We start from the raw sequence: 56536 nt of genomic DNA on the forward strand, positions 1-56536 counted from the left end.
CTTCATCGCGAAGAGAATTTAAAACAATCATATCGAGATTCTTTTTCTCTAGTTTACCTTTTGCATTTTCCTCTTCATTTTGAGTTTCAAGTGCAAAACCTACCAGAAATTGATGGGTTTTTCTGTCGCCCATCGTTTTCAGAATATCCGGATTTTTTATGAGTTCAATTGTTAAAGAATCATCATTTTTTTTGATTTTCTCCTGGGAAATTTTTTTTGGAGCATAATCTGCAACCGCAGCACTCGCAATCGCAACATCGCAATTTTCGTAATGTTTGAAAACTTCGTCAAACATTTCTTTTGCAGAAGTAACACGGTGAACTTTTATATTTTGATGATTGGTTGTCTGCGAACTTGGACCGGAAATTAGAATCACTTTTGCGCCACGATTAGCAGCAACTTCTGCTATCGAAAAACCCATTTTTCCAGAAGAATGATTTCCGATAAATCGCACAGGATCAATCGCTTCATAAGTTGGTCCAGCTGTAATCAACACTGTTTTTCCGACCCAGGTTTTTGATTTAGATTGTGAATTAAAAAAATCTTCTATTTTTTCGACGATGGTTTCTGGTTCTGCCATTCGACCTTTTCCGGATAATCCACTGGCTAATTCACCATTTTCTGCTGGAATAATAAAATGTCCGAAATCTTCTGCCATTTCTAGATTCTGTCGTGTAGAAGGATGTTGATACATATCCAAATCCATCGCAGGAACAATAAACACGGGGCATTTTGCCGACATATAAGTAGCAATAACCAAATTATCACAAATTCCATGAACCATTTTAGCCAGAGTATTTGCAGTGCAAGGAGCAACTAAAATCAAATCTGCCCAAAGTGCAAATTCCACATGATTATTCCAGGTTCCATTTTCAGAATAAAAATCGGAGAAAACAGGATTTTTAGAAAGCGTAGAAAGCGTTAGTTTCGAAACGAAATTTTCAGCTGAAGGTGTCATTAAAACTTGAACTTCCGCTCCTTTTTTAATAAGGTTTCGTACAAGGTAAGTGATTTTATACGCAGCAATACCACCAGAAATACAGATGAGAATTTTTTTACCTTGAATGTTCATGTCAGTGACCGTTTATAGTTTAACGAATTTACTTAAAATTTTAGAAATAGAAATTTGGAAGAGTGAAATGATCGAAACTGTAGTTTTTAAATAATAAAAGTCACAAAAGCATAAATCTTTTGTGACTTTTATTATATTTGGAAAAACCCAGAAGTTAGTTTCTTTCGTCGGTATTTCTAAAATAAATATCTCCATCTAACCATTCGCGAATTGCGATGGAAGTAGGTTTAGGAAGTTTTTCATAATGTTTAGAGATTTCAATCTGCTCTCTGTTTTCAAAAACTTCTTCTAGAGTAGAATTATGCACTGCAAATTCGTCTAATTTTGCATGAAGTTCTGTGCGAATTTCTGCATTGATCTGCTCCGCTCTTTTCCCCATGATTACGATGGCTTCATAGATAGAGCCCACTTTTTCCTCGATTTTATCTTTGTCGTAAGTTATTGTACTTAATTCGGCTTTAGAATCTTTTACGCTCATTTTCAGTGAATTATTAAATTGATAATTTTGCAAATATACGGGTTATTTTTGGATTTGGAAAGTCGCAGCAGGAGAAGGAGTAGCAAGTGCTGCACTGTCTCTTTTGATCTGATCGCTGTTTTTTTCTGCGTTTTTCAAATCTTTCTCCGCATTTATTCTTACTTCTTCAACTTTCTGTTTATCCATAAGTTCTCTTCTTCGGTCTTCAACTCTTTTTTCTAACACCAAGAAATCTTCTTTTGCTTTTGATAATTTTAGTTTTAAATCTTCTGCAGTTTTTGCATTCTCAGTATTTGGCATTTCTCTTTCAACTTGCTTTGTAAAAGATAAAGCGTTTTCGATTCTATCTTTTTTCAAATCGTAAACAGAGTTTAAAGCCAGTTCATATCTTGATTTCAAGATGTAGTCATAAATTTTCGAACGAAGTTTGGTACTTGGGAAATCATCTAAAACATTTTCAAAAGCAACATTAGCAGCTTTGTAATCAGCTATTTTATAATATTGTTTCGCGTTTTCATACGCTTTGAATTCTAATTTGTAAGTCAATTCATCAATGAGTTCATTAATATTTTTTGACTTTTCCGAGTTCGGATAATTATTTAGGAAATTCTGAAGTTCGTTGATCGCCAAATCTGTGTTGGTCTGATCGAGATTGTAATCCATTGAACCTTCATAAAAACATAAAGCAGACATATAAGACGCATCTTCCGCTCGCTTATCCTGTGGAAAAGTTACCGCGAAATTTTTGAATTGATGTCCCGCTAATTTATAATTTTTATCGTAATAATTCGCATACGCAGAATTGTAAACGACGTTTGGCGCATCATCGGTTCCTGCGACCAAATTGGATAATCTTTCATAGAGAGCAAGTGCATCGCTCCACTTTTTCTTTTCGAATTTTTCGTTGGCAACTTTCAAGATAAAATCTTTATCTGCACTTTTCATCGCTAAGCCTTGCTGTCTGTTACACGCAGACATTGCGAAAAATGCAAGAAGTACTATCAAATGTTTTTTCATAAATCTATTATAGCAGAAAATAATTTTAAATAATTTCTGCGGTTAAGTTTGCAAAAATATCATTTTTTTATCAATAGATTTTCTTTTATGATTATTTAACTAATATTTTAACGGTAAATATTCATAATTTTTAAAAAAAACAGCTTTTTAATAGGCTTGATATCCAATTACGGAGAAAACCGTGATCAAAAGATTTGCCTGAATCTTTTTTTCAGCCTCTACTAAATAATTTTCTTCTTTACCCGAAACATACAATTCATAAAAATTTTTGTTGCGGATCACGAAAAGAGAAGATCCCACGATGAGTGTCAAAATATCTTCCGGTTTTGGGGTATTGGTGAAAACTCCAGAGGCAACCCCTTTTTTAATCACATCATCTATTTTAGTGGTAAAAGTCGTGTAAAATTCGAGCAGATCATCTTTTAAATGTTCCGTATGACGAAGTTCCTGAGTTACGAAACCATGAAAGTAATTATATTTAAACAATTGATTTACTACATATTTCACCAGTTCTTTCATCTGCATTTCTGGTTTTCCTTCTTTTATAATTTCAGCAAATTCTGCAAAGCTTTCTCTCGTTTTCTGAACTCTGTATCGGTAGAGGTAAGACATCATTTTTTCCTTGGAGCCAAAGTAGTAAGAAATCATTGCAACATTAATCTTGGCTTCAGTAGAAATATCCCGGATTGAAGTTCCCTCAAAGCCTTTTTTTGCAATTAATTTCTCAGCCACATCCAAAATATGGATCTGTTTTTCTGAAAATTTCTTCTTCATGGTGTTTTATTTCGAGTAAAGTTAATGAAATTTTAACACAATTTATGTTACTATTTTATCACTTGTTTAGATTTTTCGGTATTTTTGAGAATGCAATTTTTTGATTTTCACCACCACGATTTCAATAATGAATTCGGGATTTTTAATTTGAAATTTAAAGAAGAATTGCCCGAGAATTATTTTTCTGCGGGAATTCACCCCAATTCAATTTCGAATAATATGGAGGAACAATTTCTTTGGTTAAAAGAAATTTCTAAGTCAGAAAAGTGTGTTGCGATTGGAGAGTGTGGTTTAGATGGTTTGATCGAAGTTGAAGAAAAACTACAGGAAGTAGTTTTTGAAAGGCAGATTTTCCTGGCGAATGAAATTCAAAAACCTTTAATAATTCATTGTGTTAGAAGATTCTCTCGCTTAATTCCTTTTAGGAAAATATCGAAAGTTCCCATTATCGTGCACGGTTTCAACAAAAGAAAAACAATTGGTGAAGATCTGCTCAGAAATCAGTTTTATTTAAGTTTTGGAAAATCAGTTTTGTATAATGTAAATTTGCAGGAATTTTTAAGAGAATTTCCATTAGATAAATTGTTTCTGGAAACGGATTCAGCTGACTTTGAAATCGAAGAATTATACCGAAAAGTGGCTTCAATAAAAAATCTTGAATTAGAAGATTTACTTCAAATAGTGAAAGGAAATCTCCAAAACATACAAATTTCAATATAAAAATGCAGAAAAATTGGCTTGAAAGAACAGAACTTCTAATAAAAGGAAACGGCATTGAGAAACTTCAAAATGCAAATCTGCTCATCGTTGGCTTGGGTGGAGTTGGTTCTTTTGCGGCAGAATTTCTGGCAAGAGCGGGTGTAGGGAAAATGACGATCGTTGATGGTGATATTGTAGATATTACGAATATCAACAGACAACTTCCTGCGCTTCATTCCACGATTGGAAAATCAAAAGTAGAAATTGTTGCAGAAAGGCTTTTAGACATCAATCCAAAGTTAGAACTACTTAAAATCAACGAATTTCTTAACCCAGAAAAGATGGAAGAAGTTATTGATTCTCAGAAATTTAATTATATTTTAGACTGTATTGATAGTGTTACGCCAAAGGTTACGTTGCTGCTAATGGCGAGAAGGCGAAAAATAAAAGTGGTAAGTTGTATGGGAGCCGGTGGAAAAGTCGATCCTGCGAAAGTGATGGTGCGAGATATCAGCAAAACTTACAATTGTTTTCTGGCAAAACAAGTTCGAAAACGACTGAAAAAAGAGAATATCGATAAAGGAATTCGCTGTGTTTTTTCCAACGAAATTCAAAGTGAAGAAAGTTTAGAAATGACTGATGGCGCGAATTATAAAAGATCTTTCTATGGAACGATCAGTTATATTCCGGCAATTTTCGGGCTTTACGCGGCTGCAGAAGTCATTAATTATATAATTGAAAAAGATGAGTGATCTTAAACTTCCGAAGGAAGAAAAGTTGAAACATAAAAAAGATATTACTTTGCTTTTTGAAAAAGGCAAGTGGAAAACTTGTGACAATTTAAGAATTATCACTCTTAATTTAGATAAAAAACCACAGGAAGATTTCTCTTTTGACCGACAAAAAGTGGGAGTTTCAGTTTCTAAGAGGCATTTTAAAAAAGCAGTTCACCGCAATAGAATTAAAAGATTATTGCGTGAATGCTATCGTTTGAATAAAGAACTATTTGTTGAAAAGTTCGGAACAAATTCGATATCGATGCTTTTTTGGGTTTCTACTCAAAAGCCAGCTCATTTTAAAATTGTAGAAGAAAATTTTTTAAAATTGTGTGAATCAGTGAAATAAAATTTCAGAATCAGATCACGGTTTTTGTAGATTTGGAAAACAATAATTTAAAACTTGTCACAAATGTTAGATCACATTCCTTATTTACCTTATTTAATAAGCGCTTTTATCGGTATAGGATTAGCTGCAGCAACAGGTTTTAGAGTGTTCTTACCGATGTTTGCCGTAAGTTTGGCATCGCACATGGGCTGGATTCCACAAAACGAAAACTTTCAATGGTTGTCGGGTTTACCAACACTTATTACAACCGGAATTGCGATGATCGTTGAGATCTTGGCATATTATATTCCCTTTGTTGACCATCTTTTAGATACCATTTCGATTCCTTTGGCAACGGTTGCAGGTTCGGTAATGTTTGCAAGTCAATTTGCAGATATTGGAACATTTCCACAATGGGCTTTAGCATTAATTGCGGGCGGAGGAACAGCCGCGGCGATCAGTTCGGGATTTGCAGGAACTCGTGCCGCATCTACAGCGACAACAGGAGGTTTTGGAAATTCTGTCGTCGCAACCACTGAAACTGCAGGCGCCGGAATTATGTCATTTTTAGCACTAGCTGCACCCGTAATTGCTTTTATTGCTGCAATTATTTTGATAATCACGGTGTTTGTTTTAGGACGAAAACTTTGGAGAAAATTCAGGAATTTTAATTCTGATAGAAACGCCAAAACGATCCAGGTAGAATCGATCGATCGGAAACATTTAGAATAAACAAAAAACGCTCATTAACGAGCGTTTTTTTTATGGATTTTTTCGAAGTTCTTTGATCTCCTGAATTTTCTCTTTGAATAGATCTTCTTTGTGTGGATGTTTCGTCGCTAAAGTTTCGTACGCTTTAATTGCTTTTGCATAGAGTTTTTGATCTACGTAAAGATTGGCTAAAGTTTCCGTCATTAAATGTGAAATATTCGTTCCTTTTTCTTTCACGACAAAATCAGATTCTTCCTTCAGTTTAGAAATTTTCGGTTCTTTTTCAATGAATTTTTCAATGACTGTATTCTTAACTTCAACTTTAGAAATAACTGATTTTTCTTCGATAATTTCTTCTTCTCGGTCAATTTTCAACCAGGTTTGCCACGTATTAATGAAATTGGTAACATTACTGCTTTCGGTGATCGGTTCCGTTTCTTCAACTTTCTGAATTGCTTCCTCCGCTTTTTCCAGTTTTGGAGACTCGATCGGTGAAACTTTTTGCGTTAAAAAGGAAACATTTAAAACCGGTCTTTCTTCTAATTGCTTAAATTCAATTTTTGGTTCAGAAAGTTCTTTATCATCAATACTATTTTTGATGATAACAGATTGCTCTTCTGTTTTTACCTCAGGTTTTTTATCAATTAAAGAATATGGAGTATTGCCCGAAAACTGCATTGGTTTCCACGCAGATTTTTCTATTGCAACACGTTTCTCCTTGATTTCTTCTTTTACTGAAGGTTTTTCTTCCGATATCTCTTCATTCTGAGTTTTTGTTTCCAAAATAACTTCCAGTAATTTTTCCGGAGCAATTTCATTTTTGACAGGAGCCACTTCTAATTTTTGATTTTCAGAGAAATTAAGGTCATGATTGTGAACCGGTTCAATCTCTAAGACCTTATCTTTTTTTGAAGCTTTCACTTTTGCTTCCACTTCAGCAATTAAACGCTGCATTTCTAAATCCTGTTTGCTCAGTTGTGGTTTTGGAGCGACATAATTCTCTTCAGTATTGTTGGACTTTATTTTAACATCAGGAAGGAATTCTTCCAAACCATGAAAACTTATTGTAGACAGATCTTCAACTACAGGTTTTTCCTTAGAAATTGCAAGTTCATTAATGATGGTTTCAGGTGTGAAACTTTCTGCATCTGCCATTTCCGTAAATTCAGGTTTATCTATGGGATTTGAAATGTTTTTTTCTTCCTCCTTAATAATGCTTTGAGTCACTATTTTTCCAGATTCTAAAGTAGATTGAATATCAATTTTTTCGTTTTCTCTTTCCAGAAAATCTTCTTCGCCTTCAAATAAAATTCGGTTTAAATTGCCTTCAACAAAAACAGGTTTTGCGGTTGGTTTTTCAACAATAATTACCTCATTATAGATTTTTGGTTCAGGAAGTTCTTCGACAGATCTTGTCTCAACTGGTGGTTTCTCTGTATGATCTGGCGCCGAAATTACATCTGTTTTTTTATTGATCAGCTGATAAAGAATTTTTTTATCAGTGGTGTATGCTGCGGTTAGCGAAAGTTCTTTTTGATAATTTTCAGTATCAAATTTGTGGGTTCCAAACAAGTGTATTGCTCTGATATTCTGCAAATAAGGATGTTGCTTTATCTCAGAATTTAGCAGATCTAAATCTTGATTTTGGATGATTTCGTGGTTCTTTATTAATTCTAAAATTCTTGCGTTCATTTTACCAGTTGGCTACAATATCATTAAAAATTTTATTGATGATTCTCTCGTTCACCACTTTCACCTGCGAAGTTTCGATGGTGTTAATATCCAGATCGCTGCTGAAAACGGCTTCATCAGAATATGTTCTGTCGAAACTTTTATTAGGCTCGATCTTATTTTCGTAATGTACTTTCACAGTGATCGTTAATTTATTTTGGGCAGCCTGAATATTTCCTCCCGGAGCATTTACGGCGGTGGAAATCGTGGTCGGCGTAATCGTATAATCTGTAATTTCACCTTCGATTAAAATATCGGGTTTCTCTGTAGCTCCTTTTAAAGTCGTACGTTGCAGAAATCTGTTCTGAATATCCGTAGAAAATTGTTGCGCTAAATTCGGGTTCATTAAAGCAGAATTATTCGGAAATTCTTTTATTTGAATCGTCTTTGTTTCCGGGCTCAGTGATGATCCGGTAAATGAATAGCAAGAATTTAATAAAAATAACGCAAGAATTGTAAAAGCAAAAAGTCTTTTCATTTTAAATTTGTTCTGAACCTATTTCTTTAATTTCGTCATAGGTGATTTGATTGATCGCATCTTCGTACGCCAAAAATTGAGTCACATAATTATACGGCAATGTGAGGAAAATACCAATTCCACAAAGAATAATACCGAGCTGACTCAGAAAACTCACGACGATCACAAAAAGAAGAATATTCCAGCCGATTCCGGTGGTCATTTCTTTTGACATGTTCCACGCCGTTTTAAGATCTTTTACTCTCGCTACAGAAATAAGTGCAGGAATATAAAATCCTTTTATCAGAAAGTAAAAAAGAAATACCAATAAACCGATCATATAGATCGGAATTAAAAAGCCCAGAGAACTGAATGAATCTCCTAATTGGCTCCCAAAAACACTGACAATAATAATCGGAATTTCTAAAACGAGTATTGCACCGATAATGATCAACTGTAAAATAAAATAGGGCATAAAATCGTCGAAATTAAAAATTTCCGAGGCTTCTGCAGGTTCGCCTTTGAACACTTTACGGCTAAATTTATAAAAATTACCCAATGCCATCAAACCGCAAAAAGGAATGATCGACATGATAATGGTGAATAAAAAGCCAACGAAGAATTTTCCGAAGTCTTTCTTTAAAATTTCAAAGCCCTGACTGAGGTACTGGCTAAATTTAAAGTCGATTGGTTTTAGGTTTAGTTTTGTTTCCATGTTAGTCTTCTAAGTTATATTGTTTTATTTTTCTGTACAGTGTTCTTTGCGAAATACCAAGTTCATCGGCGGCTTTATTTCTTCTGCCTTTGTGTTTGTCTAATGCTTTCACAATCAATTCTCTTTCGTTGTTTTGAAGCGATAAAGAATCAGGTTTTGTTTCCTCAATTTCAATATCTTCTACATCTTCATACTCCTCATTTTGATTAGAAATGATGGTCGAGTTTTGATTTCCATTTTCAAAAAACAGCAAAGAATTGGCATTTTGATTTTGAGCTTCTGGCGTGAAAACTCTGTTGATGAGATTTTTTTCCTGATTACTGAAATCGCTATTTTCCCGGTTTTTTATGAGTTCCGAAGTTAAGGATTTTAAATCATTAAGGTCATTTCTCATGTCGAAGAGGATTTTGTACATAATGTCTCTCTCAGAATTAAATTCATTTGAAGAAATGCCGCCTCCTTTTTTGATAACCGCCGGAAGTTGCGACTGCATAGGAATGTATTCACTTAATTTTGTAGAATTTACCATTCGTTCCTGTTCAACCACGGTCATTTGCTCTACTAAATTTCGTAACTGACGAATATTTCCGGGGAAAGGATAATTTTCTAAATAATTGACGGCATCTTGGGTAAGAACCAATTCTGGCATTCTGTATTTTTCAGCAAAATCGATTGCAAATTTTCTAAAAAGCAAGTGAATATCACCTTTTCGCTCTCTTAAAGTAGGCATGTCAATTTGCACGGTGTTCAAACGGTAATATAGATCTTCGCGAAATCTTCCATCATTAATCGCATTCAACATATTGACATTTGTTGCTGCAACGATTCTCACATTTGTTTTTTGAATTTGAGAAGAACCTACTTTCATAAACTCGCCACTTTCTAAAACACGAAGCAAACGAACCTGCGTTTGTACAGGCAATTCACCAACTTCATCTAAAAATATAGTTCCACCATCTGCAACTTCAAAATACCCTTTTCTGGTAGAAGTTGCGCCTGTAAATGCGCCTTTTTCATGGCCAAAAAGTTCGGAATCAATTGTTCCTTCTGGGATTGCGCCACAGTTTACGACGATGTAAGGTTGATGTTTTCTGCGGGATTCTGCGTGGATTATTTTAGGAATAAATTCTTTTCCAACACCACTTTCGCCCATTACCAAAACAGAGATATCGGTTGGTGCAACCTGAATTGCTTTTTGCAGCGCACGATTAAGCACCGGATAATTTCCGATAATGCCGAAACGTGTTTTTATAGATTGTAAGTCTGTCATTTTTTTTATTTTTAGATTAGTAAGAATAAAATTTACAGTTGTTCAATTTGTGTTCTGTAAACTTTGTTGAAATGATGGGTGTAACCGTCTGTCATGTTTTTACCCTCATCATAGCTTTTTAAAGCTAATTTTTTTAAATCTAAATAATCCTTATTTCTAATCTTTGCAACTTTGCTTTTATAATATATATTTTCAGCAAAATTATTATACTTACTTTGTTTTTCGAAATTTTCTAAAGCTTTATCATATTTTCCTAGTTCAAAATAGGTTACGCCAAGCTGGTAATAATCGTAGAAACCAACATTGTGGTCTTCCTTCACCAATTGTTTTTCGAATATAGAAATTGCTTTTTCTTTTTGTCCTAAAGCCGAATAGCAAATTGCTTTTGCAATGTGTAATTCGTAGTCGCCATTTGCAGAATAACCAAGATAACCAGTTGGATAAATTTTTTCTAAAGCTTCAATATCAGAAATCGCTCCTTTGTAATCTCGCAGAAACTGAAATTTGCACCAACCCCGATATCCAAGATGCGTTTTTGGATCTAATTCAACTGCTTTGTCAATGAGCTTCTTCCATGTGACAAAATCTCCTCTTTTTAAATACGGAACTGATTTTTCCATATAAGCATCGGCGAAAGTTGGGCATAACGCAATTGCTTTATCAAAGTTTTCTTGCGACTTTTTGGATCCTTGCGAACCAGAATTGTTATAAATCTCGCACGCTTTTTTGCAGTTTTCTCCTTCGATTGCATTACAGTTGACCTGTGCCTGCAAATTAGTGTAGATAACTAGTATAAAAAGGCTAAGGAAGTATTTCGGAAACTTTTCCATTCTCAATTTTAAAGGTTAAGTATTGGTAATAATCTAATTTTCTGCCTTCATATTCTTTAGGAATCCAACCGTCTAGGTTTTCAGTGAATTTTAAGAGCTGATCACCGAACTTTTTGTCAAAAGCAAATTTTTGATAGTTTTCATTCATCTGCTGAACTCTAAACATTCCAGTTTTTCCCTCGCAATTAACGATAAAACGAATCGTAATATAACCATTTTCGTTACGATCGTCTTGTAAATTAAGTGCTGCTAATTTTCTTTCAATTTCAATTTTTTCGCCTTTATACTGAAAACCTTTTAAGTCATTGTAATATTGAAAGGTAAAATCATCTGACAAACATCTTTTAAAATTTGAACGATCAGTGTCTTCATTAAAAGCAATGTCTCCAACGTTTGCTGCATATTTGGATAGAGCATTTTTCTCTGACTGACAATTTGCAAGTAGAGGAATCATGAATAAGATGAGCAGTAAATTCCTCATTTAGTATTTAAAGATTTTGGCAGCATTAAAAGGAAATTTAATGAATTATTAAAATTTAAGTTTTCGTAGTCTAATCCTAATTTTCTAATATTTTGGTAATAATTCTGATGATTTTGATAGTACATTTTCTCACTCTGTAAAAACCAGGCTTTCGCACCTAACTTCTGTGAAATAAACCATTTCTCTAGAAGTCGCGCTAATCTTCCGTTGCCATCATTCATCGGATGAATTTTGACAAAAGCCAAATGAAGTAGTGACGCGTAAAAAAAAACTTCTTCGATCTCTAAATTTTCTGTAAGCAAAACATTTAATTCTATGAAAAATTGTTCCATTTCATTTTCAACTTCAAAAGGGGAAGTTGCAACGTATTCAATTTGTCCCTGATCTGTTAAAACATACATTTTCGTTTTTCGGTAGACTCCTTGAAGATATGGTTTTAAAATATTTTCGGTCAAAATTTGGTGTGCGATCAGTAAATTTTCTTGGGATAAATTATTTTCTTTTGCACAAGTATATGCTTTATATAAGTCATCAATTTTTTTAGTGTAATCTGGCTTAAATTCAATCCCCAGATTTTTATGTTTTATATAACTGTCTAAATCAATTTCTACACCCTCGATTTTACTTGAGTAAACAGAAGAAACGGAGGTGTAAAAGCTAAAGTTTTCTGTAGAAATTTCTGCGTCTTTTAATAAACTAAATCTATCGAAACCACCTTTTGTTTCCAGAAGGTACTCGGGAAACAGTTCAGATTTTATGGTTTTGAAGTTGATCATTCTAAATTTTCTATCAAAAATACTTTTGTTTATCGCTCACATTGCAGCCCGACTTGAACGGGGCTCTTTTTTATTGTTGTCTGAGCGGAGTCGAAGACAATAATAAAAAAAGCGGGAGTGGAAGGCGGAATTGTCTGCCCAAAAAAATTTTAAACAGTCTCCCCCAAAAGTGTTCCCTGTGTGTTTCCGTGAACAAAAATAGTCACAATGTCGCCCAATTTCTGACCTTCTAATTTATCGAAAACGCAAACTGCATTCTGGGAATTTCTTCCTTTCCATTGGTTTTCATTTTTTCTGGAGGTTCCTTCAATTAAAACCTCGTGATTTCTACCAACATAACCCATCATTCTTTTTCGGGAAAGTTCACCTTGTAAAGCGATCACTTCTGCTAATCTTCTCTGTTTTACATCAGCCGGAATGTCGTCTTCCATCTTTTTATGAGCCGGCGTTCCCGGTCGTTCAGAATAGGAAAACATATAACCGTAATCGTATTCAACTTCACGCATTAAGCTTAAAGTTTGCTGATGATCTTCTTCCGTTTCGCCACAGAAACCGATAATCATATCTTGTGAAAATGAAATTTCGGGAACAATTTCTTTTCCTTTTTTAATTAAATCTAAATATTCCTGTCGCGTATGTTGACGGTTCATTTTCACCAGCATTGCATCACTTCCACTTTGTACCGGAAGATGCACGTAATTGCAAATATTTTCGTGTTTTGCAATCATGCGGAAAACTTCTTCAGTCATTTCGTGCGGATTATTCGTAGAAAAACGAATTCGCATTTTTGGAACTGCAACCGCAACCATATCGAGAAGCTGTGAAAAAGTAATCGCGGTAAGTCGTTGCATTTCAGTAGCGTTTTTGAAATCTTTTTTCGGGCCACCTCCATACCAAAGATAAGAATCTACGTTTTGACCAAGAAGCGTAATCTCTTTATAGCCACTTTCCCATAGATTTTTGCATTCCTCAATAATAGAATGTGGATCTCGACTTCTCTCGCGACCACGCGTAAAAGGAACTACGCAAAAAGTACACATATTATCGCAACCACGGGTGATCGTAACGAAAGCCGTAACACCGTTTCCGCCTAAACGAACCGGATTAATATCTGCATACGTTTCCTCTTTTGAAAGAATCACGTTGATGGCATCTCTTCCGTCGTCAGTTTCTTTTAATAAATTGGGTAAATCTCTGTAAGCATCGGGACCAACTACCAAATCCACGAGTTGTTCTTCCTCTAAAAATTTAGTTTTCAAACGTTCCGCCATACAACCCAAAACACCCACGGTTAAGCTTGGTTTGTCTTTCTTTAAATTTTTGAATTGAGAAAGTCGCATTCTCACCGTTTGTTCCGCTTTTTCCCGGATTGAGCACGTGTTCAGCAAAATTAAATCTGCTTCTTCTACATTTTGGGTAGTGTTGTAACCTTGCTCATTCAAAATTGAAGCAACGATTTCAGAATCTGAAAAGTTCATTTGACAACCGTAACTTTCCAAAAAAAGTTTCTTGGAGTTATCTGGTCTTTCAGCGGTTGCGATTGCTTCGCCTTGTTTGTTTTCGTCTATATATTTCTCTTGCACGTCGATAAGTTTTAGATTTTGAATTTTAAATTTTAAATTCAAAATGGGAGTGCAAAGATAAGAATTTATATGACAGAATGGCAGTATTTTTTAAATAAAGGAAATTAATCAGTTCTATCTACATCAACGGAAAAAGGAAGTCTAAATCTGCTTTTAATTTTAATATCATGCAATTTCGCGGGAGTCCAAATGTCTTTCTTAATTGTTTTTCGAATAGACTCCAAAAGCATATCATCGAATTCTTTTAATCCTGAGCTTTTTGTTATTGCTAAATCTTCTAATTCTCCCTTTTCATTGATCGTAAATGTAGTTTCTGCTTTCAGTATTCCTTTTCCTCTAAAATAAAAATTTGAAGTATCTGTTCTGCGTAAAACTTCTTTTCGAAATGAATTCATTCCGCCTGGAAAATCTTTTCCATAATAGGAGTCGTTAATGTTTTTACTAACAGTGTATCCTTCTTTATAATTTTCAAAAAGATCATCCATGTAAAACATAATCCTTGCTATTGTAGGTTTTTCTTGACCATCAATTTTAGCAGTAATCCATTTATTCATATTTCTCATCACCTCTTTTGCAATTTCAAAAGAACATTTGTTATTTACGGCACTTTCACTATCTAAAACTTCTATTGAATTATCTGGTTTGATTAAAACTAATGCTGTGAAAAATTCTTTTTTATTTTCACAGGGTTTTATTTTTTTTTCAATTAAAATTTTATGAAAATCTTTATAAAACTCTGAAAAACCACCTAAATAGCAATGTTGATCTCTAGGAAAAAAAAGAGATTTATTCTGAGATTTTAAACTCCCCGAAATCATTAGTAAAATAATTAATAAATAAAATTTCTTCATATTTAAAATTTTTACAATGGATCAGTCACTGCATTTAAAGTTAACCGGTATCGATAATCGACTGGTTTTCCATTGACAGTTGCAGGTTTCCACATCTTTTTTGTACTTTGAATTCCATAAACGATTCGTTTGTCAAATTCTATCATAGAAGATGATTTGATCATTACAATATTTTCAATTTTTCCTTCTTTGGTAATAATAAACTCTGCAATAATATTGAAGCGGTCATTCCAGTCGAAACCTCTCACATCAATTCGGTTTACAATTCCTTTTCTAAATTCTTCGACGCCATTATTTTTGTAATTTCCATAAGTTGGGTACGAAAATTTAGGAAGATATCCGTCTTGATAATTTTCAAAAAGATCTGCGGGAAAAATTAGAAAGGTAGCAACCGCAGCTTTTGGAAATCCATCAACAATTGCAGCATTCCAGTTTTTCTGAGACTGCGCAACTTCTCTCGCAAGAGTGTAAGCACATTTATTTTTCGCAACATTTTGTTCATTGTGGTCTTTTATAAAACTCACCGATTTATTTGCATTAATCAATAGTTTAAGCTGATAAAACTCTTCTTTATTTGAACACGGTTCTAGATTTTTCGCAACGATAATATCGTGAAAATCTTTGTAGTATGATTCGTAACCGCCAATATATGGAACCTGGTAATTAGGAAAATACTCCAGTATTTGAGCAGAAATCATTAAAGGGAAAAAGAAAATTAGAAAATAAAGTTTTTTCATAGGAACTGATTTGATCTTTTTTTTACATTGAAAACGCAAGAGGGAGTCTAAATCTAAAACGAATCGGTTTCCCATGTATTTTTGCAGGAGTCCATTTGTTTTTGATTCTTGAAATTGTTCGGAGAATCATGGTGTCAAACTCTTTTAGACCTGATGAATGAGCGAGTTGTACGGTACTCATACTTCCGTCGCGTTCTATAACAAAGGTAACTTCAAGTCTCAAAATACCACTAAAATTATAGTTGGTTAAATTAATACTTTGTGAGACTTTCTTCCTGAAATTTTCAATACCGCCTTCATACATTGCAAGTTCCATATCTTTTATGGGATCATAACCTTCTTTTAATTCGCCAAAAAGCTCGTCGGGAATGATGGTGAAAGAAGTTGTAGCAGCTATTTTTTTTCCGTCAAATTCCGCCGGATTCCATCCATCCAGATATTTTAGGACTTCTTTCGTCAGTTCGAAAGTACATTTCGATTCTTCAAATTCTGCATCTGCAGGCTTCACATATTTTATCGTTTTATCAGGATAAACGACAAGAAGAAAGCTTATGTTTTCATCTTTGTTCGGGCAAGTTTGCAGTTTTTTATCTAATAAAACTTCATGAAAATCTTTGTAGAATTGAGTGTCTCCACCAATATAACTCGTTTGATTTGGAGGATAACCTTGTCTAATGTCCTGCGAAAAAAGGAAAGAACTGATTAAAGAAAAGAAAAGAGAAAATTTCAGCATCAATTTTTTTCTAAATATAAAAAAAACTTTGTAGATTTTACAAAGTTTTAGTTTTATGAGTATTAAATATCAAAATTGTCGGTTCGGAAATTAATTTTCTGCCTAATTTTTGATTCTATGGGAACTCCGTCGCAAGTTGCAGGCGTAAATTTGGGATTCATTTTCCGCAAAGCCAGTTCCAGATCGCGTTTCAATAAATTGCTGTTTTGTACTTCGGGATTGAGGTTAAAACCTTGCATGTTCCCAGTTTTATTAATGGAAATGATCAATTCAAAAGTTCCGTTGACCGAATAAAAGCTGTTGTCAAGATCACTTTTCATGTTCAGGAAAAGTTTTTGCTTGAAAGCATTTTCTCCCCCTGGAAATTGTGCGTAGACTGCATTATCACATTTCAAACGGTAGAATTCCAGAGGATTATTTAAATCATAGGAAACTGATTGTTTGCCGACTTCTTTCGTATTGTCTGTAATGTCGTTATCTTCAATTAAATATTGTGCATTGCTAAAAGTGAAAGCAAAGATTAAAAATAAAAATATCTTTTTCATTATACTGAATTTTCAATAAAGTTACTAAATTTTTGAATCTAAAAGAAAGGTTTTTAGGTCTTTTTAATCACCATGATCAAAATGATCAGTAGTGAAATTCACACTTAAAACATATCTGGATTCTACAGGTTGATCATTTTGCAACGCCGGTTTCCATTTGGTTTTTATTTTCTTCATCGCAAACATCATATCTTCAATGAACATATCACTATTTTTAACTTTGGGAACAATGTTGAGATTTTTAATTTTTCCATTAACATCAATATTAAAGGTAAAATAAAAAGTTCCGTTCACGGCATATTGGCGCAAATCGATGTAACCGTTTACCATTTTATGAAATTCTGCCCGAAAAGCTTCTTCACCACCGGGAAATTTGGCTTTCTCGGTGTAGATCATTTTGGGCTGTTCCTTTTTACTTTCTGTTTGACCAGATGCAAAAGCAGAAATAATTAGGAATAAGTATAATAATTTCCTGATCATTTTACAACACTTCAATTTGGTTTCTCAGCAAATCTTCAAACACATCGCGTATTCTTATCAGATGCGCTTTTCCGTCGATAAACAGAACTTCTGCAGGTTTTAATCTTGAATTAAAGTTTGAACTCATTTCATAACCATAAGCTCCTGCATTCCGGAATACTAAAATATCGCCTTCATGAATTTCATTTAATTTTCTGTCCCACGCAAAAGTGTCTGTTTCACAGATGTTTCCCACAACAGTGTAGATTCTTTCGTTTCCTTTTGGATTCGAAAGATTTTCTATGATGTGATAAGAATCGTAAAACATCGGTCGGATTAAATGATTAAAACCCGAATTAATTCCGGCGAAAGTTGTTGCTGTCGTGTGTTTGATGACATTTGTTTTTACAAGAAGATGACCGCTTTTACTGACTAAAAACTTACCCGGTTCAAACCAGAGTTCAAACTTTTTCCCAGAAATTTTAGAAAATTCTGCAACGGCTTTCTCTACTTTTTTACCCAAAACTTTCACATCGGTTTCCAGATCGCCGTCCTGGTAAGGAACTTTGAAACCACTTCCCATATCCAGATATTTCAAATTTGGAAATTTTTCGGCCAGTTCAAACATGATATCTAATCCTTGCAGAAAAACATCGGGATCTTTAATTTCACTTCCGGTATGCATGTGAAGACCTTCAACATTGATGTTGGTTGAATTCATCACACGTTCGATGTGACGAAGCTGGTGAATAGAAATTCCAAATTTAGAATCGATATGACCGGTTGAGATCTTATAATTTCCGCCTGCAAAAATGTGGGGATTAATTCTGACGAAAATCGGATAAGAATTTCCGTACTTATTTCCAAACTGTTCCAGGATCGAAATGTTATCAATATTGATATGAACTTTTAAAGACATTGCTTCTTCAATTTCGGCCAGATCAACACAATTTGGGGTGAAAAGGATTCTTTTTGATTCAAAACCTGCTTTAATTCCCAGTTTTACTTCATTAATGGAAACGCAATCTAAACTTCCGCCCAATTGATTTACAAATTTTAAAATATTGATGTTGGAAAGTGCTTTACATGCATAAAAAAAACGAGTGCTTTTATGAAATGAAGAAGTAAGTTTTTCGTACTGCGTTTTAATCGACTCAGCATCGTAAACATAAGTTGGAGTGCCAAATTGTTGGGCAATTTTCAGTAAATCTTTATCGGTCATCTTATTATTTATTTTAAAATTAAAAAAAGCACACTCGGAAAGAGCATGCTTAATTATTTGATTATCTAAAATTACAGCTCTTAATCCACGAAATTATCCTTAGAGAAAAACTTTTTCCCCTTAGAAGCAACTTGTTTTATAGATTTTGAGATGATCATATTTTTATTTTCTCTGTGAAATTTTTTTCAAAAGTAATTTTTTTTATTTAATTCTGCACGATTTATTTTGAAGGTAGCGGAATTATTTCAAAATCACATCTTAAAAGACCGAGTTGTAAATCGTTCTGCAGATCGGGTGGAAAAGATTTTAGATCGATCTTTAATTTTGAAAGTTTCTCCCAGGAATTGATCTGTGTATGAAGTTCATAAAATCCAAAAGCGGTTAACTTTCCTTTTTGAAAGATCAAAAAAGATTTTTCACCAAGCGTTCTTCCATCAGAAAGCCAGAGTTCATTTCTGCCTTTTAAGTTGATAGTTTTTTCGAATTCATCAAGATCCTCAAACTGCGATTGGGTTTTAATGAAACTCACCGCTTTTAATCCCTGCGTAAAAGATTTAAACCGAAGCAAAGGTTGTTCTTCTTTGATATTGCTGATTCGCTCTGCAAAATATTTTCCGTTTTTATGATACAGTCCGAATTGAAGGTTGTCGCGTTTCTGCAAACCTTTCGTCTTGATGATGAGTTTCGCCAGGATGTCATTCCCGGTTAAATCATAATGAATTTGTGAAACTTCATCCTGAATCTGTTTCCAGCGTTTAGATTTTGAATTAAAAAGAATTTTGGAAAATTTGCTTAAATCATCTACGAAATCAAAGAAAATAATTTTTCCTTCTGCATTCTGAAAATAGATAATTCCTCTTTCAAAAGGTAGATCCTGCGTCAGTTGTTTTATTTTATTCAGATACGTATTCGCATTCAGTTCTTCATGATGTTGCTGAATGATTTCAGAATCTTTGTCTTTAAACATCAATAATTTGAAAAGTTCCAAAGTTGCTCTTGCATCTCCGGAAGCTCTGTGTTGATCAACTAAAGGAATTCCTAATGATTTTACGAGTTTCCCCAGAGAAAAACTTTCCGCCTCGGGAATTAGTTTCTTCGCCAAAGGAATTGTATCAATGGTGTTGATCTTAAATTCGTAACCCAGTCTTTTGAATTCCTGTCGAAGCATTCGGTAATCGAATTCAATATTGTGACCGACCAAAGTGGTGTTATCGGTTATTTCGACAATTCTTTTAGCAATTTCGTGAAAATGCGGTGCAGATCTCACCATTCTCTGAGAAATGTTTGTCAATTTCTGAACGAAAGGAGTGATCTCACTTTCTGGGTTGACCAAAGTAATAAACTGATCTACAATTTCATGACCATCATACTTATATATTGCGATTTCTATGATGCTTTCTTTACGGAAAGGTGCACCGTTGCTTTCTATATCTACTACTGAATACATTTTTTCTTTTTCTATCTAACCATCTTCATCTGCACAAAAGATCATCGTACATTTATTTTCTTCCGCCTAAACCAAACATTCCCAATACAAATTTTGCGCCTTCTCTAGCTAAAGTGGTTGTAAAGGTTCGTCCCGCTCTCGATTTCATTACGCTTTCGAAAACTCCGGGTTCTTCTTTTACAGGTCTTGATTTTACCGTTGGAGCTGCATTTTCTACAGCCTGTTCCATTCTGCTCGTCAACATTTCGTAAGCAGAATCTTTGTTCATGGTTTGCTCGTATTTCGCTACCAATGAAGACCGACTCGTCAAATTCTCAACTTCGGCGTCATTTAAAACATCCATTCTGGATTCTGGTGAAATTAAATAGGTATGGACCAAAGGCGTCGGAATTCCTTTTTCATCTAAAGCAGTAATGAAAGCTTCTCCAATTCCCATATTTTGGATGAGTTCGTTGGCTTTATAATATTCTGTAGTTGGATAATTTTCTACGGCTTTGGAAATTTCTTTTTTGTCTTTCGCCGTAAATCCACGTAAAGCGTGCTGTATTTTCAGTCCTAATTGCGACAAAACATTTTCGGGAACATCGCCTGGAATTTGAGTAATAAAATAAATTCCGACTCCTTTCGAACGGATCAGTTTTACCATCGTTTCAATCTGATTTAATAATGCTTTGCTGGCTTCATTAAAAATTAAATGGGCTTCATCAATAAACAAAACCAGTTTGGGTTTCCCTGAATCTCCTTCTTCAGGAAAAGTCATATAAATTTCCGCAAATAGGGAAAGCATAAAGGTTGAAAACAATTGTGGTTTGCTTTGAATATTGGCAACTCTCAAGATATTCACAACGCCTTTTCCGTCGCGCTGTTTCAGTAAATCGGTAACATCGAAACTTGGTTCTCCAAAGAATTGTGCGGCCCCTTGTTGTTCGAGTGCTACGATCGAGCGAAGAATAGTTCCTAACGACGCCGGTGCGATTGAGCCGTAATTATTGACTAAATCTGCTTTTCCTTGTGCATTATCGGTTACATATTGCAAAACTTTTTTCAAATCATCTAAATCGATAAGTGGTAAACCTTTGTCATCACAATATTTAAAAACGATAGACATGATACTTTGCTGCGTATCATTTAAATCTAAGATTTTCGATAATAAAATTGGACCAAATTCTGTAACAGTAGCTCTTAATTTCACCCCTTTTTCTCCTGAAATTGACATGAGTTCTACTGGAAAAGCTTGCGGTTGATAAGGCAGTTTTGTTTTGGCGTATCGTTCTGTAATAATTGCGTTTGCCACTCCAGCTTCTGCAATGCCAGAAAAATCTCCTTTGATATCGAGAACCAATGACGGAATTCCCTCATGTGAAAGCTGCTCCGCAAAAACCTGCAAAGTTTTTGTTTTTCCTGTTCCTGTGGCACCGGCAATTAATCCGTGCCGATTGATGGTTTTCAAAGGTATTGTTACATTCACTTCTGTCACTACATCACCGTCAAGCATTGCTTTCCCTAACGTGATAAAATCGCCTTTTGGGGCATATTTTGTGGTAAGTTCCTGAATGAATTTCGCTTTATCTGCCATGTTGAAAATGATTTAAGGCGTTAAAGATAAATAATATTGAACTATTATTAATTTTATAACAAAAATAACTTTTAAATTTAATGATGAATGTCATTTTCAATTAAGATAAAAAAGTCTTAATTTTGAAATATCAAATGAAGATCATCTTTTCAATCATATTGTCCACTATTATTTTCACAGCAAGTTTTCAAAACTCGTTGTTTATGATTGATTACGAGATCAACCGAAATTTTTACGAGATTCATTGTATTAATAAATCGAAACCAGAGATGAATTGTCACGGGAAATGCCAGATGCAAAAGGAAAGCGAGAAATCTTCGAATCCTTTTAATTTGGTAAAATATTCTTTTGAATTTAATATTCTGCCCTCAAAACCTGCAGAATTTTCTTTTAAGATTAATGAGCCTTTAGCTTTTGATTCTACAACTTATACGTATCGCGATCGGAATATTTCTGAGATTTTTCTTGATATTCTACCGCATCCGCCCCAAATATGACTTGATTTTTTCTTCATCATTAATTCTTTTTCTTCCCGAAATTGAAGCGATGCCTTTATCTTTTCACAAAGATTGAGAAACTATTTTCAAGTTATAATTTAAAATAAAAAATAATGAAATTTTCATTCAAAACTATATTTGCCTTTTTGGCAATGGCTTTCCTTATCGTGTCATGTAGAACTTCAGATACCGTAGATTCAATTACACCAACAAATCCGAACACTGAAATCGAAGGGCTAACAAAAATTAAAGAAATTACGAACGATACTCATGTTATCGAATTATATTCTAAATCGGGAACTACCATTTTGGGATACAACGATATTAAACTCAGAATTAAAAATAAATCAACGAATCAGTACGAAAAAAGCGCGACCGTTTCGTGGAAACCATTGATGCACATGACTTCGATGACGCATTCTTGCCCGAATTCTTCTGTAGAAAAAGTATCGACTGATGGTTCGCTTTATTCTGGGTATATTGTTTTTCAAATGCCACAAAATGCGACAGAATATTGGGATCTGAAAATTGATTACAGCATCGCTGGAACTTCGTATACTGCAACAACATTGGTCAATGTTCCTGTTGAATCTAAAAAAACAGTCAATTCATTTATGGGAAGTGACAATGTGAAATATATCGTTGTTTACATTGAACCTAAATCTCCAAAAGTAGCCATTAATGATATGGTTGTAGGAGTTTGGAAAATGCAGGATATGATGACTTTTCCTGTTGTAGATGGTTACACCGTAAAAGTTGATCCAAGAATGCCCGGAATGGGAAATCACAGTTCGCCCAATAATGTAAACGCTACACAACCAGTTGCGGGGAAATTATACAACGGAAAACTTTCCTTAACCATGACAGGATATTGGAAGATTAATTTGCAATTGGCAAAAGCAGATGGTATTGTTTTAGGTGGACAAGAAATTACAGATACTAATCTTGCGAGCACTATCTTTTTCGAAATCGATTTCTAAGCATTTCATAACAAAAATTTTCAAGACTAATTATTTGATTTAAAGATAATTAGTCTTGATTTTCTTAGATGCAAAATTTCTTTAATTAAAAGAGGAATGCATCTTATTAATCAAAATATTTTATCATGCAACGTTTCATACTTGTGAGTTTTCTTCTGCTTCTATTTTCGAATATTAATGCGCAGCAAAGTTCCATAGAATCTACCCAATCTCAACATATTCAGGAAGTTATTGTCATCGGTACTACCAAAATTTCGAGCAAAGAAAATAAATCTTTAGGCTCAATCGACGAATATTTACAAAAATCTGCGAAAGTAGATATGATCAAACGTGGTGCTTATGCTTGGGAACCGCTCATTAATGGTTTGCCGACGGAAAGAACTTTGGTTACCATCGATGGAATGCGAATTTTTGGAGCTTGTACTGACAAAATGGATCCAATCACTTCTTACATTGAAGTTTCTAATCTCAGCGAAGCAACGATAAGTTCTGGGCAGGAAGGTTCCTGTCACGGAAATACGATTGGAGGAGCCATCGATTTGAAAAGAAACAAAATGATGTTTGGTCAAAAAAAGTGGAACTTTAATGTAAACAGCGGATTTGAAACCGTAAATAACCAGAAGATTTTTGGCGCTGGAACAAACTTTAAAACAGAAAAATTTTACACCGATGTTAATTTTATGATGCGCGATGCCGACAATTACAAAGCCGGAAATAATACCGAGATTCTATTTTCACAATTTAGAAAAATGAATATTTCAGGAATTTCTGGTGTCAAGTTGGGCGAAAATAAATTGATCGAAGCTGCTGTGATTTACGACAAAGCTAATAATGTGGGTTATCCTGCTTTACCCATGGATGTTTCTATTGCAGAAGCGTTGATTACTTCTTTGAAATTTCAAATGTTACCCCAAAGTGATTTTGTGAAAAGTTGGGAAACCAAAGTTTATTTCAACAATATCATGCACAGAATGGATGATACCAAAAGACCCAACGTTCCGATTCACATGGACATGCCTGGTTGGAGCAAAACTTTTGGCTATTATTCTCAACTGAAATCGGTTTATAATCAACATCATTTTTTGCTCAATATCAATGGTTTTTACAATAAATCTCGTGCAGAAATGACGATGTATCCGGAAGATCCCAACGAAAAATTAATGTTCATGCTAACCTGGCCCGATGTGAGAACCCTTGCTCAAGCTATTTATTTGGAAGATCAAATTAATTTTAATCAAAATTCAAGTTTAAAATTGTCAGCTTCAGTAACGATGCATCAAAATAAAGTAGAAAGTGAATTTGGATTGAACAGTTTGCAGATCTTTTATTCTGAAATGAAGGCCGAAAAATCCCGAATTCTAAAAAGTTTCGCCGCAAATTACGAGTTTAATAAAAATATTTTTCAAGCTGGTTTTGGTTTAGGTTATGGTGATCGAGCGCCGTCTGTTTCTGAAGGTTATGGATTTTATTTGTTTAATAGTTTCGAGAAATATGATTATATCGGAAATCCGTATTTAAAAAATGAATCTTCTTTGGAAGCCAACGCTTTTGTTGGAATGAAAAAAGATAAATTTAATGCTAAGATTTCTTCGTCTTATTTTCATATCTCCGATTATATTGTAGGAAAAATAATTGATAAACTTGTTCCAATGACGATTGGCGCAAATGGGGTGAAAAGTTATACCGCTTTAGATTATGCGACCGTATTTAACATCAGTTTATCAACAGAAGTGAAACTTGCCGAACCTTTGAAATGGAATACACAATTTGTTTACACGCGAGGAAAAGACAATCAAGGTAAGAATCTTCCGTTTATGAGTCCTTTTAGTTATCAAGCCTCTTTAAAATTTGAAAAAAATAAATTCTCTTCTGATTTGTCTGTTTTAGGAAATACAAAACACCAAGATTTTGCCGCAATTTATGGCGAGTCCGCAACTCCCGATTATTTTATAATGAATGCAAGTTTGGGTTATCTGTTTAACGTAAACAGCAGTAAAATTCTTGCGAAAGTTGGAGTAGAAAATCTCTTCGACCGCTTTTATACCACGTATTCTGATTGGAATAAAATTCCCAGACCAGGTAGAAATTTCTATCTAAATTTAAATTTTAACTGGTAATTCTGAGTTCAGGTTAATGTGAAATCTTAGCATTTAGAAGAGTAAACTCCACCAAATTTTCATTAAATTTGTTAGATATAAAAATAGATAATCATGAACAGAAAAAATATTCTCAACAAAATTATTCAAGAACAGAATAAAGTGATCGAGAGTTTGCAACAATCGGTAGATCAGTATAAAACAGCTTCAGATATCGATGAAGAAAGCACCCATGATTCAGAAGATTTCACCAATCAATCCATTGCGAAAGATATGCAGTTGCGGTTTGAAAAAATGATGACTGAAGCAGTTCAGAATCTCAATTTTCTCGAAAAGGAAAAAGAAATCATTCATACAGAAATCGAGAACGGAAGTTTAATAGAAACCGATAAAAATTTCCTCTTTATAGGGATTTCTGTGCCTGTGTTCAAAGTGGAAAGCAAAGAGGTCATTTCATTCTCTGAAAAAGCACCAATTTTTAAAGAAATTAAAGGTAAAAACACTGGTGATACGGTGAAAATTGGTGATGACGCTTTGAAAATTCTGTCTATAAACTAGCCTTGAAAAGAAAGATTTATTCTGTAACTTTAGTTACTTGGCAACTTCATTTAAAGAGTTAATTTTGCCAGAAATAGATTTATGGAATTACTAGGATACTTTTCTGCAATCGTTATCGGTCTCGTTTTGGGTCTGATTGGTGGCGGTGGAAGTATTTTGAGTGTTCCTATTTTTGTGTATATATTTGGTTATGATGTTGTTACCGCAACTGCACTTTCTCTTTTTGTTGTAGGAGTTACAAGTTTAGTCGGTTCAGCAGGATTTATCAAACAGAAACAGATTGATTTTAAGACCGCTTTTGTTTTCGGAATTCCCTCTATTCTTGGGGTTTTATTTTCCCGAAGATTGATTTTGCCTAATTTGCCGCCTATCATTATTAATCGCTGGGGGATTACATTGACGAAAGATATGTTTCTGCTTCTCCTTTTTTCGGTTTTAATGTTGATCGCGTCCTACAAAATGATTCGCAAAAGCGAAAGACCGAGACTTAGAAATTTTGAGGAAACCAATTACACCCTACTCATTTCACAAGGACTTTTAGTAGGAATTATAACAGGATTAATCGGAGCAGGAGGCGGATTTTTGATTGTTCCAGCCTTGGTAATGCTTTTAGGATTAAATATGAAAAAAGCAGTAGCAACCTCGCTTTTTATTATCGCAATGAATTCTATATTTGGATTTTTGAGTACTTTGCAAATGGTCAATCAAGATTGGGGATTTCTACTGAAATTCGGTGCTTTAGCAATTGTAGGAATTTTTATCGGAGTCCTTGTTGCCAAACAGATCGATGGCCGCAAACTAAAACCCCTATTTGGTTGGGTAGTTTTGGTAATGGGTCTTTTTATTATCTTTAAAGAAATATTTTTTAAACAACTTTTTTAATTATGAAAAACATATACATCGCAATTTTTGCATTATTTTTCTTGAATTCTTGTTCCAAAAGTGAGCAAAATTCTTCAAATTCTGGAGTTACAAAAACTCCATCCACAGAAATCAGTCAAGTTCAGAAACCCCTGAAAATGAAAAACAACAAAGGGGAAGAAGTGACCGTCACTTATTTTGCAGAGGGTGATGCAGTTGCTGTAAAAATTCAGAAAACTGGTGGAAAAGAAGAGAAGCTTTCTGCAAAAACGAGTAATGAAAATGGAAATCCCATCTTCACTAACCAAAATTTTATGTGGGAGATGACCCAAGAAGGGAAAGGAGGTAAGCTTACTGATAAAGAGGGAATCTCCTCAGAATATAAGTAAAAATATTTATAATTGACCAATTTTGACTCTAGAAATTTTGGAGTGCAAAATTTGAGAATTTTAAAACATTAAAAATGAAGATAGAACAAATATATACGGGTTGTCTTGCGCAGGGAGCTTATTATGTCGTCTCAGAAAACGAGGCGGTAATAATTGATCCACTCCGGGAAACACAACCATACATCGACCGATTAGAAAAAGATCAGGTAAAACTCAAATATATTTTTGAAACTCATTTTCATGCAGATTTCGTTTCAGGACATGTAGATTTGTCTATGAAAACAGGTGCTGCTATTGTTTACGGACCCACTGCAAACCCAGAGTTTGAAGCAATAATAGCAAAAGACAATCAAATTTTCGAAGTCGGGAAAATAAAAATTAAAGTGCTTCACACTCCAGGTCATACGATGGAAAGTTCCACTTATCTATTGATCGATGAAAACGGAAAGGAAACTGCTATATTTTCAGGAGACACCTTGTTTTTAGGCGATGTTGGAAGACCAGATTTAGCGCAGAAAGCGGCACACATGACTCAGGAAGAATTGGCTGGCTTACTGTACGAAAGTTTGCAAAGTAAAATCATGACTCTTGCCGATGACATTACTGTTTATCCTGCTCATGGAGCAGGATCTGCTTGTGGAAAAAATATGCAGAAAGAAACTGTAGATACTTTGGGAAATCAGAAAAAGACCAATTATGCGCTGAATCAGCCCAATAAGGAAGCTTTTGTGCGCGAAGTTTTAGACGGACTTTCTGCTCCACCAAAATATTTCGGAATGAATGTTGCGATGAATAAAGGAGGAATTGCAAGTTTTGATGAGGTGATGAAACACGGAAACAAACCATTGTCTGCAGACACTTTTGAAGAGATTGTAGAACATGCAGGAGCGTTAATTTTAGATACACGGGATGCCGAAGACTTTTATAAAGGTTTTATTCCAAATGCTATTAATATTGGTTTAAATGGAGATTTTGCACCATGGGTCGGAGCGATGATCGTTGACGTAAAACAACCGATTGTATTAGTAGCAGATTTAGGAACTGAAGAAGAAGTGATCACAAGAGTTTCGCGTGTGGGATTTGATGAGGTTTTAGGATTTTTAGAAGGAGGTTTTGAATCCTGGAAAAATTCAGGAAAGGAAATTGATACCGTAAATAGAATTTCACCCGAAGAATTTCAAAAACAATTCAACGAAAATTCAAAAGTATTTGATGTAAGAAAGGAAAGTGAGTACGAAGCAGAACATGTGAATGATGCCTTCCAAAGACCTTTAGCTGATATTAATGAATGGGCAAATTTGATCGATAAGAACGAACATTTCTTTGTTCATTGTGCAGGAGGTTACAGAAGTATGATTGCATCCAGTATTTTAAATTCCCGTGGAATCAGGAATTTTACCGAAATTGAAGGTGGTTTCAATAAAATTAAAGAAACTGCAGTTCCAAAAAGTAATTTTATGTGTCAAAGTAAAACGTTATAATAATGAAATTGAAATATTTTTTAAATCTGGGAATCGCTGCACTATTATTTTTTTCATGTGCAGCAAAAGTTCCCGTAGAAACGACGAATCCTGCAAACTTCAAAGAAATTGTAAACGATCCGGCAACGACTTTAGTTGATGTCCGAATTCCAGAACAATTTAATGAAAAAACAGCCAAAGGCGCCATCAATATTCCTTTAGCAAAAATCGAAGATAATATCGATTTTTTCAAGAAGCAGAAAAAAGTAGTTCTTTTTTGTAACCGTGGAGTTCAGGCAGAACAAGCTTTGGAAATTCTAAAGAAAAACGGCGTTGAAAATGTCTATTTCGGCAAAACGCTAAACAATGTAGAAGCAATACAAAAGGAAAAATAATACAATGAATATACTAGAAAACATCACATTCAGCACTGAAAAAGCGAATGTGTTCTCCATCAAAAAAAGTGATAAAATTAAGTATTTCGCAGTTGCATTAGGAAAAAATGCAGTTTTGAAAAAACATATTGCTCCTGTTCCAGCGACATTGGTTGTGCTAAAGGGGGAAATTAATTTTTTGATTCAAGACGAAACCATTAATATGAAACAATTCGATATTTACGAAATCCCCGTGAACGTAGAACATGAAGTAGTAGGAGTTTCAGACGAAAATTTATTTTCCGTAGCTCAGGAATTATAATGAAAGAGGAACTTTCTTGTGGAACCGTTTCCTGCCAAACCAATCTCGATCAAAATTATTGGGACAATCAGTGGCAAAAAAAGGAAACCGGTTGGGATATTGGTTATTCTTCGCCAGCAATCGAGGAGTATATTTTGCAATACCCAAATAAGGAAGCGAAAATTCTTATTCCCGGATGTGGAAATGGTTACGAAGCTGAGTTTCTGTGGAATCTTGGCTTTCGGACTATTACGATTTTAGATATTGCACCAATTGCTGTGCAAATTCTAGAAAATAAGTACAAAGAGAAAACAGGTATTCATGTTGTTTGCGAAGATTTTTTTGAGCATCACGGAAATTATGATCTCGTTATAGAACAGACTTTTTTCTGTGCGATTCCGACTTTTTTGAGAAATCAATATGCAATGAAAATGCATGATCTCTTAAATGATAATGGAAGAATTATCGGTGTCATGTTCAACCGAAATTTTGAGAAAAAAGGGCCACCTTTTGGTGGAAGTATTCCAGAGTATCAATTTATTTTTAAGAAATATTTTGAAATTCAGAAAATGGAGAAATGTTATAATAGTATCGAACCTAGAAAAGGAAGTGAAATTTTTATTAACCTCAAAAAAAAATAAGATGAAAGCAAATATGGGAAGTTTTGATCGGGTCGTAAGAGTATTAATCGCTGCAATTATCGGTTACCTTTATTATGTCAATTATATTCCCGGAGCAGTTGGAATTGTTCTTCTCGTATTAGCCGTAATTTTTGCGATAACTGGTTTTGTAGGATTTTGTCCTCTTTATCGTATATTAGGAATGAATACTTGTAAGAAAAATTAAATTTAATGATGATGCAATTTTTTAAAAAGCACCAATTAGGAATTCTCGGTATTTTTCTGGGTGGAATTTTGGGTTACGCTTATTACCATTTTATCGGTTGTGAAACTGGCACTTGTTCGATCACTTCAAAACCTCTAAATTCTTCAGTTTATGGAATGGTGATGGGTTACCTAATGTTTTCAATGTTTCAAAAACCTAAAAATACAACACAAGATGTTTGATTTTATTAAAAATATTTTTGCTAAAAATTCAGTTGATTTTAAAGAACTGATGAAAAATGGTGCGCAAATTATCGATGTTAGAACGCCGAGTGAATTCAGTAATGGAAGCATTAAAAATTCCAAAAATATTCCTTTACAAAAACTTGCGGCTGAGATGAAAAAATTAGATTTGAAGAAACCTATTATAACTTGTTGTGCAAGTGGAATGAGAAGTGCTTCTGCAAAATCGATGCTCAAGCAAAATGGTTTCGAAGCGTATAATGGAGGCGGTTGGAGCTCGCTTCAAAATAAATTAAAATGATGAATACTTTATTAAAAAACTGGAACTTAAGAAGAATAATTTATTTAATAGGTGGTATTTTCTTCGTCTTGATAGCAATTAACGACAGAACTTGGTGGATGATTGCGTTTGGACTTTATTTTGTCGCAATGTCGATCTTCAGATTTGGTTGTGCTGGCGGAAATTGCGAAGTTCCTTTTTCAAAAGAAGATAACAAAGCTCAAAACTGATTTTTTAGTTATAAATTTCTTAATTCGAAAACTCAATATTATGTCTCAAAAATTTCAAGAACTAATTAATTCGGAAAGACCAGTTTTAGTCGATTTCTTTGCAACGTGGTGTGGTCCGTGCAAAGTGCAGTCTTCTGTTTTGAATACTGTGAAAGAAAATATTGGCGATTTGGCGAGAATTATAAAAATTGATATCGATCAATATCCAGCAATCGCAGCAGAATACGGAGTTCGGGGAGTTCCAACTTTAGCCGTATTTAAAAATAGCAAATTGCTTTGGAAGGAAAGCGGCGTTCACGATGTGAATACTCTAACCAATTTATTACAGGATTTTTCTAAATCTTAAGTTTTTACTTAATATCAAAAGAATCTCTGTCATTCAAAAATTGAAACGTTTTCCGAAACTCTTTCAGTTTTTCAAAATTGAATTCCGCGGAAACAATGTCGTCTTTAATTTCTGAAATAATACTTCCATCTGCAAAAAAGCAATAAGAACTTTCAGGATAGTTCAGATTATTACCATCGATTCCAATTCTGTTCAGCCCAAAAACATAAGCTTGATTTTCAATTGCTCTTGCTTTCAATAAAGTGTTCCAGGCATCGATTCGCTTTTCCGGCCAGTTCGCTACATATAGAATAGCGTCGTAATCATCATTGTTTCTGGAAAAAACTGGGAAACGTAAGTCGTAACAGACTTGTAATAAAATTCTCCAACCTTTATATTCAACAATTATTCTTTCATTCCCCGCAGAAAATTTTTCATCTTCTCCCGTAAAAGAAAATAAATGTCTCTTGTCATATTGGTAATAGGTGCAGTCGGGAAGTACAAAGTAAAATCGGTTATAAAAGTTGTTATCTTTTAGTACAGAAACACTTCCACAAATTACAGTTTCCGTTTTTTTTGCAAAACTTTTCATCCAATCCAGTGTTTCATGATTTCTATCTGCAATTTCTTCTGGCTTCATATAAAAACCTGTGGAAAACATTTCTGGCAGAATAAAAAGGTCAGATTGTACATTTTCTAAAGATTTCTCAACTCTTCGGAAATTTTCTGATTTATCTTTCCAAGAGATGTCAAAATTTAATCCGCTTACTTTCAAATTGTTATTCATAATTCTTCTAAAACTTCGATTAAATGTACAAAATTTTATTTTAAAACTTAAGATTAGGTTCTTTTTTTGGTCTTGTTTTTGCTTGGTATAAATCCATTAAAAATTTAATTTAAAGACTATGAAAAAATTATTATTAATATGCACAATGTTCTTCTTGGGACAAATGGCATCTGCGCAAGCTTGGCAAGGAAAAGGAGATCAAAAAATACAAGTTGGTTTCAACGGTTGGGGCTACGGAACGGGTATTACAGGGACTTACGACTATGGTTTGTCAAAAATTATTTCTGTAGGAGCAGGCGCAAATTTTTTCTTTGATCATAACAATAAAAAATATGAGGACGATAATTTTGGAGTATTTGGTAGATTAAACTTTCACTTACAAGATCCGTTGGGACTTCCATCACAATGGGATATTTATCCAGGTGTTGATTTAGGGGTTTTGGGTAAAAGTGGAACTTATTTCGGCGCTCACGTAGGGGTAAGATATTTCTTCAACAATAATATTGGTATTTATCTTGAAGCTGGTAACAACGGAAGTTTGGGTGTTTCATTCAATTTGTAAGGCTTTATAAAATATAAGACAGAAGGTTCTCATTTTGAGAGCCTTTTTTATTTGGCAAGCTTTTGATAATTTGTATCTTCGCAAATCTTAAATAATTTAAACATTTTCAATGACATTAATACAGTTATTTCAATTTATATTGAGCATCTCTATCCTCGTAATTCTGCACGAACTGGGACATTTCATACCTGCTAAACTATTCAAAACAAAGGTGGAAAAATTCTATCTTTTCTTTGATCCATGGTTTTCAATTGCTAAAAAGAAGATTGGTGATACCGAATATGGAATTGGGTGGTTGCCTTTTGGTGGCTATGTAAAAATCGCAGGAATGGTTGACGAAAGTATGGATACTGAGCAGTTAAAACAGCCTGCTCAACCTTGGGAATTCCGGAGTAAACCAGCTTGGCAACGCCTGATCATTATGATGGGCGGGGTTACCGTTAACTTCTTTTTGGCGTGGTTGATCTATTCTTCCTTAAGTTATTTTAAAGGAGAAACTTACCACGACCTTGCTAAATTTGAGAATGGAATAGCAGTTTCGGATGCCGGTAAAAAAATGGGTCTTCAAAGCGGAGATAAAATTTTAAAGATCGACGGGAAGCCAGCAGAAAGAATGGAAACCTCGACCATTAATATGCTTTTCGCTAATCAGGTGACCGTTCTTAGAGGTGGTAACGAAATTACTTTTCCTGTAAATGAAGATGGTGTTGCCGCAGTTTTAGCTGAAAATGAAGCCAAATTATATTTCAGTCCGCGTTTTCCTGTAGTAATTGATAGTCTTACTCCGACAGGTTCTGCAAAATCTGCTGGATTATTGAAAGGTGATAAAATTGTAGGCGTTAACGGAAAACCTGTTCAGTTCTTTGATGAATTAGTAATCGAACTTTCTCAACATAAAAATCAAAATGTTGTTTTAGATATTGAAAGGAATAATGCACCTCAGAAAACAGATATTAAGGTTGATGACAAGGGTAAATTAGGTTTTACTACAGATACTGGCATTGCTCAAAAAGAGTTTGAAAAAACGCAGGTAACGAAGCAGTATTCATTTTTAGGGGCAATTCCAAGAGGTTTAACACGAACCATTGATGTTTTAACGATGCAAATAAAACAGTTTAAAATTGTTTTTAATACCAAAACGCAAGGTTACAAGAAAGTTTCGGGACCAATTGGAATTATCAAACAAATGCCAAAAGAAATTAACTGGGAATTTTTCTGGAGTTTTACGGCAATGTTTTCAGTGTGGCTGGCTTTCCTTAATTTAATTCCGATTCCGGGATTAGACGGTGGCCACGTTGTTTTCACGCTTTGGGAAATGATTACAGGAAAACCTGTTCCGCAGAAAGTTTTAGAAAATGCACAAATGATTGGAGTAATCTTTTTGTTAGGGTTAATGGTCGTGATCTTCGGAAACGACATCCTGAAATGGATTACAGGAAAATTTTAAAATTTTCTCATAAAAGTTTTGGCAAAACTAAAAAAGTTTTTATATTTGCAGACGCTTAGCGCAAAGAGCAACACTCCTCTTTAGCTCAGTTGGTTAGAGCATCTGACTGTTAATCAGAGGGTCCTTGGTTCGAGCCCAAGAAGAGGAGCAAAACCATCACAGAAATGTGGTGGTTTTTTTGTGTCTATAATTCTGAGGATTTATTTATCTCAAAAATTACTCCCTTTTGAAAGTCAGTCAATTAGAAAATTATCTAGTATTAATAGCGGTGATTAGTAAAAAAAACCACCACTAATTAAAGTGATGGTTTTAAATAAAATATTTTCAGATTTATCTTTTCTTCACTGCTTTCGCAATATTGATGATCACCTTCACTGCTTTCTCCATTGATTCTAAACAAACATATTCATACGGTCCATGGAAGTTAATTCCGCCCGCAAAAATGTTCGGACAAGGTAATCCCATATAAGAAAGCTGTGCACCATCAGTTCCGCCACGGATCGCCTTGATTTTAGGCTCAATATTCGCGTCTTTCAGAGCTTGTTCAGCAATATCAACAATATGCATCTTGCCTTCAAACTGCTGCTTCATATTGCGGTACTGTTCTTTAATCTCGATTTCCGCGGTTCCTTCACCAAATTTTTTATTGAATTCTGCTACTTTATCTGTGATGAATTTTTTTCTTTTTTCAAATTTTTCATTGTCGTGATCACGAATGATGTATTGAATTTTCGCTTCTGAAACATCAGATTTTAAGTCGGTCAAATGATAAAACCCTTCGAATTCCTGTGTTTTAGAAGGAGTTTCGTTTTCCGGAAGCATTTTGATGAATTCTGCAGCCAACAAACTTGCATTCAACATTTTTCCAAAAGCATAACCAGGATGTACACTTAAACCATGAATTTGTACAACTGCTCCAGCTGCGTTGAAATTTTCATATTCCAGTTCGCCAACTTCGCTTCCGTCCATTGTATATGCCCATTCTGCACCGAATTTTTTCACATCGAATTTGTGAGCGCCTCTTCCTATTTCTTCATCTGGAGTAAAGCTGATTGCAATTCTGCCATGTTTGATTTCAGGATGCGCCAATAAAAATTCTGCAGCCGTTACAATTTCTGCAACTCCCGCTTTATCATCTGCTCCTAGTAAACTTGTTCCATCCGTCGTAATTAAAGTTTTACCGATATAATCTTTCAAAGTTTCAAATTTTGAAGGAGAAAGTGTAAATCCAGTTTCAGAGTTCAAAACCAAATCTTTTCCATCATAATCATCCCAAATTTGAGGATTTACATCTTTGCCATTAAAATCTGGTGAAGTATCGTAATGCGAAATAAATCCGACAACAGGTTCTTTGTCATTTTCTAAATTGGAAGGAACATAAGCATAGATATATCCGTTTTCATCCATCGAAACATCGCTTAAACCCATCGTTTTTAACTCTTCGAAAATATATTTTGCAATATCCCACTGTTGTGGTGTTGAAGGAGTAGATTCACTTTCGGGATCACTTGTAGAATAAATTTTCACGTAAGTTAGAAAGCGATTTTGTAATTTTAGTTTCCAGTCAAGATTAAAATCTATGGTAATCATAAAGTAATATTTTTAACAAAGTTAAAATTTTACGTTGAGGATACGGCAACGATTTCGGAAATATTTTTGAAACATTGATCATCAATTATTGCTTAAAATAATGAATATCAATAAATTAAATATTTTCTAATTTTTTTTAAAGTTTTGTTATATTTGAGAAAGCCAAAATTAAAATGTTTTTAACTGAATGTTCACGAGATGCGATGCAAGGATGGGGAGAATTTATTCCGACCTCAAAGAAGATTGACTACATTAATTCATTGATGTCAGTTGGTTTTGATGTGCTTGATTGCGGCAGTTTTGTTTCGCCGAAATCAATTCCTCAAATGTCAGATTCGGGACAGGTTATTGATGAAATTGACAAAGGAATTTCTAACACAAAATTATCGGTGATCGTTGCCAATTATCGGGGCGCTGAGAAAGCTTTGAAACATGATCAAGTCGATATTTTAGGATTTCCATTTTCAATTTCAGAAACTTTTCAACACAGAAATACGAACAAAAGCCAGGAGGAAGCATTTACTGACATTCAGAAAATTAATGATCTTTTAAAAACCGACGGTAGAGTTTTAAATGTTTATTTTTCTATGGCATTTGGAAATCCGTATGGTGAAATGTGGAAGTGGGAAGATGTTGATTTCTGGGCAAAAAGATTTGATGAAATTGGAGTTAAAAATATTTTACTTTCCGACACGACCGGAACCGGAACTTTAGAACAAATTGAACTTCTATTTGATAAAATCCCTTCTAAATATCCAAATATTGATTTTGGAGCGCACTTTCATAACCGATACGAAGATTCCTACAAAAAACTGAAAGCAGCTTATGATAACGGTTGTCGCAGATTCGATTCCGCAATCAAAGGTATTGGCGGTTGTCCGATGGCGAAGGATGTTTTGGTGGGAAATATGCCTACCGAACAGGTAATCAATTTTATGGCGGTAGAAAAAATCGAACATTCTCTGAATTTATTGAATTTCGAAAGTTCTTATAACCGGGCGAAAGATATTTTTCATTTTTAAGAAGAAGCAATCGCATATATTGAAGATAGAAATTTGAAGTACGTATTTTTCTGTCAGTAAACTTTTTACATAATTTTTAAGCTTAAATGCATATTTCTATTTTATGGTTTTAATTGTTATCTTTAACTTTAAATAAACACATAACTATGACCTCAACAATTACTTACTTAGGAGATTTTAAAATTGTTTCACAACATGAAAAATCTGGTGCAGAAATTATTACTTGTGCGCCTCTGCGGGAAGGTGGAACTTCTGAACTTTTCTCACCTTCAGATATTTTTGGCATTTCTTACGGCCAATCAATGTTGATGGCTGTAGCTGTTTTGGGGAAACATAAAGGAATCGATATTACCGGTGCAACTTGCGAGCTGAAAAAATCGACGCATCCGGAACCGAAAAGAATCGGAACTATTTTTTGTATCATGAGAATTCCAGGAAAATTCACTGATGAAGAAAAGAAATTTATTGAGGAAACTGCACTGAACTGCCCGGTTGCATTATCAATGCATCCCGATATTCAGAAAACGGTAATGTTTGAATTTGAGGGATAAAGTCAACTATAATTAAGAATGCCGCAATTAAGCGGCATTTATTTTTTTAGAACATTCCTAATTCGAAACGGGCTTCTTCGCTCATCATGTCTTTGTTCCAGGATGGTTCGAAAGTAAGTTCCAGATCAACTTCTTTTACGCCTTCAGTTTCAGAAACTTTTTCGCGAACTTCTGCGGGTAAACTTTCTGCTACAGGACAATTTGGCGTCGTCAAAGTCATAATTACTTTTACCGCACCTTCTTCAGAAATTTGTACGTCATAAATTAAACCAAGTTCATAAATATCAACAGGAATTTCAGGATCGTAAACAGTTTTTAAAGATTTTATAATATTTTCGCCGAGGTCAGCAATTTGTTCTTCTGTATATGCCATAATTAAATATTGGAGATTTTCATTTTAAAAATTCTGATTTTCGCCACGTTGTCAGTAGTTTTATCATTTAAATTTTTAAAGTAAAATCAATTTTTCTAGTCGCTTTTTTGTAATATATCTTCCTGACGCATACGCCGAAAAACATTTGCCAAAGTTAAGACATCTTTTTCACAATATGTAACAATTCTAAATAAGTCTTTTTCTATATGATAAATCGATGCTACCATTGATCCGTCGATATCATCTTTCGGAGTTGGAATTCCAAAAACATGCGCCAGTAATTCTAAGGAAACATAAGATTTATAATCACCGAATTTCCATAATTCCATCGTATCGAGATGTTGAATTTCCCAAGGTTTTTTGCCAAATAGTTGGAAAGGTTTTGGTGGATGCATTCCATTAATTAAAAAACGTCGCGCAATCCAAGGGAAATCAAATTCCTTTCCATTATGTGCACAGAGAATAACATCGCGAAGTTTCGGACGGTTAAAAATTTCTCCAAATTCCTCTAAAAGTTTTTTTTCATCATCCCCATAAAAACTCTTGATCATTATCTTTTCGTTTTTCTCCATAATTCCCACAGAGATGCAGATGATCTTACCGAATTCTGCCATAATTCCGCCTCTTTCGGTGTAAAATTCTTCAGCAGTGAAATCATCTTTTCTTTGCAAACGCGTTTTTTTATCCCAAAGCTTTTGCGTGGATTCATCTAACTCTGCCCAATTCCCGACTTGAGGAACGGTTTCGATATCAAGAAATAAAACTTTGTCAATTGGAATTGTTTGTAACATGATTTATGAATTTTATTTAAAAAAAGAATTTACAATCTTGAAAATTTACGATCAAAATTAACCAACTTGAAAACCATTTTTCACAGGAATTGTCGGACTCAAAAGGGTAACTTCTTTGTTATCTCCGTAAATACCAAGGATCAAACATTCGCTCAAAAATTTGGCAATTTGTTTTTTTGGAAAGTTGACGACCGCCACAATTTGCTTTCCTAAAAGTTGTTCTTTTTGATATAGATCTGTAATCTGAGCCGATGATTTTTTAATGCCCAAAACTCCGAAATCGATTTCTAATTGATAAGACGGATTTCTAGCTTCCGGGAAATCTGAAACGGAAATAATTGTTCCGCTTCTCATATCTACTTTTTCGAAATCCAGCCAGGATATTTCCGGTTTAATATTCATTTGAAAATAAAATTTATTTTTTTACAGAAACAATATAATCGTAAACAATCGCATGTTGCGCATCGTTTAATTTTGCTTTCGGCGCCATTGAATTCATAATTCCAACCCAGTCTTGTGCAGAATGATCAACCGGATTTGGTAAGTCGTGGCATTTTGCGCACGAATTTTCAAAAACTGTTTTTCCCATCGCAAGTTTTTCTACCGTATTCGCTTTAGTTCCTTCTATAATAGCAGGTTTTGTGGTGCAGGAAGTTAAAAATCCTATTGTTGAGATCGCTGCAAATAATACTGTTTTAGTTACTAAAGAAGTGTTTTCGTTTTTTTGCAGAATTTTCGCTTTCATAAATTTAATGTTTTGTTTCATTCAAAAATAAACAAATTTCTTCTTATAAATGTTTTTGTCTCTGGGATATTCAAAATTAAGACTTTAAATCTTGTTGGAAATAATAGTGAAAACTGAATTGATGTTGATGAATTGGATGGTTTTAAGAAAAACATTTGTATTTTTGAGTTCATGGAAAATCTTTCTACACAGGAATTGATCAACGGAATTAAATCAGGTGATAAACGCTTGATTGGTAAAGCCATCACTTTAGTTGAAAGTAAAAAGCCAGAACATCGTACGCAAGCCGAAGAATTATTAAAAGAGATAATGCCTTTGACCGGAAATTCTATACGAATTGGAATTACAGGAGTTCCAGGTGCCGGAAAATCTACCTTTATAGAAAATTTTGGAAAACTCCTTATCGAAAAAGGTAAGAAAGTTGCGGTTTTGGCAATCGATCCAAGTTCTTCTCTTAATAAAGGTTCCATTTTGGGCGATAAAACCAGAATGGAAGAACTTGCGAAAGAAGAAAACGCTTTTATTCGACCTTCGCCAACTTCTGGTTTTTTGGGTGGTGTTGCGAATACGACCTTTGAGACGATGATGATTTGTGAAGCAGCTGGTTATGATAGTATTTTAATTGAAACCGTTGGAGTAGGACAGAGCGAAGTTTTGGTTTCTGATATAACAGATATTTTTCTGTTTTTGAAAATCATTGGAGGTGGCGACGAACTTCAGGGAATAAAGCGCGGAATTATGGAAATGGTCGATGTGATTTTCATTAATAAAGTGGAAGAAGATAACATTATTAAAGCAAAAAACACGAAAGTAGAATTGCTGAGAGCACTTCATTTTTTACCTTCAAAAGAACATAATTGGAAAGTTCCCGTTTTGCTCGGTTCTGCTTTGAAAAATAAAGGTTTGGAGGAAGTTTATCTAAAGGTAGACGAATTTATTTCTTTAAAATTAAAGAATAAAACTTTCGAAAAAGTTCGACAGTATCAAGCAGAGAAGCGCTTTGATTATTGGGTTCAGCAATATATTCTTCAAAAAACAAAAGAAGAAAAATCGGTAGAAAACTTTTATGAATTACACAAAAAAAATGCTGCCGAACTGAAATCTAATCCAAGTTCGGAAGCAAAAATGTTTGTCGAGAAGTTAATGAATAAGTAATTATTTTTTGACTTTTTTATTTGCCATTATGTAACCATCATAGGAAATTGATTGTCGGTCATTTGCACGAATTGAAAGATAGGCTTTACCATTCTTATAAACTTCCAATATGATATTATTAATGTTCTGTTGATCTTTAGTTAGAATCGTATAAACTGTACTTCCTTTTTTTCCGGCAGTTTTATTGATCTTAAAATCTTTTGAAGTGAATCGGAACGAATTCTTTTCACTGTCAAAATTCGGCGTGTACATTGTCCCGAAGTAAGGCAAATCAACTTTTATTTCATCTTTTTTTATTTCCACAGTGTAACCATAATCGAGGTTCAAAATATTAGAAGCACTAGAATTGGGTAGAGAATTCAGTACATTGACCACATCGTAACTTGTGGGATTTGCCTTTTCGGCCATAAATGTGAATTCGGTAGATTGTAATAATGAAGTCACTTTTTCCGGTGCAATATTGTTTTGTGAATCACAGGAATTTAATGCAATTATCATTAACGCTGCTGTCATTATTTTATATAAATTTTTCATCTTTCTTTTTCCTGTAACTGCTACAATAATTATGCTATAAGAGGAAGTCGTATTTTATTTGGAATAAAAATTGATTTAGGAACTAAAATTGTAATACTATAGATATGAAAACATTAAATAAATTTTTAGGAGCTTGTGCAATATCTTTTGCTATGGTTGCTTGTACTACGAATCCAATAACAGGAAGGCAATCTCTTCAACTAGCCAATAATCAAGAAATTTCAGCAATGGCATTACAGCAATATAGACAGACATTATCTCAATCTAAAGTTATTACTGGAACTACAGCCGCAAGAAGTATTCAAAATGTTGGTATGAGAATTAAAAATGCTGCCAATAATTATTACCGAAACATTGGAAGAGAAGGAGATTTAGCCAATTATAAGTGGGAATTTAATCTGATCGACGATAAGCAAATAAATGCGTGGTGCATGCCGGGCGGAAAAGTAGCAGTTTATACAGGAATTTTACCAATTACCAAAACAGATACAGGTTTAGCCGTAGTTTTAGGTCATGAAATTTCTCATGCACTTGCAGGACACGGTAACGAAAGAATTTCGCAATCAATGATTGCACAATATGGTGGAGCAATATTAGGTAGTACTATTTCAAACGGACAAATGGCTGCAATTTTTCAACAGGTTTATCCAATTGGAGCACAAGTCGCTTTATTGAAATATGGCAGAAGCCAAGAGCTTGAAGCTGATGAAATGGGACTTTATTTAATGTCAATGGCGGGTTACGATCCTAGAGAGGCTCAACCTTTCTGGCAAAGAATGGAAGCTGCTTCCACAGGAAATAGACAACCTGAATTTCTTTCTACTCACCCAAATCCTGATACCAGAAGAGCCGATTTAGATGCACACATGGCAAAAGCTTTGCAATATTATAAAGCTTCAGGCGGTAAAGTCTAAGGCAATTAAATATAAATCATTAACCTTCCCGAAAAATTCTTAAATTTGGGAAGGTTTTTTAATTACATTATTATGAAAAATTTAACATTTATAGGTTTTCTACTTTTAGGATTGGCATTTCTACTATATTATCTACAGCCTCAGTTTTCTGCAGTGAAGCTTTTTGAACCCATGACCTTAATGGGAATTCTCGCGGGAATTGGCATTGGATTAATTATAGGTGGAATTGTGGGTTATGCAAGTAAAGGATCAGCTGTTCGTAACGAGCAGAAAAAACAAGAACTAAAACAACTTAGAAGAGAAAATGAAGATCTGGAAAAGCAGGCTGCAGAATTGGCTAAGCAACAAACCGTAACTTATGTACCAGACGAAAATCAAAATCCTCAGAACTATTAATTCTGAGGATTTCTTTTATTTAAAGTAATTTTTCTTCTAGAATTTGTAACCCAGACCTAACATGAAAACACTTGATCTGTTATCATAATTAATTTCCTGACTAGATCCTGCAACAGTATTGATGAATTTTCTCTGATCGCTCGAGAAAGCTCCTTCGTATTTTGCAGATAAAATCAATTTCGAGATTTCACTTTGTACCCCAATTTGGTAACCAACAGAAAATTCTTTGGCATTAACTTTTTGAGAAAAACTGTCATAATTCTCGTCTTTTGCAAGATTAAAACTGGCAACAGGTCCAACATAAGCGCTCAAAGTATTTCCCAAAAGATTATAACCCAGCAAAACAGGAATATCAATTCGGCTTGTTTTCGCTTTGATGGTTGTTTTCTGAGCTGATATATCGTTTGAAACAGTAACTTCATTGCTGAAATTGGTGTAATAAATTTCAGGCATTACGTAGAATGCGGTTGGTAAATTTACTTTCATCGATAAACCTGCATTGAAACCAATAATATTTTTTCCACTCTCCGTAAATGCAGTGGAAGTAGCAGTTTTTAAATTTTGCCAGGATGCTGAACTCGTAGGGATCAAGACATTTGCTTTTGCAGCAAAAGAAAGTTGAGCAGAAGCACAAACTGCGCTGGAAAGTAAAACTATACTAAGAATTTTCTTCATTTAATGGGGGTTTTGTTATAATATTGTCAATTGATGTTTTGTTGGTTTCCAGAAAATATTCCCGTAATTCCTTAAATAACTCTGATGAATAAACGAAATCGATGAGGTTTTTATTGCCTGCATTGATGAGGATATCTTTGTCACCTTCCCACTCTTTAATACCATCGCGCAAATAAATTATTTTTTCACCGATGGTCATCACAGAGTTCATATCATGGGAGTTAATGATGGTTGTGGTATTGTATTCTTTGGTTATTTCTAATAGTAAATCATCAATAATATTAGAAGTATAAGGATCGAGTCCTGAATTAGGCTCATCGCAAAACAAATATTTGGGATTATTCACAATTGCTCGTGCAATAGCAACTCTTTTTTGCATTCCACCCGAAATTTCTGAAGGATATTTTCGGTTGGCTTTTTCTAAATGAACGCGGCCAATAACTTCGAATGCACGTCTTTTCTTTTCTCTGAAAGTTAAATTCGTAAACATATCCAAAGGAAATGTAATGTTTTCTTCCACCGTCATGGAATCGAAAAGCGCACTACCCTGAAAAACGGTGCCAATTTCAGAACGAAGCTGTTGTTTATCTTCCCGACCCATTTTATTGATATCTCTACCGTCAAACAGGATTTCTCCCGAAGTCGGCTGATAAACATTCAGTAAACTTTTCAGAAAAACAGTTTTTCCCGAACCACTTTGTCCGATAATGAGGTTTACTTTTCCGGTTTCAAAAGTGGTGGAAATTCCTTTCAGAACTTCCATGGTATCAAAACTTTTCTTAAGATCTTTAATTTCAATCATTAGCTTAGGAACATTTGAGTTAATATTAAGTTCATGATAATGATTGAGACAATCGTCCAAACTACTGCTTGTGTACTTGCACGGCCTACTTCCAGGGAACCACCTTTAACATTGTATCCAAAATAAGCCGGAATGGTCGCAATTAAAAATGCAAAAACGGCAGTTTTAAGAAAAGCGTACCAAATAAAATGTTGCGGCATGTACATTTGAACTCCCGTAATATAATCTGCTTTGCTCCAGCTTCCTGTCGCAATTCCTGCAAGATAACCACCCCAAATTCCGAAAACGATACTAATTGCGATCAGTAAAGGATTAAAAATAATACTGGCTAAAATTTTCGGTAGGATCAAAAAATTTGGAGAGTTAACACCCATAATATCAAGAGCGTCGATTTGTTCCGTAACCCGCATTGTTCCGATACTTGATGCAATATACGATCCTACTTTACCTGCAAGAACTACTGAAATAATAGTTGGCGCAAATTCCAGAATCAGTACCACTTTGGTCGCATAACCCACAAAGGAATTAGGAACTGGAAAAGAGGAAGCACTGAAATTATTAAACATTTGAATCGCCACAACTGCACCCACAAACGTGGAAGTAAAAAGTACTAATCCAAAAGAATTAACACCTAAATCATAAACTTCGCGCATAAAAAGTTTGCCAAATATTGCGGCTTTCTGCGGTCTTTTTAAGGTTTTAGATAATAAAAGGAAGTATGCTCCTATCTCACTCAAAAATCTTTTTAACATTCTGCTAAATTAGTGTTTTTATTTTTTTTCTGAATTTTTTTAATTGGCATTTTTATCACCATTAATAACTAAAAAGATGGTTTTTAAAATGATGATAAAATCAAGGCTTAAACTCCAGTTTTTTACGTAAAAAGCATCAGCCAAAATTCTTTTTTGCATTTGAATATCCCGGTCCCCCGAATCTCCACGAAGTCCATTTACTTGTGCTAATCCTGTAATTCCGGGTTTTACCAAACTTCTGATGGAATATCGACCAATTCTTAATTTATAAAAATCATCAACCAAAAGCATGTGTGGTCTTGGACCAACAACCGACATGTCGCCTTTTAAAACATTTAAGAACTGAGGCATTTCATCTAAACTTGTTTTTCTGAGAAATCTGCCTATTTTGGTAATTCTTTTATCATTTTCTGTCGTTGTTTGCTTTGTACAATCGTCGTTTACGTACATCGTTCGAAATTTAAAGCAGTTAAATACTTTGTCGTGGTACCCGTATCTTTTCTGTAAAAAAAAGATCGAACCAGGGTTGTCTAATTTTATTAGAATTGCAATCAGAGGAAAAAGCCATGAACAGATAAAAAGAAGAACGATGCTGGAAAATAGAATGTCTACCGCTCTTTTCATCGTAATGTTGGTCAGATAATCCAGGGGAAATTTCGACCGCACCAAAACGGGCTGCATTTCAATATATCCTAAATCATAACGGAAAAAATTATTTTTTGAAATACTCGGAATCAACGAGATACGAACTTTATGTATTTCCGCGAGGCGATAAACGTCCTGTTCCTGGTCGTTCTCAAAGCGGTCAGAAGAAAGATACATGGTGTGAATCCCATTATCTTTCCAATATTTAATCAAATTCTCTTGGTTAAATTTTTCTTCAGCTGGATATTCGAAAATTTTGAATCCGTAATCTTTTCTTTCTGTTAGAATATTTTTGAGCAATTCGGTAGAAGAATCTTCATACAAAAACATAATGTTTCTATAATTGATCCCTAAAGTCCGCACATATTTCAAAGTAAAAAACACAAGAGATTTGATGATAAAAAGCAACAGGAACAAAGAAATAGCAATAAGAAAGCGATCCTGTTTCAAAAAATCATTATTGCTCACCTTGGCAAGTAAAATGACGCCGAAAATAAATATAAAAATATGCGTGACAAGCCGTTCCAGATAAATGGTGTACGTGAGATTTCTGGCAATTGAATATAATTTGGTTCTTCCACTAAGCAAAATCCAGAAAAGGGTAAGCAGAATCAAAGACAAGGTGTTCTGCTCCCAAATTTCTTTATCATATTTGAAGTCATTATTTCTAATAAAAAACAACAAAAAGACTCCAGCAATAACCAGAACGTCAAGCAAAATGAAAGTGGCTTTGAAATATCTAGAATATCGAATTTTTTGCATAAAGCCGAATTATATAAAAAGTAAATTTAACATAATTTACGGAATATTCAAATATTTATGTGTTTGCACAGACGCCTGCCATTTTGGATTTGCTAATATAAAATCGGTAATTTTCGGATAGATCTCTTCTCTTTTACTCCATTCGCTCTGAAGATAAAGTTTGCAATTTTCTGAAACTTTTGCAGCCTGTTCTTCGGCGAATTTAAAATCATTATTATTAAAAATGATCATTTTCAGTTCACTCGCTTCCGCGTAAATAGCCGGTTTTGGTAATCCAGTTTTCTTTGGTGAAAGGGTGATCCAATCAAGTGTTCCGCTCATTTCATATGCTCCGGAAGTTTCAATATGAATTTCGCAACCCAGTTCTTTTAATCTTGCAGTTAAAAAATCTAAATTCCACATCAAAGGTTCGCCACCAGTTAAAACAATTGTCTTGCAATGTTTTGCCGCTGTTTGTGCAATTTCATCTGTGGAAAGCAAAGGATGAAGATTGGGATCCCAACTTTCTTTCACATCACACCAATGACAGCCGACATCGCAACCACCTAATCTTATAAAGTATGCGGCTTTTCCGGTGTGTGCTCCTTCTCCCTGTATTGTGTAAAAATACTCCATCACCGGGAGCATTTTACCTTCTTTTAATAAAATATTTTCTTCTTCTTTAGTCATTATATACTGAAGTTTTATACGCCAAAATTGTATTTTTCATTAACATTGCTCTTGTCATTGGTCCAACTCCACCAGGAACTGGGGTAATTGCAGAGGCAATTTCTTTGCAACTTTCAAAATCGACGTCACCCATTAATTTATAGCCTTTTTCGGTGTTATCTTCTACGCGTGTAATTCCTACATCGATCACGACCGCTCCTTTTTTAATCATATCGCCTTTCAAAAAATTGGGATCACCAAGCGCAGTAATTACAATATCTGCATTTTTTGTAAATTCCTCAATATGAGGAGTATAAGAATGCGTTAAAGTCACCGTCGAATTTCCAGGGAAATCTTTTCTTCCCATCAAAATACTCATCGGTTTTCCTACAATTCTACTTCTACCGATAATTACGCAGTGTTTTCCTTTGGTATCGATTTGATATCTTTCCAGTAGCGTCAGAATCCCAAACGGAGTTGCCGGTAAAAAAGTATCCATTTCTAAAGCCATTTTTCCAAAATTTTCCGGGTGAAAACCATCTACATCTTTTCTAGGATCAATCGCCATGATGATTTTCTCCTGATCAATTTGTTTTGGTAAAGGCAGTTGTACGATAAACCCATCTACACCTTTGGAATTATTCAGTTCGTCAATCGCTTCTAAAAGTTCAGCTTCAGAAACTGTACTCGGAAATTTAATTAGCGAAGATTTGAAACCTACTTCTTTGCAATCTTTAATTTTGTTATTCACATAAGTCATACTTGCACCGTTGCTTCCGACCAAAATTGCTACCAAATGTGGAGGTCTTCTATTTCCCGCGACTATTTTTTCTACGTCAATGCGAATTTCTTCTTTGATTTCTCTCGAAACTTTAAGTCCGTCTAGAATTTGTGCCATTTATTTTTACTTTTAGATTTACTTTTTCTCTTTAAAATAATTCATCAAACCATTCGTGGAGGAATCATGTGAAGAAATCTTCTCCGTATTCTTAAGTTGTGATAGAATTTTTCCTGCTAAAACTTTTCCTAATTCTACACCGAATTGATCAAAACTGAAAATGTTCCAAATAACACCTTGCACAAATATTTTATGTTCGTATAGTACAATTAATTGTCCCAATGAATATGGAGTTAATTCATTGAAGAATAATGAGTTGGTAGGAGTATTTCCGTGGAAAACTTTGTAGTTCGTTAATCTTTTAACTTCTTCCTCTGAGATTCCAGATTTTTCTAAATCAGCTCTTGCTTCTTCTTCAGTTTTTCCAAAAGCCAACGCTTCTGTTTGTGCGAAAAAGTTCGCCAATAATTTTTCCTGATGATCAGAAACCACGTTACAAGATTCCACATAAGCAATAAAATCTGCAGGAATTAATTCTGTTCCCTGATGAATTAACTGATAAAATGCGTGTTGACCGTTTGTTCCAGGTTCTCCCCAAATAATCGGTCCGGTTTCATATTCTACAAAATGACCATTTCTGTCCACACATTTTCCGTTACTTTCCATATCGCCTTGTTGCAAATACGCCGCAAAACGATCCAGATATTGAGAATAGGGAAGAATTGCGTACGTTCCGGCATCGAAAAAGTTACGATACCAAATTCCCAAAAGTGCCATTAAAACAGGAACATTTTCTTTGAAATCTGCAGTCTGAAAATGAATATCGGTTTCATTAGCACCTTTCAATAATTGTTCAAAATTTTCATAACCAACGAAAAGAACGATGCTTAAACCGATTGCGCTCCAAAGAGAGTATCTTCCACCGACCCAATCCCAGAATTCAAAAATATTTTCTTCTGCAATTCCAAAATTTTTCACTGCATTTATATTAGTAGAAAGTGCTACGAAATGTTTTTCAACATCTTGCTGTGTACCACTTTTAAAAAACCAGTCTTTTGCAGATGCGGCATTTGTAATGGTTTCCTGAGTGGTAAAAGTTTTTGAAGCAATTATGAAAAGAGTCGTTTCAGGATTCAGATTTTTCAAAACTTCCGCAATGTGATTTCCATCAACATTAGAAACGAAATGAACTTCGAGTCTGGTTTTAAAATGTTTCAAAGCCGAACAAACCATAACAGGTCCCAAATCAGAACCACCAATTCCAATATTTACAATATCTGTAATTTTTTTCCCTGAAAATCCTTTGTGTTCTCCGGAAATAATTTTCTCCGAGAAGGTTTTCATTTGGTTTAAAACTTTCTTTATCGCAGGTTTAATGTTTTCTCCATCGACTAAAATTTCTTTATCAGAAAAATCCCGTAATGCGGTATGAAGAACTGCTCTTCCTTCTGTCTCATTGATTTTTTCGCCGGCAAACATCGCATCAATCGCAGTTTTGACTTCACATTCTTCAGCTAAATCTTGTAAAAGGTCGAAAGTTCTTGAATCGATCAAGTTTTTAGAATAGTCAAAAAGATAATCTTTTCGTTGAACCGAAAATTGTGTAAATCGTTCTGGATTATATTGAAAAAGAGTCCGAAGTTCAAAGTCGTTTTGAGCAAAATGTGCGTTAAGCGCTTTCCACGCGACTGTTTGAGTAGGATTTATTTTGGGTAACATGATGAATTCGTAGTTATAAAGTTTAATGTTTATCGTCTTTTCAAACGAAACATTAAAAATTCCCTGCAAATTTACGGAAAAATGAGTGGATAGAGAATTTTACAGTTTACAAGAAATGATTATTTTTGTTTGGAAGGGAATTTTTTAAAATTTTTCTTTTCAATTTTTAAATCGAATGAAAATTCCAATCCATTCCTTGCAACCGAATTCTGATTTTTATGAAAGTACTTTTACAATTTTTATTTCTACTATTTTTTAATACATCGTTTTGTCAAAATATGGAATGGGGAAAAATTTCTCAGAAAGAAATTGATTTGAACGAAGTTTCTTTTGAACCTGGAGCAGATTCCGTAAAGTTGGGAGAAATTGGTCATTTAAAAATTACAGATGATGGTTATGAACTTCTCGAATACGGAAGAACCAAAATTTTATCGATTAACGGGTTTGAAAATGCGCAAAAAAAATGGAGTTACAGACCGACTGTTCATAATGATAAAGTTGTTTTGCAGGATGCGCAAACTATTAATTTTGTCGATGGGAAAGAAATTGTAACGCCGCTTGATAAAATAGATATCATCGTTAGTAGAAATGGCGATGTTGAAGAAATTGCAGTCGCTTTTCCTAATGTTCGGGTCGGTTCTATCATAGAATATAAGGTAAAAATTTTCCGAACGAGCAATCTTTATGCTTCACCCTGGCGTTTTCAAAATGCGATTCCTACTCTTTCTTCTCAATTATTTTTGAAAGTGGCGACGGTTGCAGATTATAAAGTCATTTTAAAAGGACAACAACTCAACAAAAAATATATTGATAAAAGAAATAAAAATAATAAAGAATGGGAACTGGTTAATATTCCAAGTGACAACATTTTCAAAAATGTGTACAATGTTGAAGACTACAGGGAAAGAATCATGTTTCAATATACTTCTGCCAGAAAATATTATGGATCTTACTATTCTGAAAACTCCTGGAAGGGTTTCAAAAATTTAATCATTAAAGATGTTGAAAAGAGCAGTGAAAAAGTTGATTTTCAACAGATCGCTTCGAAAATTAAAAATGGTCCTACGAAATTTGAAACTTTAAGAAATTGTGTGCAGTATTTACGGGATTTCTATAAATGGAATCGATATTTAGCGGTTCAAGCTTCAAATATGCAAAGTGAATTTTTGCAGAAAAAAACAGGAAATGCTGCAGATTTTAACATTTTGCTCAATGGAATTTTGATGGCGAAGAAAATAAATGCTCAACTGGTCATCAACAGTTCGCGATCCAACGGAAGAATTATTGTTGCGTATCCTACTTTTTCAAAATTGCAAACCCTTTTGAATATAGTAGAAGTTGATGATGGTGAAAAACTGTTGATTGATGGTGCCACCTCGAAGCCGGAAAATCTACGCTTTTTATCTCTGGATAATTTCAATTATATTGTTTTGGGATTAGATAATCGTGGCGAAGTTTTCACGACAGTTTCTCCGTCACTTTCCGAATTTATTTCGCAACAAAATTTAATTATTGGAGAAACTAATTCTGAGCTCGAAGTAAAAAACAGAAGCAAAGGCTACTTTAATTCAGAATCATTTAATCATCGATCGTTCAACGTTTTTCCAGGAGTTAAAACCAATGAACAGACAAAGCAGGAAGGTGAGGAATCGAAATCGAGCAGTCATACCATTGAATTTGAAAACCCAACGAATTCTTTGTTTGTTATTGAAAATCCGCTCACTAAAACTTTCAAAGATTTAATGGTGGAAAAAAACAGAGATTATCCGATCGAATTAGATTTCCCTTATTTGACAACCGTCATGTTCCGTACCAGATTACCCGAAAATTACAAGATGGAAACTGATTAATTCAATAAAAAAATCTCAGCATTTAATGGGAGTTTACAATATTTACAGGAAGTAGAATCTGTTACAGATGAACGGTTTTTAACTTGGTCTTTGCTCATCAATAAAACTGTTTTTCAAAATAATGAAATTCAGGAATATCAACAATTTATAACGCAACTGGAAAGTGTTTTTTCTGAAGTGGCGGTGATAAAAATGGTCAAATAAAAAACCTTCAGAATTATAAAATACTGAAGGCTCTATGGAAAATTATTTGATGGTGATTTTTAATTTTGTCTGGAAGAGTTTGAGATCGGAGTCGCCGTAAAACGATCTCGACCATCATCACTTTTAAAAGTTGTGCGGAAATCTAGCAATACCGCTATATTTTTTCTAGGCGTATTTGTACTAAAATTATTTTTGACCCTTTTAAAAGATCTAATTAATGCAACCGTGAAATCATTGTCTGCTTCGGGAGAAACTTTCGGATTAATGATATTCCCTTTTTTATCCACATCGAAGGTCAAAGTAAAAATTCCATTAGCTTGAAAGTCAGAAGAGAAATTGTTGAAATTATTCTGCACATCTTTCACAAATTTCTGATTTCCACCTTTGTAAACCTCATTTAAATCATTGCTTTTTGAAGTTGCAACAACTTGAGAGTAGGCATAGACTGTTGTAAATAAGAGGGTTAATAAAAATAATTTTTTCATGTTTTTTAATTTGAAGATAAATTTACACCTAATTTTTGTCTGCAGTCACAATTTTCAATGCTTTTTTTCTTTTGTAAAAGAAGAACGCTATTACACCTATGAATATTAAAGGCCAAATTCCGAAAAGACCAATGATGATCTGCTTAATTAAATGAAATCCATCTGAAACTGCATTTTTGATATCGTAAAAGAAATTAGATTGGTTTTCTAAATTTTGGGTATTTGAAACTGCAATTTGAGCCACACGAACTTCGGGTTCTGTCAGGAAAATTTGTACCGTGCTGTATTCTAATTGATCTTTCATATCGAAATCAGCAACTTGTTGGTAATTATTTTCGCTCTGATTTTCATCAGTCATTTTGACCTTGTCCTTATTAAGTTTCAGTTTTGAAATGTTTTTCTCCGTATTTTTATTTCTTTCTTTTTCCAGTTTCGCAAGTTTGATATTAGAAGTAACATCTTCGGCAAGAATGATTCTGGAATTTAAAAATACTTTTTTATCATTAATGATCTGTAGAAAATCACCTAGCTTCACAGTGGGAATTCGAACCTGCATCTTGTTTTCAGTTTGAAATTTGCGAACCATCATTGCTTTTTCATCTGAAATCACGAAAGTTTTTTCGGAAATAATGTTAGAGTTCAAATTACTGGAAGTTACAAATCCATCCAGATCTTTCAGAGATTTTTCCAGAAAAATGGTGGTCTCATAAACATCTTTGACTTCCATATTAACGTCGGCCGATTTTATGAACTGTTTGTCTTTCACCTGTAAATTGGCGACCGATGAAATACTGTCGGAAAGTGGGGTAGAATCGGTTTGAGAAATTGCATTCGCTTGATCTGCAGATTCAACACTTCCTGTTTTTTTACAGGAAGATAACGTAGTTAAAACAATTAAAGAAATTGTGGTGTAGAAAATAGGTGTTTTCATAACGGATTAATTTTAAAGGGTTTGTTTAACCAAATCTCCGTCTGAATTGTTTGTAAAGGTTGTAAATAAGTTTTATAGTTCTTGTAAAACTAATTTGTTGCTGTAAGTAATTGTGAATTAAAAGTTTACGTGCTTTACTCTTTTTCTTCGAGTGTAATTTTCTTCGTGATTTTGTATTTTCTGCGGATTTTATTGATTTTACTTTCTTCACCGAGAAGTTTTCCCCAAGGTTCCATACCTTCTATTCGCTCAAAAATAATTTTCAGAATCGCTAAAAATGGAATACTCAGAAACATGCCGGAAATTCCCCACAATTCCTCACCTACTAAAAGTCCTATGAAAGTAAAAAGTGCATTAATCTTCACTTTTGAACCTACAACTAAAGGTAACGTAATATTTGCATCAATCAAATGAATCGCAACATAACCAAAAAAGACTAAAAAGGTATGATTTCCGCCAGTTGCAAAAGAAATTAAACAAGCCATAAAACCTGAAACTAAAATTCCGACATAAGGAATTACGTTGAGAAGACCTGTTAAAACACCTAATAAAATGGCATATTTTACCCCTAAAGCAGATAATAAAATCGTGGATAAAATACTGACGATAAGAATCTGAATTAAAAGCCCCGAAATATATTCCTTAATTATTTTTTGAATTTCTAAGATCGCTTCGTTTACTTTTGAGAAATGTTTTTCGTGAAAAACGGAAATAATAAAACCATATAAAATGCGACGGTAATTCAATAGAAAAATGAAAAATAAAGCACTAAACACGAAAAATGCCATCGTAGATGAAAACATTGAAAAAGTGAAACCCAAAATAACACCAGTTGAAGAAAGTACATTTTCAAGCGCTTGATTAATGTAACTCATCTGTTTATCGAAGTTTACATGAAAGGTTTGGGAAACCCAATATTGCAGTTGTCCGAAAGATTTTGACACTTGTGATTTCAAAACCGGAAAATCATTAGCAAAATCACTTAGTTGAATGGTGAAAAAATAAATCAATCCGTAAAGGAAAATCAACATGACCAATAAGGAAGAAAAAGTAGAAATTGTTCTGGAAAATCTTGCTTTTCGCTCTAAGAAATTGGCAAAAGGCAGAAATAAAAGTGCCATTAAAAAGGAAAAGAAAAGAGGCGCCAAAACGCCTTTACCTATTTTTGCTAAATATCCCAAAGCCAAAATACTCACAAGAATTAGTGCAAGTCTAAGAACAAAAGGAAGTTTAATTTCTTTCATAAAACAAAGTAAACAATAATTTTTTTTTTGTAAAAGAAAAACGCTTCAAATTTTTGAAACGTTTTCTTCTTTTTTATTTTTCAATTGCCAAGTCGATCACTTCGCTCATTCTACTTACGTAATTGACTTTCAGATTTTTCAGATAATCTTTTTTGATTTCCTCTACATCTTTTCGATTGGCTTCACACAAAATTATTTCTTTAATTCCGGCTCTTGCTGCAGCGAGTAATTTTTCTTTAATTCCGCCCACAGGAAGAACTTTTCCACGCAAAGTAATTTCTCCTGTCATTGCAAGGTGTGATTTTACCTTTTTGTTTTTAAAGCTTGAAACGATCGAAGTCAACATCGCAATTCCAGCAGATGGTCCATCTTTCGGCGTCGCGCCTTCGGGAACGTGAACGTGAATATTATTTTTTTGAATATCTTCAGAAGAAATTCCGAGTTCTTTATGTTTGGCTTTGATATACTCCAATGCAATCGTAGCAGATTCTTTCATTACGTTTCCGAGGTTTCCGGTCATCGTCAGATTTCCTTTTCCTTCACTCAAAATACTTTCTATAAAAAGAATATCACCGCCAACTTGCGTCCACGCTAAACCGGTCACAACTCCGGGAACACCGGTAATTTCTGATAAACTTTTCATTCTTGGAACGCCCAGAATTTCATCAATTTTTTCGATAGAAATTTTAGGGTCGTAGGTTTTTTCCATAGCGGTTTGCAAAGCGATCCATCTTGCAACTGAAGCGATTTGCTTTTCTAAACCACGAACGCCGCTTTCCGAAGTATGTGCATCTACAATATGTTTCAGTTCGGCATTTCCTAGTTTAAAAGATTTTGCATCTAAGCCGTTTTCTTCCTGTTGTTTTTTGATGAGGTGTCGTTTCGCGATTTCTACTTTCTCCTCTAAAGTATAACCGGCAATTTCGATGATTTCCATTCGGTCAAGAAGTGGTCTTTGAACCGTAGAAAGCGAATTCGCCGTGGCAATAAACATGACTTTCGATAGATCATAACCCATTTCTAAGAAATTATCGTAGAAAGAATTATTTTGTTCAGGATCCAAAACTTCTAACAAAGCCGAACTTGGGTCGCCATGAATTCCGCTTGCAATTTTATCAATTTCATCTAAAACAATTACCGGATTCGAGGTTCCTGATTTCTTGATGGACTGCAAAATTCTTCCAGCCATCGCTCCAATATAAGTTTTTCGGTGTCCTCGAATTTCAGATTCATCGTGCAGACCGCCTAAAGAAACTCTCACATATTTTCTTCCCAATGCATCAGCAACTGATTTTCCAAGCGAAGTTTTTCCAACTCCAGGAGGACCAACTAAACATAAAATCGGGGATTTCATATTATTTTTCAGTTTCAAAACCGCCATGTGCTCCAAAATCCTTTTCTTAATATCTTCCAAACCAAAATGCGCTTTATCTAAAACCCTTTCAGCTTTATGGATGTCAAAAATATCTTTGGAGTATTTTTCCCAAGGCAAATCAGTAAAGAAATCGAGGTAATTTCTTTGAACGTTGTAATCGGGAGAATTTGGATTTTGTCGTTGAAGGCGGTTGATTTCTTTTTTGAAATGTTCCTCTACTTCATCGTTCCATTTAATCTTTTTTGCTTTCTCTAAAAGTTCTTCAACATCAGATTCAGGACCACCTCCTAATTCATCCTGAATGGTTCGCATCTGCTGATTAAGGAAATATTCTCTCTGGCTTTTGTCTAATTCTTTATTGGTTTTCTGATGAATCTGATTTCTGAGTTCCAGTTTACGGAAATCATCATGCATCAATTCATAACATTTCTGCGCACGGATTAACAGGCTTTTCTCTTCTAACAATTTTTGTTTATCGAAAGAGGTGAAATTAGCATTGGTACAGATAAAATTGAGCAGATCTTCAGGATCACTCATGTTTTTAATGGCAAAATTAGCAGCATTTGGAATATTTGGATCCAGCTCAATAATTTTCACTGCTAAATCTTTGATGTTTTCCAAAAGCGCATTATACTCTTCCGTTTTTTTGGAAGAAACATCTTTTAGTTTCGTAATCTCCGCCTTAAAATAAGGTTTAGCGGAGGTGAATGTTTTAATTTTAAACCTTTGAAATCCTCTAGTAATTGCGGTAACATTACCTTCCGGAAGTTTAATGATCTTAATGATCTTCGCTAAAGTTCCCGTTTGATAAAGATCTTTTTGCGTAGGATTTTCGATGGATGAATTATTCTGGCTCAAAATCCCAATAAATTCATTGTTTTTCTGAGCTTCTTGTAAAAGCTGGATCGACATTTCCCTTCCTGCTGTAATGGGAATGACCACTTTTGGAAACATTACCATATTTCTTACCGGCAAAATGGGAAAAATCTTCTGCTCTCTGTTTTTAGAAATATCCATAATTTCGGAAATGTTTATTTCTTCAGTTACAATACTGAAACCATCGTCCATAATTTCATCGAATGCTATATCTTCAAATTCTGTCATAATATTCTTGGAATGACAAATTGTCATTTAATTTAAATAGTTACTCATCAAATACGATGATTTGCTTTAAAAGCCGCTTTAATAAAAAGTTCTTTTTAATTTCACAAGCACTATGCCAAGAGAAAATTTAGACAAATTTTCCATTATCTGTAAATAAATCGTTTTTAAAGCTTCAAATTTTTTCTCAATCTCTTAAAAATGTGTATTTTCGCAAACTGATAAAATTATACAAAAAATGGCAGTTTTAGGAGAGATTAGAAACAGACCGTGGCTTTTGATGGGAATCATCGCAATTGCAATGTTAGCGTTTGTCGTTAATCCAGATAGTTTGGAGAAATTATTTGGTGCGAAAGCTGGAGTTTACGGAAAAGTGAATGGTGACGAAATTACAAAAGAAGATTATGATGATCAACTTTTTATGCTTCAACAACAGGCACAACAAAAAGGTCAACCTTCAAAAGGATTGGAAGAACAGGCATGGCAATTGGTGGTTCAGTCAAAATTGATCAAACAGCAGTTTGAGAAAATGGGATTGACGCTAACCAACGATATGTTCTGGAACCAATTACAATTTGATCCAATGTTTGCACAAAACAAAGAAAATTTTGATGCGAAAGGTAATTTCAAAGTTCAGGAAATCAAAAAACAGATCGAAGAGCTGCAAAAAGGTGGCAACGCAGAAATGTATAATAATTGGTTGAAAACTAAAAAATCAATTGAGTACAGAATGATGGCGCGACAACTTTTTGCAAATGTTTCTACAGGAATTACCGTTGGTAAAAAAGAAGCTGAAGAAATGATGAAGCAGAGAGATCAAGTTGCAGATATCGATTTTGTAAAAGTTGATTACAATACTTATGCTCAGAAAAATCCCGTGAAAGTTACGACGCAGGATTTGGCAGATTATATTAAGAAACATCCTGTAATGTATAAGAGAGACGCAAGTAGA

The 56536-nt window shown here is 34.2% G+C and carries 66 protein-coding genes and 1 tRNA gene (2 of these 67 only partly in view); 29 read left to right on the forward strand and 38 right to left on the reverse strand.

The window, feature by feature from the left end:
• The 4 genes from coaBC to OA86_RS06695 all read right to left on the reverse strand — a co-directional run.
• On the reverse strand, nt 1–1072 hold the 5' portion of the coding sequence (coaBC, locus tag OA86_RS06680) for a bifunctional phosphopantothenoylcysteine decarboxylase/phosphopantothenate--cysteine ligase CoaBC (RefSeq protein WP_039350779.1). Its footprint begins 134 nt before the window's first position; 1072 of the gene's 1206 nt are visible here — the first part of the coding sequence; the start codon lies at nt 1070–1072; its stop codon lies beyond the left edge, outside the window.
• A gap of 154 nt (nt 1073–1226) precedes the next feature.
• Entirely contained in the window at nt 1227–1550 is a 324-nt protein-coding gene (locus tag OA86_RS06685) for a DNA-directed RNA polymerase subunit omega (RefSeq protein WP_039350782.1), read from the reverse strand.
• 42 nt (nt 1551–1592) lie between these two features.
• Entirely contained in the window at nt 1593–2567 is a 975-nt protein-coding gene (locus OA86_RS06690; RefSeq protein WP_039350785.1) for an outer membrane protein assembly factor BamD, read from the reverse strand.
• Nucleotides 2568–2714: 147 nt separating this feature from the next.
• The gene (locus tag OA86_RS06695; RefSeq protein WP_039350788.1) at nt 2715–3341 is read right to left on the reverse strand and encodes a TetR/AcrR family transcriptional regulator; all 627 of its coding nucleotides are present in this window, start codon (nt 3339–3341) and stop codon (nt 2715–2717) included.
• A gap of 90 nt (nt 3342–3431) precedes the next feature.
• Here OA86_RS06695 and OA86_RS06700 point away from each other — a divergent pair, with 90 nt between their 5' ends.
• From OA86_RS06700 to OA86_RS06715, 4 genes are all read left to right on the forward strand, one after another.
• On the forward strand, nt 3432–4061 hold the full coding sequence (locus tag OA86_RS06700) for a TatD family hydrolase (protein WP_039350792.1): 630 nt from the start codon (nt 3432–3434) through the stop codon (nt 4059–4061).
• 2 nt (nt 4062–4063) lie between these two features.
• Nucleotides 4064–4792, forward strand: a complete 729-nt coding sequence (locus tag OA86_RS06705) for a tRNA threonylcarbamoyladenosine dehydratase (RefSeq protein WP_039350796.1) — start codon at nt 4064–4066, stop codon at nt 4790–4792.
• Nucleotides 4785–5165: a ribonuclease P protein component gene (rnpA, locus tag OA86_RS06710; protein WP_039350799.1), complete on the forward strand. Its 381-nt coding sequence runs from the start codon at nt 4785–4787 to the stop codon at nt 5163–5165. Before OA86_RS06705 ends, rnpA begins: the two co-directional genes overlap by 8 nt.
• 63 nt (nt 5166–5228) lie before the next feature.
• Nucleotides 5229–5876: a DUF4126 domain-containing protein gene (locus OA86_RS06715; protein WP_039350802.1), complete on the forward strand. Its 648-nt coding sequence runs from the start codon at nt 5229–5231 to the stop codon at nt 5874–5876.
• A gap of 30 nt (nt 5877–5906) precedes the next feature.
• Here OA86_RS06715 and OA86_RS06720 read toward each other — a convergent pair whose 3' ends face one another.
• The 16 genes from OA86_RS06720 to OA86_RS06795 all read right to left on the reverse strand — a co-directional run bounded on the left by OA86_RS06720 (nt 5907) and on the right by OA86_RS06795 (nt 21268).
• Nucleotides 5907–7547 carry a DUF8458 domain-containing protein gene (locus OA86_RS06720; protein ID WP_039350805.1) on the reverse strand — a complete coding sequence of 547 codons (1641 nt, stop codon included), beginning with the start codon at nt 7545–7547 and terminating at the stop codon, nt 5907–5909.
• 1 nt (nt 7548) lies between these two features.
• On the reverse strand, nt 7549–8064 hold the full coding sequence (locus OA86_RS06725) for an LptE family protein (protein ID WP_039350808.1): 516 nt from the start codon (nt 8062–8064) through the stop codon (nt 7549–7551).
• 1 nt (nt 8065) lies between these two features.
• A complete protein-coding gene (locus OA86_RS06730; protein ID WP_039350811.1) occupies nt 8066–8758 on the reverse strand; it encodes a hypothetical protein in 693 nt (230 codons plus the stop codon).
• A 1-nt stretch (nt 8759) separates the two neighbouring features.
• The gene (locus tag OA86_RS06735; RefSeq protein ID WP_039350813.1) at nt 8760–10028 is read right to left on the reverse strand and encodes a sigma-54 interaction domain-containing protein; all 1269 of its coding nucleotides are present in this window, start codon (nt 10026–10028) and stop codon (nt 8760–8762) included.
• A gap of 32 nt (nt 10029–10060) precedes the next feature.
• Complete coding sequence (locus tag OA86_RS06740; RefSeq protein ID WP_039350815.1) at nt 10061–10858, reverse strand: tetratricopeptide repeat protein; 798 nt, start codon at nt 10856–10858, stop codon at nt 10061–10063.
• Entirely contained in the window at nt 10830–11339 is a 510-nt protein-coding gene (locus OA86_RS06745) for a hypothetical protein (RefSeq protein WP_039350817.1), read from the reverse strand. Before OA86_RS06745 ends, OA86_RS06740 begins: the two co-directional genes overlap by 29 nt.
• Complete coding sequence (locus OA86_RS06750; RefSeq protein ID WP_039350820.1) at nt 11336–12115, reverse strand: Fic family protein; 780 nt, start codon at nt 12113–12115, stop codon at nt 11336–11338. The genes OA86_RS06745 and OA86_RS06750 overlap by 4 nt, the downstream gene beginning before the upstream one ends.
• Nucleotides 12116–12264: 149 nt before the next feature.
• Entirely contained in the window at nt 12265–13698 is a 1434-nt protein-coding gene (gene miaB / locus OA86_RS06755) for a tRNA (N6-isopentenyl adenosine(37)-C2)-methylthiotransferase MiaB (RefSeq protein ID WP_039351251.1), read from the reverse strand.
• A gap of 104 nt (nt 13699–13802) precedes the next feature.
• Nucleotides 13803–14549, reverse strand: a complete 747-nt coding sequence (locus OA86_RS06760) for a TonB C-terminal domain-containing protein (protein ID WP_039350822.1) — start codon at nt 14547–14549, stop codon at nt 13803–13805.
• Between the two features lie 11 nt (nt 14550–14560).
• Entirely contained in the window at nt 14561–15286 is a 726-nt protein-coding gene (locus OA86_RS06765) for an energy transducer TonB (RefSeq protein WP_039350824.1), read from the reverse strand.
• 22 nt (nt 15287–15308) lie between these two features.
• Nucleotides 15309–16019, reverse strand: coding sequence for an energy transducer TonB (locus OA86_RS06770; RefSeq protein ID WP_039350825.1), 711 nt, complete (start codon nt 16017–16019; stop codon nt 15309–15311).
• Between the two features lie 62 nt (nt 16020–16081).
• On the reverse strand, nt 16082–16564 hold the full coding sequence (locus OA86_RS06775; RefSeq protein ID WP_039350826.1) for a hypothetical protein: 483 nt from the start codon (nt 16562–16564) through the stop codon (nt 16082–16084).
• 63 nt (nt 16565–16627) lie between these two features.
• Nucleotides 16628–17044 carry an energy transducer TonB gene (locus tag OA86_RS06780; protein WP_039350827.1) on the reverse strand — a complete coding sequence of 139 codons (417 nt, stop codon included), beginning with the start codon at nt 17042–17044 and terminating at the stop codon, nt 16628–16630.
• A 1-nt stretch (nt 17045) separates the two neighbouring features.
• Nucleotides 17046–18245, reverse strand: a complete 1200-nt coding sequence (gene lysA, locus OA86_RS06785; RefSeq protein ID WP_039350828.1) for a diaminopimelate decarboxylase — start codon at nt 18243–18245, stop codon at nt 17046–17048.
• 220 nt (nt 18246–18465) lie between these two features.
• Nucleotides 18466–19692: a 3'-5' exonuclease gene (locus OA86_RS06790; RefSeq protein WP_039350829.1), complete on the reverse strand. Its 1227-nt coding sequence runs from the start codon at nt 19690–19692 to the stop codon at nt 18466–18468.
• A 52-nt stretch (nt 19693–19744) separates the two neighbouring features.
• Nucleotides 19745–21268, reverse strand: a complete 1524-nt coding sequence (locus OA86_RS06795) for a helicase HerA-like domain-containing protein (RefSeq protein ID WP_039350831.1) — start codon at nt 21266–21268, stop codon at nt 19745–19747.
• Between the two features lie 203 nt (nt 21269–21471).
• On the opposite strand from OA86_RS06795, the gene OA86_RS06800 reads away from it, so the two are divergent.
• From OA86_RS06800 to OA86_RS06865, 15 genes are all read left to right on the forward strand, one after another.
• The gene (locus OA86_RS06800) at nt 21472–21765 is read left to right on the forward strand and encodes a hypothetical protein (RefSeq protein WP_052257422.1); all 294 of its coding nucleotides are present in this window, start codon (nt 21472–21474) and stop codon (nt 21763–21765) included.
• Between the two features lie 113 nt (nt 21766–21878).
• Nucleotides 21879–22745, forward strand: a complete 867-nt coding sequence (locus OA86_RS06805) for a hypothetical protein (protein WP_052257423.1) — start codon at nt 21879–21881, stop codon at nt 22743–22745.
• A gap of 125 nt (nt 22746–22870) precedes the next feature.
• A complete protein-coding gene (locus OA86_RS06810) occupies nt 22871–24862 on the forward strand; it encodes a TonB-dependent receptor plug domain-containing protein (protein WP_039350833.1) in 1992 nt (663 codons plus the stop codon).
• A 93-nt stretch (nt 24863–24955) separates the two neighbouring features.
• Complete coding sequence (locus OA86_RS06815; RefSeq protein ID WP_039350836.1) at nt 24956–25399, forward strand: hypothetical protein; 444 nt, start codon at nt 24956–24958, stop codon at nt 25397–25399.
• An 81-nt stretch (nt 25400–25480) separates the two neighbouring features.
• On the forward strand, nt 25481–26281 hold the full coding sequence (locus OA86_RS06820; RefSeq protein WP_039350839.1) for a sulfite exporter TauE/SafE family protein: 801 nt from the start codon (nt 25481–25483) through the stop codon (nt 26279–26281).
• Nucleotides 26282–26283: 2 nt separating this feature from the next.
• Nucleotides 26284–26649 carry a hypothetical protein gene (locus tag OA86_RS15275; protein WP_052257424.1) on the forward strand — a complete coding sequence of 122 codons (366 nt, stop codon included), beginning with the start codon at nt 26284–26286 and terminating at the stop codon, nt 26647–26649.
• A gap of 74 nt (nt 26650–26723) precedes the next feature.
• Nucleotides 26724–28130, forward strand: coding sequence for an MBL fold metallo-hydrolase (locus tag OA86_RS06830; RefSeq protein ID WP_039350842.1), 1407 nt, complete (start codon nt 26724–26726; stop codon nt 28128–28130).
• A 2-nt stretch (nt 28131–28132) separates the two neighbouring features.
• Nucleotides 28133–28504 (forward strand): rhodanese-like domain-containing protein, encoded by a 372-nt coding sequence (locus OA86_RS15280; protein WP_052257425.1) that lies wholly within the window; start codon nt 28133–28135, stop codon nt 28502–28504.
• 4 nt (nt 28505–28508) lie between these two features.
• The gene (locus OA86_RS15285; protein ID WP_052257426.1) at nt 28509–28805 is read left to right on the forward strand and encodes a cupin domain-containing protein; all 297 of its coding nucleotides are present in this window, start codon (nt 28509–28511) and stop codon (nt 28803–28805) included.
• A complete protein-coding gene (locus OA86_RS06840) occupies nt 28805–29425 on the forward strand; it encodes a methyltransferase domain-containing protein (protein ID WP_039350845.1) in 621 nt (206 codons plus the stop codon). The genes OA86_RS15285 and OA86_RS06840 overlap by 1 nt, the downstream gene beginning before the upstream one ends.
• A gap of 1 nt (nt 29426) precedes the next feature.
• Nucleotides 29427–29630, forward strand: a complete 204-nt coding sequence (locus tag OA86_RS06845) for a YgaP family membrane protein (RefSeq protein ID WP_039350847.1) — start codon at nt 29427–29429, stop codon at nt 29628–29630.
• Nucleotides 29631–29635: 5 nt separating this feature from the next.
• Nucleotides 29636–29851, forward strand: a complete 216-nt coding sequence (locus tag OA86_RS06850; protein WP_246008030.1) for a DUF6132 family protein — start codon at nt 29636–29638, stop codon at nt 29849–29851.
• The gene (locus tag OA86_RS06855; RefSeq protein ID WP_039350850.1) at nt 29844–30152 is read left to right on the forward strand and encodes a rhodanese-like domain-containing protein; all 309 of its coding nucleotides are present in this window, start codon (nt 29844–29846) and stop codon (nt 30150–30152) included. Before OA86_RS06850 ends, OA86_RS06855 begins: the two co-directional genes overlap by 8 nt.
• Entirely contained in the window at nt 30149–30361 is a 213-nt protein-coding gene (locus tag OA86_RS06860; RefSeq protein ID WP_039350852.1) for a hypothetical protein, read from the forward strand. The genes OA86_RS06855 and OA86_RS06860 overlap by 4 nt, the downstream gene beginning before the upstream one ends.
• Before the next feature lie 40 nt (nt 30362–30401).
• A complete protein-coding gene (locus OA86_RS06865) occupies nt 30402–30707 on the forward strand; it encodes a thioredoxin family protein (protein ID WP_039350856.1) in 306 nt (101 codons plus the stop codon).
• 4 nt (nt 30708–30711) lie between these two features.
• Here OA86_RS06865 and OA86_RS06870 read toward each other — a convergent pair whose 3' ends face one another.
• On the reverse strand, nt 30712–31473 hold the full coding sequence (locus tag OA86_RS06870; RefSeq protein WP_039350859.1) for an amidohydrolase: 762 nt from the start codon (nt 31471–31473) through the stop codon (nt 30712–30714).
• 118 nt (nt 31474–31591) lie between these two features.
• Here OA86_RS06870 and OA86_RS06875 point away from each other — a divergent pair, with 118 nt between their 5' ends.
• From OA86_RS06875 to OA86_RS06885, 3 genes are all read left to right on the forward strand, one after another.
• On the forward strand, nt 31592–32035 hold the full coding sequence (locus tag OA86_RS06875; RefSeq protein ID WP_039350862.1) for a DUF6646 family protein: 444 nt from the start codon (nt 31592–31594) through the stop codon (nt 32033–32035).
• Between the two features lie 109 nt (nt 32036–32144).
• Nucleotides 32145–33482 carry an RIP metalloprotease RseP gene (rseP, locus tag OA86_RS06880; protein ID WP_039350865.1) on the forward strand — a complete coding sequence of 446 codons (1338 nt, stop codon included), beginning with the start codon at nt 32145–32147 and terminating at the stop codon, nt 33480–33482.
• Between the two features lie 74 nt (nt 33483–33556).
• A tRNA-Asn gene (locus OA86_RS06885) sits at nt 33557–33630 on the forward strand.
• A 182-nt stretch (nt 33631–33812) separates the two neighbouring features.
• Here OA86_RS06885 and pepT read toward each other — a convergent pair.
• Nucleotides 33813–35072, reverse strand: coding sequence for a peptidase T (gene pepT, locus OA86_RS06890; protein WP_039350868.1), 1260 nt, complete (start codon nt 35070–35072; stop codon nt 33813–33815).
• A gap of 173 nt (nt 35073–35245) precedes the next feature.
• Between pepT and OA86_RS06895 the strand changes: the two genes are divergently transcribed.
• Both OA86_RS06895 and OA86_RS06900 read left to right on the forward strand, forming a co-directional pair.
• Nucleotides 35246–36094: a hydroxymethylglutaryl-CoA lyase-like TIM-barrel protein gene (locus tag OA86_RS06895; RefSeq protein WP_039350871.1), complete on the forward strand. Its 849-nt coding sequence runs from the start codon at nt 35246–35248 to the stop codon at nt 36092–36094.
• Nucleotides 36095–36240: 146 nt separating this feature from the next.
• Complete coding sequence (locus OA86_RS06900; protein ID WP_039350874.1) at nt 36241–36645, forward strand: OsmC family protein; 405 nt, start codon at nt 36241–36243, stop codon at nt 36643–36645.
• Nucleotides 36646–36691: 46 nt separating this feature from the next.
• Here the strand turns inward: OA86_RS06900 and OA86_RS06905 are convergent, their stop codons facing one another.
• From OA86_RS06905 to OA86_RS06920, 4 genes are all read right to left on the reverse strand, one after another.
• Nucleotides 36692–37018 (reverse strand): SUF system Fe-S cluster assembly protein, encoded by a 327-nt coding sequence (locus OA86_RS06905; protein ID WP_039350877.1) that lies wholly within the window; start codon nt 37016–37018, stop codon nt 36692–36694.
• 95 nt (nt 37019–37113) lie between these two features.
• The gene (locus OA86_RS06910; RefSeq protein ID WP_039350880.1) at nt 37114–37809 is read right to left on the reverse strand and encodes a 3'-5' exonuclease; all 696 of its coding nucleotides are present in this window, start codon (nt 37807–37809) and stop codon (nt 37114–37116) included.
• A gap of 57 nt (nt 37810–37866) precedes the next feature.
• Nucleotides 37867–38211, reverse strand: a complete 345-nt coding sequence (locus OA86_RS06915; RefSeq protein ID WP_039350884.1) for a tRNA-binding protein — start codon at nt 38209–38211, stop codon at nt 37867–37869.
• Nucleotides 38212–38224: 13 nt separating this feature from the next.
• Nucleotides 38225–38575 (reverse strand): cytochrome C, encoded by a 351-nt coding sequence (locus OA86_RS06920; RefSeq protein WP_260241700.1) that lies wholly within the window; start codon nt 38573–38575, stop codon nt 38225–38227.
• 150 nt (nt 38576–38725) lie between these two features.
• On the opposite strand from OA86_RS06920, the gene meaB reads away from it, so the two are divergent.
• Nucleotides 38726–39709, forward strand: a complete 984-nt coding sequence (gene meaB / locus OA86_RS06925; protein ID WP_039350886.1) for a methylmalonyl Co-A mutase-associated GTPase MeaB — start codon at nt 38726–38728, stop codon at nt 39707–39709.
• Here meaB and OA86_RS06930 read toward each other — a convergent pair whose 3' ends face one another.
• A complete protein-coding gene (locus OA86_RS06930; protein WP_246008031.1) occupies nt 39710–40222 on the reverse strand; it encodes a DUF4251 domain-containing protein in 513 nt (170 codons plus the stop codon). It abuts the gene before it with no gap.
• Nucleotides 40223–40347: 125 nt separating this feature from the next.
• On the opposite strand from OA86_RS06930, the gene OA86_RS06935 reads away from it, so the two are divergent.
• Entirely contained in the window at nt 40348–41157 is an 810-nt protein-coding gene (locus tag OA86_RS06935; RefSeq protein WP_039350893.1) for a M48 family metallopeptidase, read from the forward strand.
• Between the two features lie 72 nt (nt 41158–41229).
• Complete coding sequence (locus tag OA86_RS06940) at nt 41230–41553, forward strand: DUF1049 domain-containing protein (RefSeq protein WP_039350895.1); 324 nt, start codon at nt 41230–41232, stop codon at nt 41551–41553.
• Between the two features lie 36 nt (nt 41554–41589).
• Here OA86_RS06940 and OA86_RS06945 read toward each other — a convergent pair whose 3' ends face one another.
• The 7 genes from OA86_RS06945 to pgi are packed head-to-tail and all read right to left on the reverse strand — an operon-like array spanning nt 41590 to nt 48394.
• Entirely contained in the window at nt 41590–42228 is a 639-nt protein-coding gene (locus tag OA86_RS06945; RefSeq protein ID WP_039350898.1) for an outer membrane beta-barrel protein, read from the reverse strand.
• Nucleotides 42212–43030, reverse strand: a complete 819-nt coding sequence (locus OA86_RS06950) for an ABC transporter ATP-binding protein (RefSeq protein ID WP_039350900.1) — start codon at nt 43028–43030, stop codon at nt 42212–42214. Before OA86_RS06950 ends, OA86_RS06945 begins: the two co-directional genes overlap by 17 nt.
• On the reverse strand, nt 43030–43782 hold the full coding sequence (locus OA86_RS06955; RefSeq protein WP_039350903.1) for an MlaE family ABC transporter permease: 753 nt from the start codon (nt 43780–43782) through the stop codon (nt 43030–43032). The genes OA86_RS06950 and OA86_RS06955 overlap by 1 nt, the downstream gene beginning before the upstream one ends.
• Nucleotides 43783–43821: 39 nt before the next feature.
• Nucleotides 43822–45189 (reverse strand): exopolysaccharide biosynthesis polyprenyl glycosylphosphotransferase, encoded by a 1368-nt coding sequence (locus OA86_RS06960; RefSeq protein WP_039350906.1) that lies wholly within the window; start codon nt 45187–45189, stop codon nt 43822–43824.
• A gap of 36 nt (nt 45190–45225) precedes the next feature.
• On the reverse strand, nt 45226–45858 hold the full coding sequence (locus OA86_RS06965) for a 7-carboxy-7-deazaguanine synthase QueE (protein WP_039350910.1): 633 nt from the start codon (nt 45856–45858) through the stop codon (nt 45226–45228).
• Nucleotides 45851–46735 carry a bifunctional 5,10-methylenetetrahydrofolate dehydrogenase/5,10-methenyltetrahydrofolate cyclohydrolase gene (locus tag OA86_RS06970; protein ID WP_039350913.1) on the reverse strand — a complete coding sequence of 295 codons (885 nt, stop codon included), beginning with the start codon at nt 46733–46735 and terminating at the stop codon, nt 45851–45853. The genes OA86_RS06965 and OA86_RS06970 overlap by 8 nt, the downstream gene beginning before the upstream one ends.
• Nucleotides 46736–46753: 18 nt before the next feature.
• Nucleotides 46754–48394 carry a glucose-6-phosphate isomerase gene (gene pgi, locus OA86_RS06975; RefSeq protein ID WP_039350918.1) on the reverse strand — a complete coding sequence of 547 codons (1641 nt, stop codon included), beginning with the start codon at nt 48392–48394 and terminating at the stop codon, nt 46754–46756.
• Between the two features lie 278 nt (nt 48395–48672).
• Here pgi and OA86_RS06980 point away from each other — a divergent pair, with 278 nt between their 5' ends.
• A complete protein-coding gene (locus OA86_RS06980; RefSeq protein WP_039350923.1) occupies nt 48673–50244 on the forward strand; it encodes a DUF3857 domain-containing protein in 1572 nt (523 codons plus the stop codon).
• 263 nt (nt 50245–50507) lie between these two features.
• Here OA86_RS06980 and OA86_RS06985 read toward each other — a convergent pair whose 3' ends face one another.
• From OA86_RS06985 to lon, 4 genes are all read right to left on the reverse strand, one after another.
• Nucleotides 50508–50933, reverse strand: a complete 426-nt coding sequence (locus OA86_RS06985; protein WP_039350927.1) for a hypothetical protein — start codon at nt 50931–50933, stop codon at nt 50508–50510.
• A 28-nt stretch (nt 50934–50961) separates the two neighbouring features.
• Nucleotides 50962–51864 (reverse strand): DUF4349 domain-containing protein, encoded by a 903-nt coding sequence (locus OA86_RS06990; RefSeq protein ID WP_039350930.1) that lies wholly within the window; start codon nt 51862–51864, stop codon nt 50962–50964.
• A gap of 134 nt (nt 51865–51998) precedes the next feature.
• Nucleotides 51999–53108 (reverse strand): AI-2E family transporter, encoded by a 1110-nt coding sequence (locus OA86_RS06995; RefSeq protein WP_039350932.1) that lies wholly within the window; start codon nt 53106–53108, stop codon nt 51999–52001.
• A 73-nt stretch (nt 53109–53181) separates the two neighbouring features.
• Nucleotides 53182–55587, reverse strand: coding sequence for an endopeptidase La (lon, locus tag OA86_RS07000; RefSeq protein ID WP_039350934.1), 2406 nt, complete (start codon nt 55585–55587; stop codon nt 53182–53184).
• A gap of 235 nt (nt 55588–55822) precedes the next feature.
• On the opposite strand from lon, the gene OA86_RS07005 reads away from it, so the two are divergent.
• Nucleotides 55823–56536 carry the beginning of a peptidylprolyl isomerase gene (locus OA86_RS07005; RefSeq protein ID WP_039350937.1) on the forward strand. It continues 1440 nt past the right edge of the window, so only the first 714 of its 2154 coding nucleotides appear in the window; the start codon lies at nt 55823–55825; its stop codon lies beyond the right edge, outside the window.

Origin of the sequence: Kaistella jeonii (assembly GCF_000812865.1) — a bacterium.
Taxonomy (GTDB): domain Bacteria; phylum Bacteroidota; class Bacteroidia; order Flavobacteriales; family Weeksellaceae; genus Kaistella; species Kaistella jeonii.

Bases quoted from the DNA above. Each gene is read 5' to 3' on its own strand.
- OA86_RS06715 (WP_039350802.1), top strand. From the start codon at position 5,229: ATGTTAGATCACATTCCTTATTTACCTTATTTAATAAGCGCTTTTATC.
- OA86_RS06695 (WP_039350788.1), bottom strand. From the start codon at position 3,341: ATGAAGAAGAAATTTTCAGAAAAACAGATCCATATTTTGGATGTGGCT.
- OA86_RS06920 (WP_260241700.1), bottom strand. From the start codon at position 38,575: ATGAAACAAAACATTAAATTTATGAAAGCGAAAATTCTGCAAAAAAAC.
- OA86_RS06720 (WP_039350805.1), bottom strand. From the start codon at position 7,547: ATGAACGCAAGAATTTTAGAATTAATAAAGAACCACGAAATCATCCAA.
- OA86_RS06725 (WP_039350808.1), bottom strand. From the start codon at position 8,064: ATGAAAAGACTTTTTGCTTTTACAATTCTTGCGTTATTTTTATTAAAT.
- OA86_RS06900 (WP_039350874.1), top strand. From the start codon at position 36,241: ATGACCTCAACAATTACTTACTTAGGAGATTTTAAAATTGTTTCACAA.
- OA86_RS06690 (WP_039350785.1), bottom strand. From the start codon at position 2,567: ATGAAAAAACATTTGATAGTACTTCTTGCATTTTTCGCAATGTCTGCG.
- OA86_RS06905 (WP_039350877.1), bottom strand. From the start codon at position 37,018: ATGGCATATACAGAAGAACAAATTGCTGACCTCGGCGAAAATATTATA.
- OA86_RS06790 (WP_039350829.1), bottom strand. From the start codon at position 19,692: ATGTATTCAGTAGTAGATATAGAAAGCAACGGTGCACCTTTCCGTAAA.
- lon (WP_039350934.1), bottom strand. From the start codon at position 55,587: ATGACAGAATTTGAAGATATAGCATTCGATGAAATTATGGACGATGGT.
- OA86_RS06840 (WP_039350845.1), top strand. From the start codon at position 28,805: ATGAAAGAGGAACTTTCTTGTGGAACCGTTTCCTGCCAAACCAATCTC.
- OA86_RS06705 (WP_039350796.1), top strand. From the start codon at position 4,064: ATGCAGAAAAATTGGCTTGAAAGAACAGAACTTCTAATAAAAGGAAAC.
- OA86_RS06745 (WP_039350817.1), bottom strand. From the start codon at position 11,339: ATGAGGAATTTACTGCTCATCTTATTCATGATTCCTCTACTTGCAAAT.
- OA86_RS06940 (WP_039350895.1), top strand. From the start codon at position 41,230: ATGAAAAATTTAACATTTATAGGTTTTCTACTTTTAGGATTGGCATTT.
- OA86_RS06780 (WP_039350827.1), bottom strand. From the start codon at position 17,044: ATGATCAGGAAATTATTATACTTATTCCTAATTATTTCTGCTTTTGCA.
- OA86_RS06875 (WP_039350862.1), top strand. From the start codon at position 31,592: ATGAAAAAATTATTATTAATATGCACAATGTTCTTCTTGGGACAAATG.
- OA86_RS06770 (WP_039350825.1), bottom strand. From the start codon at position 16,019: ATGCTGAAATTTTCTCTTTTCTTTTCTTTAATCAGTTCTTTCCTTTTT.
- OA86_RS06930 (WP_246008031.1), bottom strand. From the start codon at position 40,222: ATGACAGCAGCGTTAATGATAATTGCATTAAATTCCTGTGATTCACAA.
- OA86_RS06800 (WP_052257422.1), top strand. From the start codon at position 21,472: ATGATTGATTACGAGATCAACCGAAATTTTTACGAGATTCATTGTATT.
- OA86_RS06860 (WP_039350852.1), top strand. From the start codon at position 30,149: ATGATGAATACTTTATTAAAAAACTGGAACTTAAGAAGAATAATTTAT.
- OA86_RS06830 (WP_039350842.1), top strand. From the start codon at position 26,724: ATGAAGATAGAACAAATATATACGGGTTGTCTTGCGCAGGGAGCTTAT.
- OA86_RS06910 (WP_039350880.1), bottom strand. From the start codon at position 37,809: ATGTTACAAACAATTCCAATTGACAAAGTTTTATTTCTTGATATCGAA.
- OA86_RS06965 (WP_039350910.1), bottom strand. From the start codon at position 45,858: ATGACTAAAGAAGAAGAAAATATTTTATTAAAAGAAGGTAAAATGCTC.
- OA86_RS06945 (WP_039350898.1), bottom strand. From the start codon at position 42,228: ATGAAGAAAATTCTTAGTATAGTTTTACTTTCCAGCGCAGTTTGTGCT.
- lysA (WP_039350828.1), bottom strand. From the start codon at position 18,245: ATGACCGATAAAGATTTACTGAAAATTGCCCAACAATTTGGCACTCCA.
- OA86_RS06950 (WP_039350900.1), bottom strand. From the start codon at position 43,030: ATGATTGAAATTAAAGATCTTAAGAAAAGTTTTGATACCATGGAAGTT.
- OA86_RS06815 (WP_039350836.1), top strand. From the start codon at position 24,956: ATGAACAGAAAAAATATTCTCAACAAAATTATTCAAGAACAGAATAAA.
- OA86_RS06750 (WP_039350820.1), bottom strand. From the start codon at position 12,115: ATGATCAACTTCAAAACCATAAAATCTGAACTGTTTCCCGAGTACCTT.
- OA86_RS06700 (WP_039350792.1), top strand. From the start codon at position 3,432: ATGCAATTTTTTGATTTTCACCACCACGATTTCAATAATGAATTCGGG.
- OA86_RS06820 (WP_039350839.1), top strand. From the start codon at position 25,481: ATGGAATTACTAGGATACTTTTCTGCAATCGTTATCGGTCTCGTTTTG.
- OA86_RS06805 (WP_052257423.1), top strand. From the start codon at position 21,879: ATGAAATTTTCATTCAAAACTATATTTGCCTTTTTGGCAATGGCTTTC.
- OA86_RS15285 (WP_052257426.1), top strand. From the start codon at position 28,509: ATGAATATACTAGAAAACATCACATTCAGCACTGAAAAAGCGAATGTG.
- OA86_RS06970 (WP_039350913.1), bottom strand. From the start codon at position 46,735: ATGGCACAAATTCTAGACGGACTTAAAGTTTCGAGAGAAATCAAAGAA.
- OA86_RS06740 (WP_039350815.1), bottom strand. From the start codon at position 10,858: ATGGAAAAGTTTCCGAAATACTTCCTTAGCCTTTTTATACTAGTTATC.
- rseP (WP_039350865.1), top strand. From the start codon at position 32,145: ATGACATTAATACAGTTATTTCAATTTATATTGAGCATCTCTATCCTC.
- OA86_RS06775 (WP_039350826.1), bottom strand. From the start codon at position 16,564: ATGAAAAAGATATTTTTATTTTTAATCTTTGCTTTCACTTTTAGCAAT.
- OA86_RS15280 (WP_052257425.1), top strand. From the start codon at position 28,133: ATGAAATTGAAATATTTTTTAAATCTGGGAATCGCTGCACTATTATTT.
- OA86_RS06850 (WP_246008030.1), top strand. From the start codon at position 29,636: ATGATGATGCAATTTTTTAAAAAGCACCAATTAGGAATTCTCGGTATT.
- OA86_RS06730 (WP_039350811.1), bottom strand. From the start codon at position 8,758: ATGGAAACAAAACTAAACCTAAAACCAATCGACTTTAAATTTAGCCAG.
- OA86_RS06960 (WP_039350906.1), bottom strand. From the start codon at position 45,189: ATGCAAAAAATTCGATATTCTAGATATTTCAAAGCCACTTTCATTTTG.
- OA86_RS06995 (WP_039350932.1), bottom strand. From the start codon at position 53,108: ATGAAAGAAATTAAACTTCCTTTTGTTCTTAGACTTGCACTAATTCTT.
- OA86_RS06735 (WP_039350813.1), bottom strand. From the start codon at position 10,028: ATGACAGACTTACAATCTATAAAAACACGTTTCGGCATTATCGGAAAT.
- OA86_RS06955 (WP_039350903.1), bottom strand. From the start codon at position 43,782: ATGTTAAAAAGATTTTTGAGTGAGATAGGAGCATACTTCCTTTTATTA.
- OA86_RS06980 (WP_039350923.1), top strand. From the start codon at position 48,673: ATGGAATGGGGAAAAATTTCTCAGAAAGAAATTGATTTGAACGAAGTT.
- OA86_RS06865 (WP_039350856.1), top strand. From the start codon at position 30,402: ATGTCTCAAAAATTTCAAGAACTAATTAATTCGGAAAGACCAGTTTTA.
- OA86_RS06765 (WP_039350824.1), bottom strand. From the start codon at position 15,286: ATGAAAAAACTTTATTTTCTAATTTTCTTTTTCCCTTTAATGATTTCT.
- pepT (WP_039350868.1), bottom strand. From the start codon at position 35,072: ATGATTACCATAGATTTTAATCTTGACTGGAAACTAAAATTACAAAAT.
- OA86_RS06855 (WP_039350850.1), top strand. From the start codon at position 29,844: ATGTTTGATTTTATTAAAAATATTTTTGCTAAAAATTCAGTTGATTTT.
- rnpA (WP_039350799.1), top strand. From the start codon at position 4,785: ATGAGTGATCTTAAACTTCCGAAGGAAGAAAAGTTGAAACATAAAAAA.
- OA86_RS06845 (WP_039350847.1), top strand. From the start codon at position 29,427: ATGAAAGCAAATATGGGAAGTTTTGATCGGGTCGTAAGAGTATTAATC.
- OA86_RS06870 (WP_039350859.1), bottom strand. From the start codon at position 31,473: ATGAATAACAATTTGAAAGTAAGCGGATTAAATTTTGACATCTCTTGG.
- OA86_RS06935 (WP_039350893.1), top strand. From the start codon at position 40,348: ATGAAAACATTAAATAAATTTTTAGGAGCTTGTGCAATATCTTTTGCT.
- OA86_RS15275 (WP_052257424.1), top strand. From the start codon at position 26,284: ATGAAAAACATATACATCGCAATTTTTGCATTATTTTTCTTGAATTCT.
- meaB (WP_039350886.1), top strand. From the start codon at position 38,726: ATGGAAAATCTTTCTACACAGGAATTGATCAACGGAATTAAATCAGGT.
- OA86_RS06985 (WP_039350927.1), bottom strand. From the start codon at position 50,933: ATGAAAAAATTATTTTTATTAACCCTCTTATTTACAACAGTCTATGCC.
- OA86_RS06810 (WP_039350833.1), top strand. From the start codon at position 22,871: ATGCAACGTTTCATACTTGTGAGTTTTCTTCTGCTTCTATTTTCGAAT.
- OA86_RS06895 (WP_039350871.1), top strand. From the start codon at position 35,246: ATGTTTTTAACTGAATGTTCACGAGATGCGATGCAAGGATGGGGAGAA.
- pgi (WP_039350918.1), bottom strand. From the start codon at position 48,394: ATGTTACCCAAAATAAATCCTACTCAAACAGTCGCGTGGAAAGCGCTT.
- OA86_RS06760 (WP_039350822.1), bottom strand. From the start codon at position 14,549: ATGAAGAAATTTTATTTATTAATTATTTTACTAATGATTTCGGGGAGT.
- OA86_RS06685 (WP_039350782.1), bottom strand. From the start codon at position 1,550: ATGAGCGTAAAAGATTCTAAAGCCGAATTAAGTACAATAACTTACGAC.
- OA86_RS06795 (WP_039350831.1), bottom strand. From the start codon at position 21,268: ATGGCAGATAAAGCGAAATTCATTCAGGAACTTACCACAAAATATGCC.
- OA86_RS06915 (WP_039350884.1), bottom strand. From the start codon at position 38,211: ATGAATATTAAACCGGAAATATCCTGGCTGGATTTCGAAAAAGTAGAT.
- OA86_RS06990 (WP_039350930.1), bottom strand. From the start codon at position 51,864: ATGAAAACACCTATTTTCTACACCACAATTTCTTTAATTGTTTTAACT.